The following is a 57,671-nucleotide window of genomic DNA, read 5'->3' as shown; positions in this document are numbered from 1 at the left end:
ATACGTTTACAGGCATGGGCGTTGCCAATGTCCATCACCGGATCCAGCTGCACCATGGCGAGGATTACGGCATTATTTTGACTGCTAATGAGCCAAAAGGAACGAAAGTGTCGATGAAAATCCCGATTATTCATCGTGACCAGGAAGAAGAGCTACCGCTTCAGTTGGAAGCATAATTCAGTTCATAAAAGATCAACTTCATAGCCGAAAAGATCATTTGGATGCGTTTTCATTCCGTGTATGATAAAGACAGGTTAAACAATCAACCGAATCAAAGAAATATTCATTGGAGGGGTTTCAAGAATGGGTAAAAGAAAACTTATAAGCACAGCATTAGTAGGCGGACTTGTGATGCTGAGTGCACTGACAGGCTGCTCTAAGGATACGGCTGCACCTGCAGCATCAGTCAAACCAGCTGAAAGCCAAGCGGCAGCAGCGACGGCTAAACCAGCAGAGCCTGTGAAGTTAAAGCTTGCGATGTGGGATGCTAAGGGAGATCTCAAATTCTGGACAGACAAAGTGAAGGAATACACGAAGCTGAAGCCGAACGTGACCGTAGATATTGAGATGGTACCGGACAATGGCGGTCAATACTTGAAGGTACGATTAGCTGCGAATGATCTGCCTGATCTGTTCTACCTCAAGCCTGCGCATATGCAAATTTACAAACAATCCCTTCTTCCACTCGATGATTTAGCAGGGGCTAAGAATAATAAATTTCCAGCGAAAATTGATGGGAAAACATTAGGCGCACCGCTCGTTTCTTTCTCGGAGTTTGTCTACTTCCACCCAAGTATCTTCAAAGAGTTGAACTTGGACGTACCGAAAACGATGCCTGAGTTTATCTCAACGATGGAGAAAATTAAAACGAATGGCAAATATACGCCAATTGCTATCGGCGGCAAAGAAGACTGGACGTTCTATCCATTCATGGAGTTCGGCCCTCACATTCTCTCTGGAGATGAGAACTACTTAGCGAATTTGGCCAAGACGCCGGAGCCTTTCGGAGAAGGCAGTACATTTGATAAAGCTGGGAAAATCATTAAAGAAATGTCAACGAAGAAGTTGGCAGGACCTGATGCCCTATCCATATCTTTTGATCAATCCACACAGTTATTCGAATCCAAAAAAGCGGCTATGATCGCAGCGGGTCAATGGTACTACGGAGACTATGCAAATAAAGTGAAAACAGATGAAGATCTTGGCGTATTCCCTCTTCCTTTCCGCACGACAGAAAGCGAGCCACTGACATCCATGACCGTATCCGATATGAATATCGGGATTAACAAAAACAGTAAAAATATAGAAGAGGCGAAAGCATTCTTCGATTGGATGTTCAGTAAAGATGTGTACCAATCCTTCATTAATATGGCGCAACAGTTCTCAACGATCAATGGTGTGAGCACGGACCTTCCTTTCTTTAACAAATGGACGGAAAAATATCCGTTTAAACCATTTATCTACTCAGCAACGGATGAAGGCTTTGCCAAAGTGAGCGGTGCGGCACAATTTGATTTCAAAAAAGCTGCACAGGAAATATACTCAGGCAAACCGATCGAGACATTAGAGAAAGAACTGAACAACAAGTGGAAGAAAGCGGTTGAATCGAACAAATAGGTAAAGAAATAGAGGGTACTATCTAAGCGATTGGAATAGTGCCCTCTCTTATATACAGGAGTGATTATATGAATTATCGCATGCAGCAGAAAGTCGTCATCGTTTCGTTTTTATTTGTACCTGTTGCTCTCTTATTGTTGTTTCTGATCTATCCAACTTTGCAGTTGTTTCGCTACAGCTTTACGAGCTGGGATGGGTATAGCCCAAGTTTTAAGTACATTGGCTTTAACAATTATAAGCAAATGCTGTTTGATTTCCCTGAAGCTTGGCATGCCATTCGAAACAACGTCACTTATTTTATTTTACATGCCATTGCCATCCCGCTTGAAATTATCATGGCTGTACTCTTGACAAGAGCACTGCGAGGGAGCGCGTTTTTCCGCTTCTCCGTGTTGATGCCTTACATTATCAATGGTATCGCGGTGGCTTATATGTTCAGCTACATTTATAATCCAATCAATGGTCCCTTGAATGAGCTATTGAAAGCCATGGGGCTCGAATCCTGGATTCAAAGCTGGCTGAGCGATGCGAAGATTGTGAATTATTCCTTGGTCGTTGTTTCTTTATGGCGTTACAGCGGCGTACATATCGTATTGTTTCTAGCTGGACTGCAATCGATTCCGAAAGACCTGTATGAAGCGGCAGAAATTGATGGGGCGAACTTTTGGCAGCAGCAACAGTATGTAACGCTCCCAGGCATCCGACGCGTGATCGAAATTATTTTGTTCATGAATGTATCTGGAGCCCTTCTGCAGTATGACATTCCGCTTGTTATGACGAACGGCGGTCCAGGCAGTGCAAGCAGCACATTTGGACTCTTTTCACTCCAAACCGCATTTACTTACAACAATTACGGTCTGGCTTCAGCGATGGCAGTAATTCTCTTATTACTGATTATCATTTTTTCATCGTTGCAAGCATGGATCGTGAGAGACAGGAGTGGGGCTTAGCATGGAACGAACACTAACGCTTGAACAGACGAGAAAGCAGCCGTTGCCAAGCCGTACGCGATCGATGAGCAAACAGCGTGTAGCTGCTAATATCGTGTACTATGTGCTTTTTACGCTCATGGCTATCTTGATTTTCGTACCCATTTTACTCGTTGTATTTGGTTCATTTAAAACGAATTTGGAGCTAGCTGAAACGTCGCCGTTTTCGCTGCCCAAGAGTTTTCTTCATATCGATAATTATGTGAGTGCTTTACAAGAAGGCAATATGATTCGCGGGCTTGGGAACTCGATTCTACTTGTGGTATTGAGTATGCTAGGAAATATGCTGCTTGGGACGATGACAGCGTTTGTGCTCAATCGGTTTCAATTTCGTATGAAAAAGTGGATTCTCCTCCTGTTTATGATGTCGATGATTATTCCAGCATATACGACAGAAATTGCTCGCTTTCAGCTCCTACATACACTCGGCGTTTATAATACGCTCGGGGCACCGCTGCTTATTTATATTGGCACTGATATTATGCAGATTTACATTTACATGCAATTTCTCGAAAAGATTTCGGTACAGCTTGACGAGAGCGCTATGCTGGATGGAGCATCTTATGTTCGAATCTTCCGTTCGATCATTTTCCCGCTGCTGCTGCCTGCAACGGCAACACTGGCAATTTTAAAAAGTGTGACGATCATGAATGATATTTTCGTTCAGCAGTTATATATGCCTAATAAGAAGTTGGCGACGTTGGCGACTTCATTGACTTCGTTCGTGAGTACGCGCAGTTCGGACTTGTCTATGCTCTGTGCAGGTATTATTATCGTTTTATTGCCGAGTGCCATCTTCTACATCGTTTTTCAGCGGTATATATTTAAAGGACTTATGGATGGAGCGGTGAAAGGATAAGTACAAAGGAATTAACTTCACGGATGGGGGATGAACAGGTTGTTTAAGCTGATGATTGTCGACGATGAACCGCTTGTTCGTCTAGCTCTTCAACATATGATTGACTGGGAGAGCATGGGCATCCAGGCGGTTGTTGAAGCTGGCGATGGCTTGGAAGCTCTGGCTATTCTGGAGCAGCACGGCGATATCGATCTTATGCTGCTTGATATTGAGATGCCGAGACTAAACGGAATTGAGCTGCTGCGAGCATATCCGGCAATTGTACAGAAGCGAAGACCTGTCGCCATCATGCTAAGTGCCTACAGCGAGTATAGCTATGTCAGAGAAGCTTTTTTGCTAGGCGCAATTGATTTCATTGTGAAGTCGGATATGGATGAGGAACATCTGGTTCCCGTTGTTTTGAAGGCAGTCAATGAACTTCGAACGCGGGAGACGCCAACGCCTGTTCTAGAGCGAACGAATGATGAGATCGATAGGAAAAGCGAAACCCTTCGGCAGCTCATTTCCATCAATCCACTGCAAGAAGAATCGGCCTATGAAGCTATAGGGGCTGGTATCTCGGAGTGGCTCGAAGAATCGAATCAGCTGGTTGCTGTGATTACCATTTCGCAAGGCTCATCTGAAGTTTCAAGAACGGGGAGAAGCTTAAAAGATGGTCAGACGCAGCGATTTATCATGCAGTCTGTGCAAACCGTTCTGGACGCTATGTCAATGAAGCATCTCTTATATGGGAAGAGCCAGTCCGAATATGTGCTATTCTGTTCGTTCGTAGAATTTCGCAGTGAAAGTATGATTCGAGAAAAAGTACAGGCTGCCTTCTCTATGATTCAAACCCGACTAAATCAGTATGTTAATGTGTCCAACACGATTGGCATTAGCGATCTAGCCAGCGGAATGAAACATTGGTACCGCTTGTATCAGCAAGCAGCCCATTTGGCTTCCATGAGTTATTTTGCCGGATTTAATAAGGTGTTCTATCCTGAAAGCTGTATGGAGCTGGGGAAATATGGTACTGATAGCGGAATTGAGCATGCCCGTAAGCTGCAGGTTACGCTGAAAACAACGGGTGCAGGTATCGCACAGCTGCTTGAACAAAGTAACGCCCAGTTATGGTCCAAAGAGTTTGAGCAGATGGAGCTGCTGTTAGGACAAACATGGGGCTGGAGACCGCAAGATGTCCACACTGCGTTTGAGGATTTACTCTGGGAGCTCGGAGGCCTGCTTTATCGAAAAGGAATACGTTGGGATGACCTCGACGAAGAACTCCAGCATCCTTTTGAATACATGAAAAGTTTAGAGACACTTGATAAAACGAAAACCTGGCTGCATCGAATGTGCAGTCAGCTATTTCAACACATTCACGGAAAGACAACGGAAGTTAACTATAGCAGTGTTGTCACACTAGCCAAGCAATTTCTTGATCTCCATTATACGGAGGACGTCAACCTCACGTTGATCAGCGAAATGGTTGGAGTAAGCGAAGGCTACTTAAGTAAGCAATTTACCAAAGAGCTCGGTTGTAATTTCATTCAATATTTAACGAATTTACGCATTGAGGAATCGAAACGGTTAATGAAAAAGAAGGGCAATAAAATTACCGATATTGCTGAAACGGTCGGGTATTTGAATGTGGAGCATTTCAGCAGAATGTTCAAGAAAACGACGGGATACAGCCCGAAGTTGTATCGAGAGAGTTTGATGAACGGGTAGCGGTAGTTGATGATGAAAGTGTATTTTCGCTGAAGATACGCTTGATTCGTTATGTCTTCAGTGATAAATGTCGCATCATGTCGAGTTTCGTCGAAATATGCAAGACCGCTTTTTGATAACCAGAAAGGGTGATTGTTTTGCGCAAGCTGCTGAAAATAACCTTTAAGAAGAAATCGATTGCAAGTCTCCTGATGGCCGCATGTATATCTACTGGATGGACTGGCATTTCTACTGTTTTTCCTATTGATACCGCACATGCTGCATCTACGGTTACTTACACAGGCTCTGCCCAGCCACCGTCGCATAACCTTGCTTTATGGTATCGACAACCGGCAACAGATTGGGAAACACAAGCGCTGCCGATTGGTAACGGTTTTATGGGAGGCATGGTGTTTGGCGGTGTCGACCAAGAGCATATCCAGTTTAACGAGAAGACACTCTGGACGGGAGGCCCAAGGTCTAAGGCTGGAGGGGGAAGAGATGGCAATAGAGATGGGGCTGCGGACCATTTAGCGGATGTGCGTCAGAAGCTGGCCAGTGGTGATGTAGCCGGGGCAAGTTCCATTGCGGAGCAATATTTGACAGGAACATTAGACGATTATCCGCAATTTGGGAATTATCAAAATTTCGGCGATATTTACTTCGATTTCGCACTTCCTGCTGCCGTGACCGTTACCGACTATCGGCGCGAGCTTGATCTGGAGGATGGTATTGCGCGAGTTACCTACAAGCAGAATGGTGTCACGTATACACGCGAATATTTCATGAGCAATCCAGACAACGTGATGGTTATGCGCTTAACTAGCAGTCAACCAAATCAAATGAATTTGGATTTCAGGGTCACAAGCCCGCAGACGACGCCTTCCATCGTGGCTAATGGCAATACGCTGACCTTGAGCGGTAAGCTGGCTGACAATAACATGGCGTATGAGTCACAGTTCCGTGTCCAAACCGATGAGGGAACGGTTACGGCTGGCAGCGGAAAGCTGACGGTAGCTGGTGCTAGCTCTGTAACCATTCTCATGTCGGCAGCAACGGATTATGCCAATCATTATCCGGACTACGTAGGAACGGATCCACATGTAACCGTGAATGACAGACTAGCAGCAGCTTCTGCCAAGAGTTATGAGACGTTGAGATCGCGTCATCTGTCTGATTATCAGAACCTTTTCAAACGCGTATCCCTGAATCTGAATGATCAGGTTGCCACAATACCGACAGATCAACTCCTGACTAGTTATAAAAGTACGCGCAACAGTGCATTAGAGACGCTCTTTTTCCAATTTGGCCGGTATATGCTCATTGCCTCTTCGCGTGAAGGTTCGCTTCCAGCAAATTTACAAGGGGTTTGGAATAACTCTAAGACGCCGCCATGGGGTGCCGATTACCATACCAATATTAATCTGGAAATGAATTATTGGCCCTCTGAAGTGACGAATTTGAGTGAGACAGCTATTGCGTATGTTGATTTTATTGATTCTTTGCGGGCACCTGGGCGAGTCACAGCTCAGAAACATCATGGTGTAACGGGCTCTGGATGGACGATACATACGATCACTAACATTTTTGGCTACACGGCGCCAGGTTGGGATATCAGTACTTGGGGGTGGCAGCCAGCGGCAGGCGCGTTCCTTGCTCAGCAGCTGTGGGAGAAATATTTGTTTACTGGCGATACGAATTATTTGCGAACGAAGCTGTATCCGATTATGAAAGAAACAGCTGAGTTTTGGACAAAAACGCTAGTAACGGATACGGATGGGACATTAGTATCTACGCCGGGTGTTTCGCCGGAACACGGAACATTAAGCATTGGGGATTCCTATGATCAAGAACTTGTATGGCAATTATTCACGAATTGCATTGAAGCAAGCCAAGTCCTTGGTTTGGATGAAAGTTTCCGCATCGAGCTTATCGATAAACGAAGCAGGCTCTCGATGCCGAAAATTGGGAAGTATGGGCAAGTACAGGAATGGAAAGAGGATATCGATGACCCGAGCGATCAGCATCGACATATCTCTCAACTGGTTGGCTTATATCCAGGTAATTTAATCAATAAGGTAACAACTCCCGACCTGTTCAATGCGGCGAGAGTAACCCTCACACAGCGCGGAGATGATTCAACGGGATGGAGTCGAGCCAATAAACTCAATCTATGGGCGCGCATGCTTGATGGCGATCACGCTGAGAAAATTCTCCAAGGGCAGTTGGATGTTAGCACGAATACGAACCTTTTCGATGAACATCCGCCTTTCCAGATTGACGGGAACTTCGGAGGAACATCCGGGATCGCAGAGATGCTTTTGCAAAGTCATACAGGAAGTATTGACTTATTACCAGCGCTTCCTTCGGCATGGCCCAAAGGTGACGTAAAGGGCTTAAAGGCAAGAGGCGATTTTGAAGTGGATATGAGCTGGAATGGGACTATTTTAACGAATGCGAAGATCACTTCTTTGCAAGGCAATATGGCTAAAGTCAAAGATAAGACGTTCACCCACGCTGGCCAATTCCAGGTGCTGAAGACGGTTGACGCTTCTCCTGTGAACTACACACTTAGTGGTGATACGATAACCTTTAATACTGAAGCGGGTCAAAGCTATACGATTATTTCCAGTGTTACACCACCGCCACTTCCACCTACTCAAGTGCAATCACCAGCACATACGGCTACAACCGTGGATTTGCAATGGGCCGCTCCTACCAGCGGTGGGACAGTTGCGGGATATGTTGTGGAAGTTTATCAAGGTTCGACGAAAACCCAAAGTATCAATGTGCCGGCGGCAAGCACAAGCCTTAAGGTGACTGGACTCACCGATAAACAGCTGTACCGCTTCGTTATTTGGTCCAAGGATGCCGAAGGAACCCTTTCAATGACCAGCAATGAAACGACTGCATTTACATTCATAGGAGATATCTATCAGCAGAATTTCGACGATGGCCTGGTAGGAGGTTGGAAGAAGACTTCCACGACAGGAAGCGCAACGTTTAGTGTGGAAAGCAATGCTTTGAAAGTGGTTGCCAATCCGGTAGCGATCATGGTAGATGATAATTCTCCCGTCTACAAAGATGCAGATTTGGCGATGAAGTTGAAGATTCAGACGGGGGCGTCGAGAGTGGGTATGCTCTTCCGCTATACAGATGTCAACAATTATGCCGGCGTGATTTATGATTCTGGTAAATGGTTATGGTATTACGTGAAGGATGGGACCGAGCACTATGGTGATCTAGCATCTATTACGCTCACGAATGGCCAAACCTATGACGTTAAAGCAAGTTACGTTGATTCGAGTATTATGCTGTGGATTGATGGTCAGTTGGTTGGTTCCACGTCAGTTGCAGATTTCCTAAATACGCCTGGGAAAATAGGGCTGAGAACGTGGTTTGATAGCAAAGTATTGTACATCGACGATGTGAATTATATAAATACGAGGCCGACTGCTGTAAATGCGGTAACTGGCGTTGTGTTAGATAAATCAACGATTACGCTCAAAGCGAATGAAACGGCAGAACTTAAAGCAACCGTCCAGCCTCTGAATGCGACGAATCCTACGCTCAACTGGGCAAGCAACAGTCCACTTATTGCGAAAGTTGAAGTTGTCGGAGGCAAGACGATCGTGACGGGTCTGAAGGCAGGCAATGCAGAAATTACGGCGACGACGGTAGACGGAGGTTTCCAAGCGAAAGCCCAGATTACCGTAACGGCAGGGAATCCAACCGTACTGCCGATAAAGGTGGATGATCGCGATCCGTCCATTGTATACACCGGATCGTGGAGCAATTATAACGATAGCGGAGATTTTAACGGTACGGAAAAGTACAGCGGTACGGCTGGTGCATCGGCCCAGTTTACCTTTACGGGTACCTCGATTGATCTAATCAGTATGAAGCAAACGAATCTGGGGAAAATCGATGTGTATCTGGACGGTGTATTGGCACAGGCGGATATCGATTGCTATGCAACATCCACGATTAAACAAGTTGTCCTGTTTAGTCGAAACGGATTAGTAAGCGGAACCCATACGATAAAGGTTGTCGTGAAAGGAACGAAAAATGCCGCCTCCAGCAATACATATGGAGAAATTGATGCCTTTGCGTACACGCCGGCAATTGCGGCACCGAACGTAACGGCTGACGACACGATCAATGTAATCGTTGGCGCGGACGCGAACATGGAATATTCGGTGGATGGCGGGTTGAACTATACAACCTATAGTGCGGCACCAATTCCCGTATTCAAAGGTGATAGAACAGTTCTTGTACGCCTAGCTGCAAAGGATGGCAACGCAGCAAGTCTGACCAAAACGCTAATGTTTACTGCAAATCCACTCCAATCGATTGCATTAACCAATATTCCTGCAGAGATGAAAGTCGGAGAAACGGTTAGTTCTGTCGTCTATGCGTCATACGGTGAGAACGATATCTCACTTGTTACCGAGGGCGTAACGTATGAGAGCAGTCATCCAGAGGTTGCTTCCATCGACAGCACTGGCATCATCAGGGCTTTAAGCCCAGGGCAGGCAACCTTTACTGCGGCATGGGGAGGAAAGCAGGCTACACAAGATGTGATTGTAACGGCTGTAGTTCCAAGCGAACCGACAGCGTCCTTAACTGGACCCGAATTCATCGCTTCTGGTGCTAACTTTAACGTTCAATACGCGTTGAATCATGTGCAGAATGTGTATGCACAGGAACTAACCATAACGTATGACCACGATCAGCTGGCCTTCCTGTCGGCAGCGTCTGTCCAACCTGGTCTGGTGATTATAGATAAATCTGAACAACCGGGTAGGATCCGACTCATTGTAGCAAGTACGGAAGCAGATGCTGCCAACGCCAACGGTGGTTTGCTATCTCTGAATTGGAAAGTCAAATCGAGTGCAATCCCGAAAGTCACTTCCATCTTGTTGAGTAATGTGAAGATTGCGAATGGCAATGGTGCGGAAACACAACTATCCGGTGACTCTTTAAGCGTTCAAATTACAGTTGCAGATAAAGCGGCATTACTTGCTTTAATCACGGATGCTCAAGAGAAGTATGATACAGCGGTAGAAGGATCATTGGCTGGGCAATATCCAACAGGAGCGAAAGCAGCGCTTCATATCGCGATCGAAAATGCTAATGCTGTAGCGAATAATTCTGACGCAACACAAGAACAAGTGCAGCAAGCTATATCTGACTTGAATGCTGCCCTACAGATCTTCATGGATTCCATTCACATTTCTGTTCCTGGAGACTTGAATGTAGACGGTAAATTCTCCATTGGTGACTTAGCGATTGTGGCATCGGCCTATGGAAAAACATCTGCAGATTCAGAGTGGAATCAATACAAGATGGCTGATATTGATCATGACAACGATGTTGACATCGATGACCTTGCAGCGGTGGCAAGTAAGATTTTGGAATAGCGATCAGATTGAACAATGACCCGAAAGAAACGCTAATTACGCAATGCTTTCGGGTCTTTTTAAAGAAAAAGCAGATAATAGGAGGCTATCAAGTGAGCGTATTTCAACGTAAATTAAGCGTAATTCTTTCTACTACACTCTTAGCTACAAGTGTACTACCGTTACCAGGTGCTTTACAGATATTTGGTAATTCTACAGCATTGGCAGCGAGTGGTCAGAATGTGACCTACACGAACGATTTCGAAAGTGGGACAGAAGTAAACCTCTCTGATAAAGGGTCTGTAACGTCCGACACAGCGGTAAGCGCAAGGGCTACCTACTCGGAAATGAATGGACAATTTTTGGCTGCTAAAAATCCGAATGGTGGCAATGAAATCTTTTATTTTAACGATATGCCTGATGTGGCGAATGGGACGTTTGAAGCCAAGCTGAATATTGACGGGGGGGCTTCTGAGCAGTTCGGATTCATAGCAAGGTATAAGGATCCAACGCATTATGCGATGGTTTCCCGTGACGGGAATGGTTGGTTATGGGATGGGTTTAATGGGGGAGGTGAAGTTTGGGGGTCCTATCTGAATAAGACTATCAAACTGGATCCTGGCAAAACGTATACCTTCAAAATGACATTCAGCGGAGATACGTACGAAGTCTTTCTCGACGGAGCGCTTATTTACACGTCAACCTCAGGGGGCAAGTTGCCCACAGCAGGTGGTAAGGTTGGCTTTCGGTCTTACTACGCCGCCAAGACATTAAATATCGATGATGTGAAAGTAACGGATAGTGATAAGGGGAATGCGGTCGTTTATACAAGGAATTTTACAGATGACGCAACGCCGGGCTTACAAATGGGGGCTTTAAGTGCTGTTGTTCCTACGTATTCGCTTAAGACGCCTTTACCAGGTTTCACTGGAAAGGTTGCTCAAATCACCACGACAAATGGTGCAAGCCAAGTGGTCGACAGCAAATCGCCATTAGCCATTAATGGAGCTTATAGTACTAAGTTGCAGCTAAATGGCAATTACAGCTCTGCCGGACTGTTGTTCCGATATGTCGATGAGCGTAACTGGAGCTCCATTAGAACCGATAGCGCTGGTAATTGGACGTTGACAGGTAAAAAAGAGGGGGCAGATGTTTCGTATAACTTAACGAGTACGCCTCAACCCCTAAGTTCAGGTGCGGTACATAATGTGAGTGTTGGGTATGAAGGGGATGCCTATACCCTTACAGTGGATGGTACTGAGATCTATTCAGGTACTCAAGTAGGCATGTCCGTTATGAATGGCAGCCAGGGTTACACCGCTAGCTCGACGGGAACATTAACAACCTACATGGATGATATGCAAGTTACGTATAAGGAAGGTGACGTCTATACACCGCCGAAACCAACTACGTACATTCGAAATTATAACGATGGCCTAACAGGCACTTGGAATAAAATAGATGGCACGGCCTACTCACCGCCGCCAACTATCGCGAATAATCTGTTGAACATTAGCAATCTGTTCGGAGAAATCTATGATAATGATTCATTGCCGATTCAAGATGGTACTTACACCATTAAGTTCAGAACGAATATCGATACGGGGCGTATCGGATTTATTTTCAGATACATCTCACCTTCACAGCCTTACGCGATGATTTACTATAATACGAACGGAAATTGGGGCTGGCAAACCGATGCCTCTCATTACGGCGATCTGACGACAAGTGGACCTAATATTACGGCCAATACTGATTACACACTTAAGATCAAATATATCGGAAAGAGCATTAAAGTCTGGTTGAATGATGCTTTGGTTGTCAGTGGAAGTGCAGATTTCCCGGTTGCCGAAGGTAAAGTAGGCTTACGAAGCTGGTTTACATCGAAAAATATGACGATCAGCCAAATCTCACAAGAAGCGTATATTCCGCCAACACCGCCACAACCGACAACGTTACAGCCGATTACGATTTCATCAAATCAATTAAGTGTGAGCATGGATAACCGTTTCCCAACCGTACGCAGTTATACGTGGCTTGGCAGCGAGGCTCCGAATGCAACCCTGCAAGGTCAAAGCAACTTTCTATACAATGTGAAAATAAACGGCAATGACGGCTTCGCAACTGTTCGAAGTGCAACGAAAACGGCAGAAGATACGATCGTTTATCAACTAGATGTTCCCGTAGTAGATGATAACTCAGAAGCGGCAGCAGGTACTGTGAAGATGACTGTCACCTATAAAGTCACGGGCAATATCGTGAACATGGCTACGCATATCAATAATGAACCTTCAGGGTATAAGGTGCGAACCGTGGAATTCCCTAACCATAAGCTTGTGACAGTGTCGAGCAGCAATCCCGATGCGCAAGGGGCTTCCTCTTGGGTAACTGGTGACTGGAACAAGATGAGTGATGAATTTTATACCAATGACGCCACTTACGGAACGAAATTAAAAGATCAAGCTTTGGATAGTAAGCTAAGATCGTACGGTTTTGTTAGTGATGGCAAGTTAGCGGTATCAATTATGAATGATGTGGTGGAGACACCAAGCAAAATTGTGATGAATATTGAGGCAGATTCAGACGGCGTCAATAAGCAACTTTCGATGTGGAACGGTGTGTGGACGGCAAGAGGCGATATCATCGATGACAGTAAATTCCCGCCTAAATTCGATTTCTCTTCGAAAATTATTATTGCTCCTGACCGGAACGATGATCACACAGCGGATTGGAAAGATGCAGCGATCGATTTCCGCAGTATATGGTCTGAGAATCTCCATCCGGGCGCAAGTGAAATCAATAATTATGTCTCATATATCGCGATGAACTTCAACAGCTTGGCGCAAAATCCATTCTTACGCACATTGGATAATGCGAAGAAGCTTTACAATTTGTACGATGGCTTCGGACAGCTCATTCTGGAAAAAGGATATCAGGCAGAGGGGCACGACGACAGTCATCCAGACCTTGCAGGCCATTTCGGCATTCGTGAAGGTGGGCTGAAAGATTTTAACACGCTTGTCGACGAAGGGTTAAAGTACAATGTGAAAGTCGGCGTTCATACGAACATTGATGGTCAAGATCCCGATGCTTATTATGCCAAACCGGAAAATTGGGGCAGCACAAGTTCGAACTATGACTGGGTTGACCCTACGTATCCGTCGAATCATGCCAAAGATTTAGCAGGCGGAGATTTGGAAAAAAGGTATACCCAGCTTAAACAAGAAGTGCCGAATCTTGCCATGATTTATGATGATGTATATAGCGGAGCTGGTTGGCACGCAAATCAATTTTCTAATATTATTCAGAACAAACTTGGCTTCTGGTTTGCCACAGAGTTCTCTGGACCGTTGGAGGAAAATGTGATTTGGACCCACTGGGGAACCGATCCATATTATCCAAGTAAAACACCGGGTAGTCAGATTATCCGTTTTATTAAAAACCAGTATCAAGACACGTTCCAGGCACCAAGCCCGTATACCAGCGTTTTATTGAGAGGCATGCTGCAGGCAGGAGTTGGTACGTGGCAAGGCAGAACGGATATTCAGAACGGGATTGATTTATTTTATAATAACAATTTGTTAACGAAATATATGCAGCACTTCCCTATTCTTAATACGACGCATGATGCTTCTGGTATGGATAAAACGGTCGTTTTTGGGGATGGAGTCGTTGCCTCCTTAGATGAATACCACGCCGATGGAGCAGATTCAAACTACATCATTGGCACGGCTTCGCTCAAGAAGGACGGTAAAACGATTGCGAAATACGATGTGTTGAATCATAAAAACTGGGGAGATACCGGCGTAGGTCAATTAGATGTGATTAATCAGAAAAGTCAGCTATTCCTGCCATGGGATCCGCAAAATGAATCCAAGATCTACTACTGGAATCCAAAAGGTGGTTCGACAACGTGGGAATTGCCTAACAGCTGGGGCGGCTTGTCTTCCATTGAAATGTATAAGCTTACGGACACAGGGCGTGTCTGGGAGCGTACGCTGCCAGTTGCGGGTGGTTCAGTCACGATCAACAACACAACCATCGGTGTTCCGTATGTGATCTACAAATCCAAAGCGGATGAACAAGGTGCAGATACGCAGCAAGCTGGCGATTTCGGCTTCGGCGGACCTGTGAAGGATCCAGGTTTCGATAGCGGAGCTTTTGCAGCCTGGGAGAAAACCTCTACAACGAATGCGACAGCTGGGCATGTAACTGTCGAGCATGATTCGTTGAAGAACAACTTCCTGAAAGTGTCAGGGAAAGACGATGCTACAATTACACAGAACGTCTTTGGACTTGAAGCGGGGAAAACGTACACGGCCTCAGTTTGGGTAGATATTAATAATGCGTCTACATCGAACGGTAACGAAAACAAGTCGCGCAGCACCTCGGACAGAACAATTACGATTGGCGTGAAAAACTACGGCGGCCCGGAAGTAACGAACTTTATCACTTCATCGAAAATTAAGAACATAGAAGAGCCTAGTAAATTCAAAAATACGTACTATCAACGGATGAAGGTCGATTTTACGGCGGATGCCACGGGAAAAGCAACGATTTACTTGAAAGCTGATGCAACGAGCGTTGCGAATTCCAATGTGTGGTGGGATGATGTGAAGCTTTGGGAAAATCCAAGCAAAACCGTTTATGGCTCTCATTACTTCTATGAGGACTTCGAAAATGTCTCAGAAGGTTATGGTCCATTTATGTTCCAAGCCGCTTCGAGCGGAGGTCAGACGCATTTGGCGGAAAAGGTGAGTGATGAACTGAAAGCTGCCGATCCTTATATTACGCAGCCAATGACTTACGTGATTAACGGGAATTTCTCTTTGAAGACGAACGAGCAAGATTTCATTTCAAATGCAAGTACGCCGCTTGTTGCTGAGCTTTTGGCAACCGTGCCATCAACGCTCAAGCTATTGCCGAATACACATTATAAAATCAGCATGAGTTATGAGGCGAATAAAGCCGGGTTGTATCAGCTCTCTGCCAAATCAAGATCGAATGGTCAGACCTATAGCGTGCCATTGTCTTCTGCAACAGGTACAGGCAAATCTCTAATTCCTGGTTTTACGCTGCCTATTATTAAATCTACAGGTACAGCGAATGCGGTATTAGATTTTGAAACGGGCAGTAAGGACGATTATTATATTGCGATCGAGTCGGTTAAACAAACAGCACAGCCGTCATTATCAGCTATTGATGTCGTCTTGATCGTCGATGATTTGGTTGTCGATGATTTAACCCATCCGCAAGCGTTGACAGCCGCAGAGGTTGCTTCTGGAATTACCAGCATCGCAGCTCCTGCACAGGATGCCAGCAGCTTGACACTGCCCGATGTGCCAGCTGGCTATAGCCTTGCAATTAAAAGTACGGATCAACCTACCGTTATTCAAATGGATGGAACCATTGTACCTTCCAGTGTGGAGGTCACGGTGAATCTCGTTTTGGAAGTGACGCGGACGTCTGATGGTACCAAAGCACTGACTGTTAGCTTGCCCGTTGTCGTACCAGCCCAGTCGCAACAACCCAATAAGGTTCTACTTGATGGTGTGAACACTGTCATGACTGGAGGCACGTTTGATTTGACCTACGGATTGGCCAATACAGAGGAGAACATCTTAGCTCAGGATTTGACGTTCACCTACGATCCAGCAAAAGTAGAATTTGTTGGTGTGCAATCTGTCAGTAATGGTTGGACCATTGTGGATAAGAAGCTGTCTGAAGGTCAAGTCCGAATTCTCGTAGTCAAAATTGGAGGTCATTCAGAAGCTGTTGCTAACGACGATCTGTTGCAGCTGCATTGGAAATCCAAATCTCTTAGCGAATCGTCTAGTACGACGATCACGATTTCAAAGCTGTTGATCGCCAATGCCATTGGAGAGGAAACAAGTCTCGCAATCACTTCACATGGTATAGCTATTGCTTATGTGGATAAAGCGTCCTTGCAAGCCCTCATTTCGGAGGCTCAGCAATTGTATGATGCAGCAGTGGAAGGTACACTAGTCGGCCAATATCCAGTTGGCTCCAAAGCGGATCTGCTTGCGGCTATTAGCACGGCGATTGCAGTGATTAGTGATGCGTCTGCAAGCCAAGATGATGTTGCACAAGCTGCGAGTGCATTGAGTGCTGTACTTGAAACATTCAGAGCTTCCGTGATTACGGGAACACCAGGAGATCTCAATCACGATACGAAAGTCAGTATCGGTGACTTGGCTATTGTTGCGAAGCACTATGGTGCTACTTCGGCGGATGCGGACTGGAATTCCATTAAACTTGCTGACGTTAATCAGGACGGCGTGATCGATATTGCGGATCTTGCTTGGATTGCAAACAAGATTTTGAACTAGATCTTCTCAGTACCCAATAATTTCAGCTTACGGTACGTGCTAGGGGATTGATTGAAAGCTTTCTTAAATAGCTTGGAAAAGTGAAACTCATCATAAAAATGCAGCTTAGCTGCAATTTCTTTCAACGATAAGCTAGTGGTTTCGAGAGCAACTCTCGCAGCCGCTAGCTTTAGTTTTATTAGATAATCGGTTGGAGACAAACCTAATCATCCGTTCGCACAATTGCATGGCTTCTGCCATTTTACCGGTAGAGATAACTTCCCTTACTGGAAGCTGTAGATAACGGGTCATGTTCAGTTGGCTAAAATCTAGAGAATAAAACTTCCAATCGTTATTCAGACATTTGTACATGGTAGGAATGCCGTCTTCCACAAAGAAAAAGGTGTTTTTCTCGAGCTCATACGTATGATTATCCAATGTAATGCTACCTTTCAGGTCATGGTGTTCTCCTTCGCTTCTTTCTTAGGTGTTGTACGATTATACATGAAATGATAACGCTAATCCATGGTTGAAATCATTTGTGCACCCTATACTTAGACTATAAGCAAGTAAGAAAAAACTTAGGAGTGTGGATGACGATGACGATGATGTTGAAAGTAGGCAATCGCGAATTAGAGATGCATGGACAGCATTTAGAGGAACTAAGAAGCTCCAATGATATTTTTCATGATATCACAGCGTTGCGTGAGCGAATGGAGGAGGATGGGTACTTACTCATTCGCGGATTTCATAATCGGGACAAGGTCTTGGAGGCTCGTACGAGTATTTTGGAAAAAATGGCTCAGATGGGCAAGCTAAATCGCGACACTCAGCTTGAGGATGGTGTGATGGCTGATGGTAGCAAAACCATTTTCTTTGGGGGAACGAATGAAGATTTGCCTGCACTCTTGAATGTCTTGAATGGCGACCATATTATGCGCTTCTTTGATGAATTCCTTGGGGACAAATCGTTAACCTATCATTACAAATGGTTGCGAGCCGTTGGGAAAGGTGATTTCACAGGGGCACATTATGATATCGTATACATGGGAAGAGGAACCCAAAATGTCTATACGGTGTGGTCCCCGCTAGGAGATGTATCTTATGAGATGGGTGGTCTAGCGATCTGCCTCGGCTCACACCGCTTCGAGAAATTGAAGGCGTCCTATGGCTCCAAGGATTCTGATCGTGATGGGGTTAATCACTATACGGATGATCCGCTGTTCATTACGGAGAAATTTGGGGGTAAATGGGCAACAACGGAATTTCAGGCAGGGGATGTACTCATCTTTGGTATGTTCTTGATGCATTGTTCGCTTGAAAATACGACGAATCAGTACCGAATTAGTGTAGATGCCAGATATCAGTCGATGAACGAGAAAGTAGACGAAAGATGGAGCGGCAAAAAGCCGAAGGGCCATTCTAAATAAGGGGAATGCAGCAATGGATATCCGATTAATCAAATCGTTGTGGGGGATGGAATCTTCTACCTATCAAGAAGCTTTAGCAGCAATCGCCGCTGCCGGATACGATGGTGTGGAAGGACCCGTTCCATCGGTGGAGCATCGTGAGGAATTCATGGCGCTCTTGCAAGCGCACAAGCTCTCGTATATTGCACTCATTTCAACATCAGGTGAACATGAAGAAGCCTTTACAGCTGGCGTGAAAGCTGCGGCGCTACTTCAGCCAGAGTTAATTATCTCACACAGTGCGCGGGATTGCATGGATGCCCAAAGGCAATTGAAATTCTTTGAACATGCTGTTGCTGTTGAAAATGAATACGGTATTCCTGTCGGACATGAGACGCATCGGCATCGTGCGATGTTTACGCCGTGGACGACCGCGAAGTTGTTGACAGCAATCCCAGATTTGAAACTCACAGCAGACTTTAGTCATTGGTGCTGTGTGTGTGAATCATTACTTGAAGATCAGACCGAGCATATTCAGCTGGCTATGGAGCGAACGATTCACATTCATGCCCGTGTCGGCTTTGCCCAAGGTCCTCAAGTCCCACATCCCGGGGCACCTGAATATAGCAATGAATTGCGTGCACATGAATCGTGGTGGAAGCAAATTTTAACAGCACGCGCAAGGAAAGGATTCACTTCTACGACGATTACACCGGAGTTCGGTCCGCCGGGCTATATGCCGACAATCCCCTTTACGAATGAACCAGTGAGTGATTTATGGGAGACGTGTCTATGGATGGCTAATCGGTTGCGTGAAACACATAGGGAATGAGTTTTATTTAAAAGAAGGAATGGCTGCTCAAAAGGCAGACCATTCTTTTTTTTCGTTTTTTCGATAAGTACCAGGGCTAATCCCCGATATGGATTTAAATGTTTTGGAGAAGTGATGAACATCCGTAAAGCCGCAGTATTCGCTCACTTTCTGAATAGAGACCCCTTCGTTTAATAGTTCTCGCGCATGTTCGATGCGTAAATGCAACAAATATTGGTACGGTGTCGTGCCGAAATGCTGTTTGAAGAGGACGTTAAATCTCGATTGCGAAAGCCCTGCTCTCCTTGCCATATCGACGACGTTGATCGGTTCGGAAATGTGAAACGCAAAGTAAGACGTGATCCAATTCAAAAAGGGCTGGTGAGATAACGATCCTGGTTGGGGTTTCATGTAGTTTTTGAAAACGGTAGTCAGCCATTCGTGAGCAAGTTGATTAGCTTCCATGACGCCTATATAGGTTTGTAACTGCCAGCATTCGATCATCTTCAGTACCAGATCTCTCATTTTATTCGATTGTGCCGTCTCCAGCTTAAATGGGATTCGTAAATCCTCGCAATCATGCATCCTAGGCTGCATAAATGAGGCGTATGGCGTCATATCCAATTGCCCAGGCAGGGTGACAAAGCTGTTTTCCCTCAAAGGATTGTAGAAAAGATCGAGGTGAATATACGGATTAATGGTAGAAGTAATCCCTTTAATCGTATGCACATCACCAGGCTGAAATAGGCAAAGGTCACCTTCCTTCAACCTATGTATATCACCGCCCAGCTGAATTTCGAACTGACCTTCTTGCACATAAAACAGGATGTAATCCAATAAGTTGCGTTCACCTAAAACAAACGGAGGTCGGATTGCATAACCAGCGATGCGAATAAAAGGAGCTATGGCATAATTTTCTAAAATCACTACGATTACTCCTCTCTTGGGGAACGATTGTAGTTGTTTTTTACATAAAAAAAGCGTTTAATCCACAAAGAAATTAGCCTGCAATTTCATTATGATAAGGGGAGCAGGTTACTTTAGTATACCATGATACAGAGAGAGGTTACATATATGAAAACCGCATATAAAGGCGCCAAAACGCGAGAAATCAGTTTTCCGCTGGGTGGAATAGGAAGCGGATGTATTGGCTTGTCGGGGAATGGGAGATTGGTGGATTGGGAAATCTTCAATCGTCCGAACAAAAAGAGCTTCAACGGTTTTAGCCACTTTGCTATAAAAGCTGAGTGTGATGGAGAGGTGTTGGATGCACGGGTTCTAAACGGAGATTTGCAGGCTTCTTACGCTGGCGAACACGTTCGAAAGGCCGCTTTACATAGCGGATTTGGCTTTGGGCCGGAGAGCGAGACGATGGCAGGCATGCCGCATTTCGAAGAAGTTGAATTTAGGGGTGAATTCCCATTGGCTGAAATGTCGTTCGCGGAATCGAAGTTCCCAGGACGCATTGAATTAGTAGCTTTTAACCCATTCATTCCCCTTCAAGAGGATGATTCAAGTATTCCTGCTGCGTTTTTTGAGTGGGAACTGGAAAATACGGAAGCTGTGCCGCTCACCTATACGTTATGTCTCTCTGCGGGTAATCCGATTCCAACGGAGAGGGTTGTACACCAGTACAGTGAAATTGATGGCATCCATTCGATCCTGTTAGGATCAAATCAGTTTGACAACGGAGATCCGAATTTTGGTGATATAACGATTGCCACAGATGCGGCAGACAATAGCTACCAAGAATATTGGTACCGCGGCGGGTGGTGCGATAATCTTGAGATGTTCTGGCATGACTTCACGCAGCCTGGGTACTTGAACAATAGGCAGTATGACGAAGATCAACCGCCTTTGCAGAGAAAAGACACAGCATCGTTAGCTGCGCATGCGGAGCTGATGCCTGGCGAGAAGAAAAAGATTAGATTTACGATCAGCTGGCACTTCCCGAATGTAAACAATTATTGGAATCCGAATCCAGAAGGCCCTAACAGCTGGCGAAATTATTATGCAACCCTATTTGAAGATTCACGGGCAAGCGCGAAATATGCGTTCAAGCATTGGAATTATCTTTACGAATCCACTCATGCATTTAAAGAAGCGTTGTATGCTTCTACGGTGCCAGACGTTGTCAAAGACGCGGTATCTGCGAACCTATCTGTCCTCAAGTCGGCGACGAGCTTACGACTGACCGATGGCTCTTTTTATGGATTTGAAGGCGTCATCGAGGATACCGGATGTTGTGAAGGCTCCTGTACGCATGTATGGAATTATGCCTATGCCTTGCCGTTTTTGTTCCCAAGACTGGAACGAAGCATGAGGAATCTGGATTTCAAGTACAACAAACGCGAGGACGGCAGAATGTCATTCCGTTTGATGCTTCCCCTAGGACGCGAGAGAATGGATTACCGTGCCTGCGCGGACGGACAATTTGGCGGTGTCATTAAAGCTTATCGCGATTGGAAAATATCGGGGAACACGGTGTGGTTGCGATCTGTCTGGCCCGCAATCAAGCAATCGATTGAGTACGCTTGGTCTAACAGCAACGAGGACAAATGGGACCCCGGGAAGACTGGAGTTCTCCACGGCAGACAACATCATACATTGGATATGGAGCTTTATGGTCCAAATTCCTGGTTGAGTGGGTTTTATTTGGCTGCGCTCAAAGCGGGGGCCGAAATGGCTAGATACCTAGGAGATCAAGCGACATCAGATGAGTTCGGCTTGTTGTTTCAAACCGGCAAACGGTGGGTAGACGAGCATCTATTCAATGGCAAGTATTACGTTCAGCAAGTCGATCTAAGGGATAAATCCTTACTAGATCAATTTGACGAAGAGACGGTTCGTGTCTATTGGAATGAGGAATTGGGAGAAATCAAATATCAAGTCACTGAAGGCTGTGTGATTGATCAGGTCATAGCACAATGGCATGCTAATTTATGTGGGCTGGGAGAAATTTTTGATAAAGGCCAAACCCGCACTGCGTTAAAATCCCTATATCGGTATAATTTTAAAGCCAGTATGAGAAACGAGGCCAATACTTGGAGGTTGTATTCGCTTGGTGACGAGGGGGGAATTGTGATCTGCACATGGCCCGAAGGAACGAGCAAGCCAGCGATCCCATTGACTTACAACACGGAAACGATGACGGGCTTTGAATATCAAGCAGCCTCGCACATGATCCAAGAAGGATTCGTCGAAGAAGGATTATCCATCGTGCAAGCGATTCGTGATCGTTACGACGGGGAAAAGCGTAATCCGTGGAACGAGATCGAGTGCGGCAGCAATTACGCCCGATCGATGGCAAGCTACTCATTGCTGCAGGCTTTCAGCGGATTTGAATACAATATGGTTGAAGGGATGATCGGCTTCAATCCCGTGCAATTAGAGGATGGGATATTCCGTACGTTCTGGTCGCTCGATGCAGGATGGGGGACCTTCGAGAAGCGTCCGGAGCAAATGCTCCTTCAAATTTTGGGTGGGCAACTCGACTTAAAGATATTTAAACTTCCCGTGGAGCAACTCATTGCAATTGAACACATGGAATGGAATGACATTAGCCTGACGTACAGCATAGTAGGGAATGAAATTCATCTTACTGGCGGGCATACGCTGGATGTGGCGCATCCGCTTGTCATCAAGCTCCGCTCTTAAGCTATGCTCTATATTCCACGATACATGGTAGCCTGAGGGATAAACCCTCAGGTTATTTTACCACATAAGAATTTACAAGTTTCCGGTACCCGGAAAAACAAATTCTTATTGGCGATAAAAACAACATTTTAAACGCGGTCGCTCATCCTCGAAGGACTTCGATAGAAGTTTTTCTCTAACTTTGAACTATACGAGGAAATTTACCTTGCTTCGTGTACACAACCTCAAAAAATTCGATAATACCGGCGAAGATTTGGAAGATTTGATCTCGATTGGGACGATCGGATTGATTAAGGCGATTGAATCTTTTTCGCCGAATAAGGGCACGAAACCCGCAACTTTTGCAGCGCGCTGTATCGAAAATGAAATCCTGATGCATCTGCGATCCTTGAAGAAAACACGCAAAGATGTGTCTCTGCATGATCCTATTGGAACGGAGAAAGAGGGGAATGAAATTACGCTTATCGATATCCTCGGCAGCGAGGCGGACGATGTGGTGGATGCGGTTTAATTGAAAATTGAGAAGTCAAAAATCTATCGGACTCTGGAGATTTTGGATGACCGTGAGAAGGAAGTCGTGGTTGGTCGGTTTGGTCTTGAATTAGGTGGGGAAGAGCGGACGCAGCGGGAGATTGCGAAGGAGCTGGGAATCAGCCGCTCCTATGTGTCGCGGATCGAGAAACGGCCACTCATGAAGCTATATCATGAGTTTTATAAGGCGAAGCGCTAAGGTCGGTTAGTTGATAACTCGCAGACTTCATTTATTTGGCATCAGATAATGGGGGCGAAGACGATGACAGCCTTAATCCAGATCGAGCATGTTAGTAATTTTTACTATATGTGTGGAGAAACGATTCGGGCGTTGGATGATGTTTCGCTGGATATCACGAATAAATCCAAATAACTGCATGGCTCATTTCGGGAGCATTTGGGCAATTGAAAAGGAGAGCCAATGTAAAAATAACGGGTTCCGTTTTGAACAGAAGGAGTCCTTTAGCTACCATCAAAAGCGAAACGATGTACTTTACCCTTTCGCACGAGCACTTATTGGGCGGACGCCTATCAAGCGTACCATCGAGAATCTTCAGATCGGATCGAGTACGTATTACTCGAAGTTGAAGTGGTTATACAAACGTTGTCTTGAATTTACCGACAGGCATGAGACCAAAAATTTGACTAACAAATCCTTTGACAAGATGTGGCTCAACACAGACAAACTAATTTACCATCTCAATATCGTCCGAAAGAGCGGACAAGCCAATCATCGTTATGATAACTTAGAGGATAAACAAATGCAGACGCATGTCGTTATTAGCGCTGACGTGCACTCTCTTTATGTATTCGGGGCAGACGTGGCATACGACTGGGATATCCGTATCGAGTATTTGGAACATGACACCGCTTTGTACAAAGACGATCATTTGGACGAATTCTCGCGGAAGAACGCAAGACTTCGTTTTTCATTCGCACCGCAGCCACCGACGGCGAATGACACTCAAACCATTACGGAGTTTAACGAGGAATGGAACGAGTTCAACCGAAGAAAGAAATATATCGATGGTCTTCACGTGAATTCCACATACACTCGGGGAGGCGCATCACTTCCTTTGTAAGGTTGACCGTAGTAAAAGTCGCCAAGACGCCTATAGGGAATATCAAGAAGGACAGAGAGATCTGTCTTTATGGGGAATGAGCTCGGGAATCGATGATGCTTCAATTAGCAAACTAGCTTACTTGAAGCTCAAAGAAAAGTTTAAGACCTATCAATTTCACGAAGAAGTTACCATCGACGGCAGGGAATGTCGGAGGTGGGCGAGGAATCCGATTGAACACCCATTACCAACCCCAGATAAAGGGTGGTACGCGGTGGATTGCACCACGGATTTGTCTTCCTATGAACCGAAGCATATTGCCAACTTGGTTCTTCAGGTTAATGACAGAGAAACTAATGCATTCATGCAGCAGATCAGGCGGAGGCTAAGCATTTTGGAGAGACCACTTGTGACCGCAAGTGGCGATGGTAAAAGTTATATCTATACCAACTTCAACCCCAAGTACGCGCAGTACGCCATCACGATCCTTCGCACATATTATAACTATTGCCAACCCCAAAAATCGTGGGACAAGCAGAAACTTACTCCCGCTCAACGGCTTGGCTTAGCCGATAAACCATATACCATCAAGGATATAATTTACATGATGTAGAATTAATCAAAAGGGTAACCGATTTGCTCTCGGTTACCCCTTTTTTGCTTTACTATCGTTCTTCGAGCTTATTGAGAACCATGCGTTTTCATTTCGTTCATTACCTGGTCATTTTTCAACAAATTAGTCTACATACCCAACAATTTTTCCCTTAATATAATCTTTTGGGATTGCGCCGATCATATTGGAACTAAAAGGACTTCTCCACCATTGGTCTGCCAATACAAAGAAATGATTATTGGAAATTTTCACATCTTGTTTCATGGTTTCTGCCTTGCTTTTGTCCTGAACCTGTTCGCCGTAGTATTCCTTGCCGTAAAATGTATCCAGATTCTTTCCGTTTATTGATACCTGACCTTGTTTAATGCTTACAGTTTCTTTTGGCATTGCTACAACTCTTAAAGCTTGTTTTCTTTCAAGTTCTACATTTTTAGTTTCAATGGCTTCATCATTTGATTTTTTTTCATATTTCTCATGATTCTGCCTGACAATGGCTTCGGGCAACTCAATGTATACAATGTCTCCCCGCTTGATTTCGTTTTGTTGATAATAAGTTTTATCAACAACAAGGTTTATTGGGAATTTCCCATCACGCTGCATAGCATCTGATCGAAATTCAAAAATAGTCATGTTAGACGTAAGGTCTTGTCTCTCCATTAAGTTTGGCATTTGTCGTGTTTCTGTATCGGTAATAGAAGAACTACAACCAGTTATAATAATAAGTGCTGAAACGACTATGGTCAAACCTCTAATAACTATTTGCACACCGCTCATTCCTTTCATACACTCTCCTAATTTGGTTTTCGTATTCATGCCATTGGGTAATATCATCTTTAGATGAGAATCATTTTCCCCACATTCTAAAGTCTTCACTGCACTTTGTCTGCGTGATTTTCAGATAATTATGATTTGTGATGCTCGAACCTGACTGAGTTGAACCATTTCCTCTAACATAAACACAATTAACATCTATTGGAGTTCGGTGTCCCTCCTTGTCAACATAGAAATACTTATCGGTAACTATTCCGTATTCCATATCAGGTTTCGATGTATCGTATGTCCCATCAGCTTCAATTGGAATAACATCATATTTTCCTTCCTTCTCAAGTTTTAGAGCATTAGGAACGTTATAATTTACCTGCAGGTCACCTTCAAATCCTGCTGGAATTAGATATATATCGTTCGTAGAGGAAGGTTTGAGCAACCAATTCAGAGCAAATACTCCAAGGATCGCAATCACAAGAATAAGAATAAGAATATAATTTCTAATTTTAGTCACTGCTGATATCACTCCGTCCATTTCTCATGGTTTTTCTTGAAACCAATCCCAATCATTAGACGTTCAAAACTTGCGAAAGTTCCAACATTTAACAAAACACTTATCTAATTTTTATTTACAACTTATTTGCTACGATTGTCATTTACTATGCCAATCAAGGTGTCATTTCACTTTTTGCACCTCAAAACGGAACTCGTTAATGTAAAACATGGTTCTCTATTTTCCTACCAAATCATAGGAGATATACGAAACATCGATGCGGTAAATGAAACAAGAAGAAATATGAATCATGCTAACCGGTAATCCGGTAACGATAATGTATGCGATTTATTTAGCTTCGTAATAAATGAAACGACCGTGGGCAGCGTTTATTTGATTTTTACGAGCCAGCCGGTAAACCTTTTTACGCGTGTTTAAAAAGCACGAGGACGTCTCGCCAATGGTTTTCCGAAATGCACATGCTTCCTCTTTACACCGCAGTGTGGGAGAAAAATGAAACATAGTAGGAAAAATGGAACATACCCTGGAGGAGCTAAAATGGTTCATGATATGGCAATTTGGTGATGTTCATCACTTTTGCAAGGCGCGTATACTGAGGTTGCACTGTCAAAACAGAAGGGTGAATGCGCCATGCAGTCAATCGAAGGGATTTACGAACATAGTGAAGACAAGGAGTGTGGCAACTGTGGATCCGTTAACGATGCGCGGCATTATTTCGGTTTTGAACACCCCGTTCACCATACAGAACGAGCTTGATGAGGCTTCGTTACGGCGGAATGTCCTGTTGGCGATGGACGCGGGAGTAGTGGGCTTCCTCGTGCCCGGTCTGGCTGCGGAACTGCATAAGCTGACGCCAGAAGAAAGGCTGCGCATGACCCGGGTTGTGGTGGATGAAGCATGCGGACGTGTTCCTGTTATCGGAGGAGCAACAGCGGCTTCTTCAGTTGAACGGTTGACGTATGCAGAACAATTCATCGGACTTGGGTGTGCTGGAATTTTGGTGAATATTCCGTATCAGGATGACCGGCAATACGAGCGGGATGTTCGGGAGATTGCCAGTGTCAATCCTGGATTTTTGATGCTGCAGGACTGGGACCCTTCCGGTTTCGGTGTGCCTGTGCCGCTTATCGCCAAGTTGTTCCGCGAGATTGAGGAGTTCCGCAGCTATAAAATCGAGGTAGTTCCGGCAGGTGTAAAGTACAGTCAGGTCCTCGAATCGACCGGCGGTGGCTTGCATGTCGCTGGAGGATGGGCTGTGACACAGTTTATTGAAGGCTTGGACCGTGGGATTCATGCCTTTATGCCTACAGGTATGCATGAAGTGTATACCGCGATATATAGAATGTACACGGAGGGGAAGAGAGCCGAGGCTGTAAAGTTATTTTATCGGCTGCTGCCTGTCTTGGCGTACGCGAACCAGCATCTAGATGTGTCGATTCACTTTTTCAAACGACTCTTATACAAGCAAGGGACTTACGATACCCCACGCGTGAGAGAGCCGATCTTAGCGTTTGACCAATGCCATGAGCGGATTGCGGACGAATTAATTGCCTATGTCTTACAGTTGACAGCAGAGCTTGAAGAGGAAACAAAACCATGAGGAGAGAGCATCGTTATGAGGCCGAAAGTGCTAATAAATCGAAAAGATTGTATCCCCGGATCGATGGGATTGCTGTTAAGATTCGTTGGGATAACACGGTATGGCTCTATTTATGGTGTTGGTAAAATTTTCAAAGCAATCTTAATCATCCTTTTTTTGGTTGTGACTACAACATTGGATTGGAAATGTTTAACGTTCCACCGAAGCTTACGGTTCAGCAGGCCATTGAGGCAGGGAACCAACCTTGTCACAATCAAAAATATGGCAAGGCCGGATGAAGATAAACCTGTTAATTGGAATGCTCCTGATGCCTTTTATGAGCTGGTTAAGGAAGGGATTATCACCCACGTTTCGGGAAACGGGGCGACAAGCATTCATGATTTTGAACTGGCTTTCATTGGAGAAACCTCAGAGGACGTCGCCAAAGCAATCGAAGACGGCTCCTTCGGTATGTGGGAAGGAACCGGTCGCTATATGAATGATGCGATTCAGCAGGGCGTCGCCAAAGTTCTCGGATATGGTGAAAGTTTATTCGAATATGTATCAGCACATCCGGAACGGTTCCCGCATGTTGACGATTGTGTTTTTGTTCAATGCCAGCGCTATGGGGTGCCGTACACATGCCATATATCCATCGGAACTGATATTATTCATCAGCAGTGGAAGCGGTTCAGATTCCAGGGAAGACGGATATAACCGAATGGACATCGGAAGGGTTCGAAGAATGGGAAGGTGGAAATCTGGCTAGGCAAAGTGATTATTTGGATCTTAGTCATTGGTCGATGTGGCTGGGATGGTAATTGAATCAAGGTGATATTTTCTGAACAGGCTAATTACAAAATACGGGAGGCACGATTATGATTCTAGGCGATATCCGTCATTATGCAGAAGAAAGGCACTTATATCCTTCTTATATCCAAAAAGGAATCGACGCTATTATTAACGGCAATCTGAGCGAAGCGGAAAATGGGAAGTACGAACTGGACGGTGAATGGATGTTTGCAATGGTTCAAGAGACGAACACGAGACCGCCTTCAAGCTTTAAACCGGAATCCCACAAACTTTACACTGATATTCAGTTTCTAGTATCGGGAGAAGAAAAAATAGGAGTTTCTCGCTTGTCCCCTAAACATGAAGTTATAGAAGAAAAGTTTGATTTACAAGACATTGCGTTTTACGACTTTAGCGTCGAGGACGAATCTGTGATTTATTTAAAACCAGGCATGTTTGCCGTTTTCTACCCTACGGATGTTCATCGTCCTTGTTGCTGCGCAACAGAGAGTACCAGCATAAAGAAAATCGTGATCAAGATACACCAAAGATATTGGAATGATTCCTCCAGATCGTCTTAGCGTGATTATATCGGGCAAATAGGACTATTTGCATCATAGCGGAGAAATGAATCAAGCTCCGAAAAGCGGAAAAACGGTGCCATAAAACACCAATTTGGCTATTCTAATGCTCTAAAAAGGTGTGCTAATATCCTCGTGTAAGGCAAACTGCTTACATGAGGATGTATTCGCTGAAATCAAACTAGGGGATTATATGAATTGAATTCACTGACTGAGATGTAAGCGCATACACATTCGAGTTGAATTAATAGAATTTTTGATACAGACCTTTTTCGGTGTTGTGTCAAAGTTCTTTTAAGATAAAGAAAGTAAAGGAAAGGAAGGTAAGAGGAGGGAATAAAAGTAAATAAAGGAACTAAAAAGGGACTTAAAGTAAAGAAAACAGGCATTAAAGAGTTGTTATTAACCATTTGAAAGGACGTGACCCTGTTTGAAGAAGATGAAACGTTTAAGCCTCGTATTGTCTCTAAGTTTAGCTTTTAGTATGTTTGGTTCTGTAGTAGGTTCTGTAGTTGCGGATTCAGCAGCGCCGGAAGGCATTTCCCATGCTAGAATGATGCCCGTCGACACGCTTGCCAATCACGGTTCCACTATGGTAGAACTGCCAGATGGTACGCTCTTCTCTGTTTGGTTTAACGGAAATGGCGAAAGGGATGGGAATTTAACTAAACTGATCGGTTCTCGCTCGAATGATGGCGGGAAAACTTGGACAGAACCATTCGTTGTTTACGATACATGGGATTTCCCAGATAACAACCCGGTTCTTTTCGTAGATAGCCAATCAAGACTATGGTTGTTCTACGGCGTCATCTACAATGGCCAATGGGTATCTACGCAAACTAAATTTATGTATGCCGATATTGGCAATTATGAGTATGCCGTTCGCAATGGCGGAAATCCAAAGTGGCACTATCCACAGCCCATCTACACCAATGTTGGTGATGGCATGGTTGGCGAAGGTAAGTTCACAAGTGGACAATGGACCTATGGCGTCAAGGGCGCTGATATTAAGTTTGTAAAACCAAGTTCAGTGGGTACATCAGTGACTCAAGCGACTTATCTAGACCCGTCAAAGTATGTACCAGTAACTTCAAAGTTTAATGCCACTGATACGCGTTATATTACAGACAGCTTTGTTGTCTCGATGAGAAATAAATATGATCAGTACATTACATATTTGAATGCCGAGAAGCCTTACGATGATGTATATGCAGGTAGAACAGCTGAAGTCGTCAATTTGCTTACCACTGGAGTCTTTACTCCGAATGGTACTGGTGGTTATACCAAATATGAGCCGCCAATTATTAAAAACTCAATTGAACGTGCTTCTGGTGCAGATAATAACGTTAATACATGGGGTCCCATTTACCGCAGACTTGGATGGCAAACCAAAAATAAACCAATTGAAGTAACACTTGCAGATGGCGTAACCAAAAGATTAATTTTGCCGTTATATTCGGATTCGTTGTCAAACTCAGTTTGTGCGTATACCGACGATCACGGTATCACTTGGAAGTTTAGTGATGCTATTGTAGGATCGGGTACGATTCAAGGCTCGTTGATTGAAATGGATAATGGCACAATTCGCGGTTATTTTAGAAGCGGTAAGCTAGATGGCAGAAACGGACGTATGGCATGGCACACAACATACTCTGAGTCCACCGATAAGGGAGCAACGTGGAGTGTTCCGAAAGTCGATCCTAATCTGAAAAACGATGGCGGCTTTGAACTTTCCAAGCTTCCAAATGGCGACTGGTTGATAGCTACAAATCAAGAAACCGCACGCGGTGTAGTTAAGCCTATGCAAGACGGTAATAGAAGTTCTTTCAGTTTATTGATTTCTTCTGATGAGGGATTACATTGGAAGCCGATCATGATTAAGGATGGCATGAACAATGGTGAGACCTATGAATATCCATCGGTTATGGTTGACAGAGCTGGGAACGCTTTGATGAACTACACGTATAAAACACCAGCTGGCCCAACGATTGGCTTCTCCAAAGTCGCAAGCAGCGAGATTGGGACGTTATTTAGTTCTGTTACGACAGCAACTTACGGCGCTGGAACTACACCGACTATTGACAGTGTTACACAGTTGCCTACCATTGAACTGCAACTAGGACAAAATACACCGCTGACCTTCAACCTAGAGATAGGCGGACAATCGTCCACTGTAGCAATCAATACACTTACTTTGACTTCAGATTCGACTGCTGTAGCTACAATTAACTCCGCGACCGGGGTCGTGACTGCACTTAAAGCAGGAACTGCAATGATAACTGCTGTAAACAACCAATACGGAACAATTTATAAGTGCATCATTAAAGTTAACTAAGTTACCCATCGAAAGGAGTAATGTAGATGAAAAGGAAATTCAAGTTACTAACTACACTGACAGTTTGTGCGGCAATCTCTGTAACAAGCTTAGTTCCTGCTGCCTTAGCTGCTCCAACGGGAACGTTTAGCTATTCTGATAAAGCTGTAAGCATTTTCAATCCAATTAAGGATAATGGTAATACAGGAGACCACATACACGGGTCCAGTATTGTAGAATTACCAAGCGGAGAGTTGTTATGTGTATGGTTTCAGGGAAATGGCGAACGAGATGCGACTACGACACGAATTATGGGAGCGCGTTCAGCGGATGGTGGCACAACGTGGACGACACCATTTGTAATGACCAATGCTCAAGATATTGCTGATATTAATCCTGTCGTATACGTTGATTCTGGCGACCGTCTCTGGTTTTTCTGGTATCCCGTATTGGCGGGCAGATGGCAAACTTCCCAACCTAGATATGCTTATGCCGAAAAAGGCAGCTATGAGTTTGATAAGGTTGGCAACAATGCGCCTGACTGGACATTTTCTGAAAATGTTGGGATTAAACTCGGTAAAAACATCGGCGGTACAGTCGATCCGAACAGCACAGACGATCATATAAGTCTGTCGCTCGATGATAGAACTGGGGTACCATTAGCTAATAGACCTTCTTGGGCCACAGCTCCTGTTGTAGCGCGCCCAGAGTTGGCCAAAGGTTTCGTGAATACGATAAAAGCCAAGCTTGTTGAGCAAAAAGAGTATTTGTTCAAACCCGTTGCAGTTGGCGGAGCAGGAATGAGCCGTAGAGTTAATGAAGCTGAATTTGATGGTCTAGCCACGCAGATTATGCAGCTCAGTGGTGGCGACCCAACTCAATATCTGTACGCTCCGACAGTAGCGGACAAAATTTATGAGACTCGTTCAGGTTATCCGTACGCCCGCCGACTCGGCTGGCAAACCAAAGATAAGCCGTTTGAGGTAGCTCTTGGCAACGGCAAAGTTCGTTTAATTCTGCCCCTATATTCAGATGTCATGGAAATGAGCATTATGGCATTTACAGAGTATGATCCTTCCAAACCTCTTGGGGATAACTCGGTTCGTTGGGAGATGAGTGAGCCAATTGTAGGGGTAGCGAACATTCAGGCCACGATGGCTCAAAAGAATGACGGCACGATTGTAGCTTATATGCGTGACAATGGTCCAAGACCTTATCGTGTGGTAGCTTCCGAGTCCAAGGACAAGGGATTGACATGGTCAACAGTCAAGGACGTTCCTGAACTGCAGGATCCGGGTGTAGGTCACGACCTTCTGCAACTTGAGAGCGGTAATTGGGCATTTGTTCACGTAGATACGGAATCGGGCCGGAACACGTTGGCTGTCGCCCTATCAGACGATGAAGGCAAAACTTGGAAATACAGAAGGCATCTTGCCCTGGATACAAGAAGCAGTATGGGAAGCTACCATTACCCTGCTATAACGCAAGCAGATAATGGGGATATCTTAATCAGCTTCAGCCGATTCTTCTCGTCGCTTGATAAGGACGCCAATAATCAATCCTTGTCCAGCTATAAGAATATTGCCTTCTCCAGAATTACCGAAGACTGGATTAAGCAGGGTGATACTGAAAACATTATCAGAGAATATGAAAGCTTCGATCGTGAAATTGCAGTTCCTGCATCTTTCAATATCGCTACTGCATCCGATAGTGAGATTAAAGCCCTGTTCCCATCTACTGTTAAAGCATATACCTCCTATAAACCGGGGGCAGCAAACGGTGTGCTTCCTTCCGTTGATTTGCCGGTGAATTGGGATATTGCAACTATTAAAACGAATTACAAACTTAATTCTTTAATTAGCAACCTTACCGGCGTTGTTGATGAGACAAGGCTTCCACAGGGTGTAACGAGCAATATGCTGCCGAGCTTCAAAGTACCATTGAGAGTATATCTCTATAATGAGTCAAGCGCTGCGGTATTGACTGGCCCTAGTTCTGTAAGATCTACGGGGAACGTCGCATTGCAATTCGGGGTAACAGGCGTTCAGGACGTAGCTGCGCAAGATGTTATTATCAACTACGACAAAACGAAGTTTACTTTTGACAGTGCAACTTCCTTAGGCGAAAACACAACGGTTGATGTTTCAGATGATGCAACAACAGGCACATTGCATATGGTTGTCGTTCACCCAGGTGCGACGAATGCACTGGATGGTAATCATCCAGCCCTTATTAAGGTGGACTTTAAGCCAGTTGCGAACGCAACAGGAAGTGGCAGCTTCAGCATACAAAAAGATATCCTTTCGGATGGAAACGGTATTAAAACGAATGCTGCTGTAACTGGTGCACAAGTATCTGTTGCTATCATTAATGGAACTGCTTTAACGACAGCGATTTCTACTGCTCAGACGAAACTCGCGAATGCGGCAGCAGGAGTTGCGATCGGTCAATATCCAGCTAGGGCAATCGATGCGCTTCAAACGGCATTGACCGTTGCTCAAGGGGTCAATGCTAATTCGGGCGCGACAGAATTGCAATTGAACAACGCAGCCGCAACTCTTAATACGGCAATTACAGTATTTGACGGATTCATCATTACGAGTCTAACCGGTGATCTGAATGGCGACAACGCAGTTGACATCAGCGATATTGGCATAATTGCAAATCGCTATGGGTTGAAGTCCACTGACAGTGGATGGGACGTAAGATGGGATTTGGACGGTAACGGTGAAGTGGGGCTATACGAACTAGCCTTTATCGTTAGACGTTTGTTGAACCACTAATTATTCCTGCAAGAAAGGAGGAGGGCAAGAAATTGTCCTCTTCCTATTTATCCTAGAGAAGAGGTGTCTTCGTGAAACGTGTTACGATTCTAAGTTGGACGTTCATCTGTTGTATCATTTTGTCCTTTCAAAGTACGGTACAGGCTAGTGAGCCAGCGGCATTCCATTTGACAACAAATGTGGACCAAATAAGCGTTAATGAAAGTGTTGCGATAACTGTAAAGGCGAGCGGTGTACAAGATGTTTCTGCATACGAAGTCATGCTGCAATGGGATTCTTCTATTGAACCAGTAGGAATACCACAGAATAAGTTGTCTGGACAAGGGATGACTGTTAATAAAACAGAGGGCAATCAAATGATTTGTGCCTTCGCGCTCAAGAGTGGCCAACCCGCTGTTAGCGGTGATTCGAAGCTTTGTACGTTCGTATTTAAGGGTAAATCAGTTGGTCAAGCGAACGTGAAATTAGCTTCCGTGAAAGTGATGGATTCAAATTTGCGTGAAACGAAATATATCCCTAACAATTCGATACAACTTGCTGTAACTAGTAATAATGGAAATCCAACGAATCCACCGCCAGCTGATACGTCGGAACCAGGCATTGTATCCATTGTTGCAACACCCGATACGCAAGGCACTACGACTGTTAATGTTCCATCAGAAGCCTTGAATAAAGCGACTCAAACAGCTGATCAAGACATCGTAAGGATAAACGTAGAAGGAGCTGAGACATCTAATCAAGTCGTTGTTGAATTTACTTCCCAGCAGCTTCGTGATGCGAATAGTGCAGGTATTGATAAAATCGAAATTAAAACAGGACTAGCAACCGTAACAATTTTCCCTGAGTCATTGACTGAAGCAGGTTCCAGCTCAAGTAAAGTTCAGCTTTCGGTATCTAAAGTTGATGCTTCTACATTGTCGGATTCTGTTAAACATATAATTGGAAATCACACCGTATATGACTTCAAACTGACGGTGGATGGCCAGACCATTAGCAAATTCGAAAATAACCGTCCAATCGTTGCGATTCCATATACGCTGCAGCCAGGCGAATCACCTCATCGGATTGTCATCTACTATTTGTCTAACGATGGTAAATTAGAAATTGTCAGAAACGGGAAGTACAATGCGTTGACCGGCGTGGTTGAATTTAAGCCAGCTCATTTTAGCTACTATGCGGCAGTAGATGTAAAGTCATTGTTTACAGATTTGGGCTCTGTGCCATGGGCGAAAGCTGACATTGAAAGCCTTGAAGTGCGCAAAATCGTTTCTGGTGTAAGTGAAGGTCAATTTAGTCCTCAAAGCCAAGTTTCAAGAGCTGAATTCATTCAAATGCTCATGGGAGCACTGGATCTAATCAATGAACAAGCCAAGAGCACATTTAGTGATGTAGAGCAGGGAGCTTGGTATGAGCAAGCTGTTGCTAGTGCGCAACAACTTGGTATTGTGAATGGCAAAGAAGATGGCAGTTATGGCATTAACGAGAAAATCAGCCGTCAAGATATGGCGGTTATGATCTACCGTATGGCCCAAAAGTCGGGCATGAAATTGCCAAACACTGCGAGCGCTCAGGTATTTACAGATCAATCGAAAATCGCGGAGTATGCCGAAGATGCGGTAACAGCGCTTCGTCAAGCTGGAATCGTAACTGGATTGGAAGACGGCAGTTTTGCACCAAGCGATTATACAACTCGCGCGCAAGCAGCTGTGATGATTTATCGCATTTTCAATTTGGCGAGATAAACAAGAAGTCCACAAATGATATTGAAACCCGCTGATGAGGCGGGTTTTTCTATGTGCGGCACACATGGCGATTCACTGGTAGTAAAGGTCCACTTTGGTACATGGAAGGAAAATGAATCATCTTACCGTGATTAACTATCGTGCAATATGACTTTTTGCATCATAGCGGAGAAATGAATCAAGGTCCGAATAGCGGATAAACGGTGCTTTAAACGCCAATTTGGATATTCAAATGCTCGAAAATGGTGTGCTATGATCGGTGTGTAAGGAAAACCAAACAAAACCAAACCAATTACATGGGAGGATTTATTCGATGAAATCAAAAAAGGGGATTATGGCAGTAACTGGTTCATTACTAGTACTATCAAGTGTGCTTAGCGGTTGTGGAAGCAGTTCAACGACTTCAACGGATAATTCAGCAACTCCGGCAACTACTGCTGGTGCGGCAAGCACGCCGGCGGCATCTGCCCAACCACTTTCGTTAACTTGGATGAGGTACGAACACGCATCGCAAGCTATCGTTTCCAATTCAAAAGCCGTCCAGGAAATTGCAAAGCGTAAAAATGTAAAACTAAATCTTCAAAGTGTCCCACAAAGCAACTACGATGATAAAAAGAAAACATTGATTGCAACGAATACGCTGCCTGATGTGATGTTGGTCAAACAGGATGATATTCAGAACTTTGCTGACACAGGAACATTCCTTGATTTGACTCCTTATTTGGACAAAATGCCAAATCTGAAGAAAGTCATTGCCCAGCAGCCAGAGATCAACAAAAACAAAATTGACGGTAAGCTTTATGGATTCCCACTTGTAGCGAATTGGCAGGGTGTTGGCGGCCAGCTTTCGATGATCCGTACGGATGTGCTTGATAAGCTAGGTTTGAAAAAGCCAACTACGTATGATGAATTGCATCAAGTAATGAAGAAAATGAAAGAAGCGAATCCAGATTCCTATCCGTTTGCTGCTCGTGCTGCAAATGGACTTACAGGAACAGAAAATCTAATTAATCCAATTACATTCGCATTTGGAAGCGGATACACAACCTTTAACGGAACGAAAGTATACTACGAGCCAAAAGAGAAAAAATACAAATTCGGTCCGGCTATGCCAGAGTTTAAAGAGGCTATCACATACTTGAATAAACTTTACAAAGATAAGCTTCTTGATCCGGATTATGCTACGGCTACATCGCAAATTTGGCAAGAAAAGCTAAACGCAGGCAAATCCTTCTATTTCCAAGATAATAATGGTTTCGCTGGCACGTTTAATATTAATCTGCAGAAGAAGGATCCGAATGCTAAGTTTGATATGCTGGATACGATGACAACGCCGAGCGGTACAAAGCGTAACCTGATCTATGCACTTGGTCACTTGTCTGAATCGTATGTCATTAATGCGAAAGTAAAGAATCCTGAAGAAGTTGTTAAATTCATGGACTGGTTCTACTCCCCAGAGGGAATTGAGGTTACAAACTTCGGTATTAGAGGCGAAGATTTCACTGGCGAGAATGGCGATTACAAATTGACTGACGCTGTTATCACTAAGTATAAGGACAGAACGCCAAGCGCAATTTATGCGTTGCAATCTGAATATGGCACGGGCTACCTGGGACTTGGTGTGTCTAATGACGATCATGCTTTATTACCTTTTAACTCCAAGGAATGGTCAGATTGGAACAATAAAGCATCGAAAGCATTGGCTGCAGGCGAAAATGTTCAATTCGTTAACGACCCTCCATTTACAAAAGAAGAGCGTGAGAAGTTGAAACAAATCCGTACACAGCTTGACGCTCACCTGGCTCAAAACATGGATAAGTTTATTGTGACAGACGGTGCACTCAAAGATTGGGATAACTTCGTAAATCAACTCAAAGCAAAAGGTTCTGATGATATCGTCAAAATCTACAACGATGCCTTAGCCCGCGTGAAGTAAAGATAGAAGTTCATGCAGTGAGAGGGCAGGTTGCTAAGATACACTGGGCAGCCTGCCCCTTTATTATCCAGAGAGGAGTGGAGATATTTGACACCAGTTGTTGAGATTAAAAAAAATACACCAGTTGTTGAGATTAAAAAAAATATTCGCAAGAGCATGCCACTGTATCTTATGTTTCTATTACCGTTTGCCTATTTTGTTATTTTTCACTATGCGCCTATGGTTGGGAATTTGATGGCATTTGAAGACTATTCGATCGTAAAGGGTTTCTTTCATAGCCCGTGGGCAGGCACGAAGTATTTCCGCCAATTTCTGACGGACCCGTATTTTTGGCAAGTGGTTAAAAATACATTACTCATCAACCTGTATTCACTCATTTTTTATTTCCCATCTTCTCTCGTGTTCGCTTTATTGTTAAACGAGCTGCAACAAAAGTTTTTCAAAAGGTTTGTTCAAAGCGTCACATATGTTCCCCACTTTCTGTCTACCGTTGTGGTCGTAGGTATGCTGGTTAACTTCCTCTCCATCGATGGTCTCATTAATGAAGTGATTAAGGTTTTTGGCGGGGAACCGAAGACATTCATGTCCATGCCGCAGTGGTTTCGAACCATTTATGTCGGATCTGAAGTTTGGCAACATCTTGGTTGGAACTCCATTATTTTTTTGGCGGCATTGACCGCTATCGATCCGCAACAGTATGAGGCGGCGACGATGGATGGGGCAAATCGCTGGCACAAATTGCTGCATATTACACTGCCTGGGATTTCAACCGTTGTCACGATTATGCTGCTTTTGACTGTGGGTAAAATGCTTTCGGTCGGATTTGAGAAAATTATATTATTGTACAGTGGTCCCACGTATGAAACTGCAGATGTTATTCAAACCTTTGTTTATCGTCGAGGGTTGATTGACAGCGACTTTAGCTTTGCAGCGGCTGTAGGTATTTTCCAATCTATATTAGCTTTTGCGCTCGTTATATCAGCGAATGAAATCGCCAAAAAAATAAATGGATCAAGATTGTTCTAGCGGAGGGGATTAAGATGCAAAGTCGTAAGTTTTCTTATTTCGATACGATTAATATAATTTTTATGCTGGCTATGATCTTTATCACCCTGTATCCGCTTTATTATATGGGAATCATATCGATTAGCTCGGGGTCATCGACTAGCAGCGGTGAAGTATTTTGGCGACCTGTAGGTATTAATTTTAAAGCATATAGTGTCATTCTTAATGATCCTGCCATTATACGCTCCTACGCCAATACCTTTTTATATACGGCCGGTGGTGTGCTTATTAATTTGGCGTTGACGGCTCTTTGCGCATATCCTTTGTCGCGAAAGCATATGTATGGGCGTTCATTTCTTGCTTTGTTTGTTGTGTTCACCATGTTCTTCGACGGTGGTCTCATCCCGCGTTATATGGTGGTTCATGCGTTAGGAATGGTCAATACGGTTTGGGCCATATTAATTCCGACAGCGATCAATGTTTTCAATATGATCTTGATGAGAACATTTTTTGAAGATATTCCAGAAGCCTTACACGAGTCTGCGATTATGGACGGAGCCGGAGAATTTCGAGTTTTCGTGAAAATTGTGCTGCCACTTTCTTTGCCTGTAATGGCCACAATGTTTCTTTTTTACGCGGTAGCTCACTGGAACAGCTTCTTCCCTGCACTCATTTACTTAAATGATAAAGAACTGTACCCGTTGCAAATCCTTTTGCGTAATATCGTCATTTCGGGAGATATGGCGGCACAATCATCATCAATGGGCGCAGCAGAAGCGGGGCTTGCTACCATGACAGAAAATATTAAATATGCCTGTGTCTTCGTTGCCATCTTGCCCGTGCTTATCATTTACCCGTTTGTGCAAAAATATTTCGTGCAAGGAGCCATGCTTGGATCTGTAAAAGGTTAAGTTTCAAACAATTATAATGAATGAAGGGGGGATAAAATGACTGTTGAAACGAAGCTTCATTTAATTGGCAATGCTCATTTGGATCCGGTTTGGTTATGGCGTTGGCAGGAAGGATATGCGGAAATCAAAGCGACTTTTCGTTCTGCTCTGGATCGATTGAATGAGTTCCCTGATTTTGTATTTACGTGTGCTTGCGCAGCCTATTACAAATGGGTTGAAGAGAATGCTCCAGAGATGTTTGCAGAAATTAAGCAGCGAGTTGCTGAAGGACGTTGGGTCATTACGGGCGGTTGGTGGATACAACCAGACTGCAATTTGCCATCGGGCGAATCATTTGCTAGGCATAGCTTATATGGTCAACGGTATTTTATGGAGAAATTCGGTGTGATGGCCAAGGTAGGTTACAATGTTGACTCTTTCGGTCACCATGGCATGATGCCGCAGTTATTGAAGCAAGGCGGAATGGATTCCTACGTATTCATGCGTCCTGAGAAGCATGAGAAGACATTGCCGCACGATTTATTCTGGTGGGAATCGGAAGATGGCAGCCGTGTGATGACATTTAGGCTTTCGGATAGCTACGGCAATTGGGCGAGCAATGGCATGGAAGATAAGATCTTAAGCCACAGAAATGCGGCGATTGCAAGCGGTCATGCTTTCATGTCTTTCTATGGCGTCGGTAATCATGGCGGCGGGCCGACAATTGAGAACCTTAAGCTCATCCATGAGATCCAAAAGCGACCTGATCTGGACGACATTCAATTGAGCTCTCCTAATCATTATTTTTCAGAAATGATGGAGATGGATCCAGCTATCCCTGTGGTTAAGGATGAACTGCAGATGCATGCGGTCGGTTGTTACTCCACACACTCGGAATCTAAGGCCGCTAACCGCCGTGTGGAGCATCGGATGCTGACAGCCGAGAAATTTTCTACACTTGCCAATGTGGCGCTTGGTTTACCGTATCCGTCAGAAGCGCTTAATCGGGCTTGGGAAAATGTCATGTTCAATCATTTTCATGATATTATGGGCGGCTGCAGTATTAAGGAGGCGTACGAGGATGTCCAGGAATTTTATGGGGAGGCCTTAAGCATTGGAGCAAAAGCGATAAACGCTGCGCTTCAAAAGATTTCCTGGGCAATTAATACAATGAAACCGGGTGTGAAATCCTTAAGCAAGCAGAAGGACTGGCAGCTGTGGGAGCAAGATGATCTAGGTTCACCTCTTGTGGTATTTAACCCATTATCGTGGGAAGTAGTGGCACCTATTGCCATTAACAAGAAGCTGGCTGGTGTGACAGATGCTGCAGGCAATCCCTTGCCGATTCAAACGATCAGGGCATCTCGGACAAATACCAGTGATAAATGGGATACATTAGTCACTGGGCGAATTCCGGCTTTTGGCTATCAGGTGTACTGGGTATACCGTGATAAAGCTTGCGATCCGATGGAGCCGAAAGGGACCGCTCGGGCTGAGGGTTGCTTCTTAGAGAATAATAAGCTATTCGTTGAGCTCGATCCGGAAACAGGATATATCAGACATATCATTGATAAGCTTAATGGTTGTAGAGAAGTACTGGCTGGAGACGGAGCGGTGCCAATCGTCTTGGATGAGAGCCACAGCGATACATGGGGACACGGTCTAACACAGTATCGGGATGAATGGGGACGCTTTGGTCATGCAGAGCTAATCGTGCTTGAAACTGGGCCTCTGAGAGCGACGATTAGGGTAATTAGTTATTTTGGGAAGTCTGTCCTTCGTCAGGATATAAGCTTATTACATGACAGTTCCGACTTGCAAGTAAAGGTACGGCTTGATTGGAGAGAACAGCATAAGATGCTGAAGCTTGCCTTTCCTGTCAATGCCCAGCAGCCCCGTGCAGTGTTTGAAATTCCGTACGGCTACATTGAACGTCCAGCCAATGGAAACGAGGTGCCTGGACAAATGTGGGTGAATGTATCGGGGAATGAACCTGGTAAAGATGAGGGAATGGAACCGTCAGTCGTGTTCGGACTTTCTTTGATTAACGATACCAAATACGCTTACGATGTGCTAGACAATGAATTAAGGATGACCGTAGTGCGAAGTCCGATTTATGCGGATCACTTTGGCGAACGTGATGAACAATCGGAATATATGGATCAAGGCGTGCAGGAGTTTACTTACATGCTCTCGCCACATGCCGGATCATGGCAGGATAGCGGCGTTGTACGTAAGGCATACGAATTGCATACTCCGCTGCAGCAGGTATGGGAAACGTACCACGAAGGGGATTTACCACAAGTATCCGAGGGGATTGAGATTTCGGCCGAAAATGTAGTAACTGTGGCGTTTAAACCAGCTGAAGACGGAAATGGTTGGATTCTACGCTGTAATGAGGCTTACGGAAGAGAAGTGGAGACAGATTTATTCATTCCAGCCTTGAAACGCAGCTGGCGAAGTACCTTTGGTAAGTGTGAAATCAAAACATTTTTGATACCTACAGATCAGCAAGAGCCCATCCATGAAGTGAATTTTGTGGAAATGAAAAATAACAATGAGAGTGAGTTGTTAAAATGAAGATTAATAACCCTAATGGCGTATGGCCAACCATGATTACCTTATACAAGGAGTCTGGAGAAATTGATTTTGATGCGATGGGACGAATGGTTGAATGGTTTATTCAAAACAAGGTTGACGGATTATTTGCTGTATGCCAGTCAAGCGAAATGTTCTTTTTGAGTTTGGAAGAGCGCGTGGAGCTTGCCGCTTTTGTCGTGGAGAAGGCGGCAGGGAGGGTTCCCGTCATAGCTTCGGGGCACATTTCCGACTCGCTTGAAGACCAGGCTCGAGAATTGACAGCGATGTCACAAACGGGAGTTGAGGCCGTAATCCTGATTTCGAACCGATTGGCAGGAGCGGATGAGTCCGATGACGTGTGGATCGCTAATGCTCAAAAGCTAATTGAACAGCTGCCAGACCATATTGCGTTTGGTATCTATGAATGTCCATTTCCATATAAGCGTCTATTAACACCATCTGTCTTGAAATGGTGTGCGGATACCGGAAGATTTTTCTTCTTGAAGGATACGTCTTGCGACGTGGAGATGATCAAAGAAAAGCTGGAAGCGATTAAAGGATCTTCATTAAAGCTTTACAACGCCAATACAGCTACGCTTCTGGAAACATTGAAGCTTGGCGTTGATGGTTACAGTGGAGTCATGGCTAATTTTCATCCAGACCTGTATGCATGGCTACTGCAAAATTGGGAGAAGCAGCCTGAAGAAGCGCAGCGTTTAAGTGATTTACTGAGTGTTGCTTCATTTATTGAGCGGCAGTTATATCCGATTAACGCTAAATACTATCAGATGAAGGAAGGAATCAGTTCGAATTATCGCTCGCGTGCGAGAAATCATGATGAGTTTACAGCCACGAATAAAGCGGAAGTCGATCAGCTATACCGTCTTTCCAAGGAGTTATCTAAGCAATTCTCAGCTGTGGCAACTAAGATTTAACAGAGGAATGAGGAATAGCCATGCTCCCCAAAAGTATACATTTAGCTGATAAAAAATTAGAAAAACGAATTATCGAATTGGAGCAGTATCGATATATCGACCAGCGGCCGATACCCAGCTATCAATTATGGGAGGATCAAGAAGCGGCCGTAGCGGCTATGCCGCCAGAGAACGCGGAGTGGCGTACGATCTCGCTTGGTGAACGATGGAGCGGTTGGGATTTGACAGCTTGGCTGAAAACGGAGATAACGTTTCCAGCCGAGTGGAAAGGGAAGAAGGCACTCGGGCTGTTCGATTTCGGTAAGACGGGTGCTGGGCACAATTCAGGGTTCGAATCGCTTGTTTTTCTTAATGGAGAGCCGTATCAGGGGGTTGGAGGCAACCATCCTGAGGTATTTCTACCAGAGAAACTGATCGGACAGAAGGTTGAGCTGCTCTTTAAAGTTTGGACGGGTTTGAACGGGATGACAGGAGATAAGAGTGAGCTGGAGCATAAAATACAGGTTTCTACGCTTGCTCTGCTGGAGGAAGAGACGGATGATCTGTATTACACGGCGAGCGCGGTATTACAAACCATTCAATTGCTAAGTGAAAACAGCTGGGAGCAAAAAAACCTGTTAAGGGCGTTGGACCTAGCTTTTCAACTCATTGATTGGCGTGTTCCCGGTGATGCAAATTTTTATGACAGCGTCAAAGAAGCCAACGCAAAGTTAAAGGGAGAGCTGTCCGTCATTCCAAAACACAGTGAAGTGACAGTTCGCTGCATTGGACATACACACATCGATGTTGCTTGGCTGTGGCGTCTCAAGCACACCAGAGAAAAATCTGCTCGATCGTTCTCCACCGTATTGCGCTACATGGAACAGTTTCCTGAATATACGTTTTTGCAGACACAGCCGCAGTTATACGATTACTTGGAGAAGGATTATCCCGAGCTTTACAGCCAAATCGCCGATCGTATCCAGGAAGGACGCTGGGAAGCAGGGGGGGCGATGTGGCTGGAATCGGATTGCAATGTACCTTCCGGGGAATCACTTGTTCGTCAACTGATGTACGGAATGCGCTTTTTCGAGCAACGCTATGGAGCCAAATGCGAATATTTGTGGCTTCCCGATGTGTTCGGATACAGCTGGGCACTTCCGCAAATTTTGCTTAAGGCTGGCTTGCGCTATTTTATGACGACGAAGATTAGTTGGAATGTCTATAATCGATTCCCGCACGATACGTTCTATTGGCAGGGGATCGACGGCAGTAAAATTTTGACTCATTTCATCACGACGACCGCTCCGGATGCTGAACCCGGCACTACTTTCTATACCTATAACGGCCTTGTTACGCCAGAAACGGTAACCAGTGTATGGGAAAACTATCAGGATAAAGAGTTGAACCGTGATATGCTGCTTGCCTTCGGTTATGGAGATGGCGGTGGAGGGCCGACACGGACGATGTTGGAAACTAGACGCAGATTAGAAAATATGCCAGGCTTGCCTAAGGTAACGATCGGCCGTGCTGACGAGTATTTCAATCAGCTAGAAGAGACCGTAGCGAGTACGGATCGATATGTCCATAAATGGGATGGGGAGCTTTATCTGGAGCTTCATCGCGGGACCTACACTTCGCAAGCGTACAACAAAAAAATGAACAGACATATGGAAAATCTACTGCATGACGCGGAAATGATCTCTACCATCTTAGGCTCACTGGCAGGCTTTGTGCATTATCCTCAGATGCAAATCTATGAGAGCTGGAAGATCGTACTGCGCAATCAATTTCATGATATTTTGCCAGGATCCTCGATTGCTGAAGTATATGAGGATTGTCGTATCGAGTATGCGGAGGCGGAAGCCTTGGCTGTGGGAGCGAAATTGGGAAGTCTGCAGCGACTCGCGGGACTTGTACGTAACGGGACTTCGCCAAGCTGGATCGTCATGAATACGCTTCCGTGGGAGCGCAAAGATCTCATCCATCTCCCATGGGAGATGCGATTCGAAGGTAAAGTTTGGTACGACGCAGAAGGTCGTATGCTCCAAACGCAGATGGTTAAAGAAGCCGATCAAGGTAACGTCCTGCTGATTGAGGTAGACCATATTCCGGCATTCGGTTATACAACGATTCACTGCGATAACGCCAACGAAGTCAAGCTTTCGACAGAGGTTCGGATTACCGCAACGAGCAGTTCTGCGACAACACCTTATTATGAAATCGAATGGAACGAGAATGGGCAATTGACCCGGTTGTTCGATAAGCGGATGGAGAGGGACGTGCTCGCACCAGGTGAGATCGGAAACCGATTCGACGTCCATGAGGATAAACCGCTTGCAAACGATGCATGGGATATCGACATTTTCTATTACGATAAAGTGCGGAACATTACGAATTTGACCTCGGTGGAAATCATCGAGCAGGGCGTTCTCTGCACAGTCATCCGCTTTGCTTGGACATATGAAAAATCTGAGCTGGTGCAGGATATGGTACTGTACCCGGACAATCCTAGAATTGATTTCGTAACACGGGTAAATTGGCAGGAACGGCAGCAACTGCTTAAGGTAGCGTTTCCGATCGACGTACGTGCTACTGCAGCGACATATGAGATCCAGTTCGGTAACGTAGAACGGCCAACCCATTGGAATACAAGCTGGGATTATGCCCGCTTTGAAACTTGTGCTCACCGTTGGGTGGACCTATCGGAGAGAGGTTTCGGCGTTAGCCTGTTGAACGATTGCAAATACGGTCATGATGTGCGGGACAACGTGCTGCGGCTGACTTTAATAAAATCGGCGATCAATCCTGATCCGACGGCTGATCTTGGCGAGCACCAATTTACGTACTCACTGCTGCCCCATAACGGAGACTGGTTTCAAGCAGGGACGGCGATAGAGGCCCACAAGTTGAACATCCCGACATCCGCTTCTGAACTTCCTGCCGGAAACATCGATTCGCAAGCTCAGTTACCAGCCTCACTAAGTTTCTTTGCTTGTGATAGCGGGAATGTGGTCGTGGATACGATTAAGAAGGCGGAGGATTCTGACGAGTGGATTGTTCGCTGCTATGAATATGGCGGCCAGCGTGGAGCAGTAGGTTTCAGCTCCCATTTTCCAATCGTTAAGGTGGAGGAAGTTAACCTAATGGAGCGAGAGGAGCAAGTGATGGAGCACACCGACCGAGGCTTTGCCGCTTATTTCAAACCGTATGAGCTGAAAACGTTCCGCATTCTTTTAACCTAGTATACGAACTTGACTATTCGTATAAAAGGTTTGCTTCTACTAAACGAAGGCCACATAAATTCGCTCTACGAAGTAGGCGATTTTATGTGGCCTTCGTTCGTGATTAGTCGGTTACCTTATCCCTTACAGTGATTCTTAAAAAAATGGTAAAACATAACAATTGTTTTTGATAGGAGGATTTCATATTGAATGATTCGAATATTACATAGATAATAAGTATAATAGAGTTTTTCAACTGATACATCATTTGGGGTTTGTGGGAACTTGAGGATGCAGATTCATTTGAAAATAAAGATGTTTCGTCGTACATAAATAGGGGGAGTAAACTTGAATTGGAAGTATCTGAAGCAATCGTTGAACAAAAATAGGCTATTTTTTAAGATTCTGCTTTATTTTACCTCGTTATTAATTCCAATTGTTATTATAGGAATCATCTCTTATTTTAACGCAGATCAATTAATTAAGAAGGATGCCTCTGAGAAGCTTACAGATAATTTGAAGGCATCTTCCAAAACCATTGATATTTATTTAAGCATGGCTCAGGCAACCAATAACAGCTTGCTGCTCAGTGAGACGATTCAGCAATATTTACGACCAGATTCATTACTTACAGATGAAGAGAAAATCAAAATGCCATCAATTGTGAGATCCATTGCGGGTAACCGCAATCCAATTAGTCATTTTGTAGATAATATTTTTATTTTTGTTGATGATAAACGCGTTTATTTGAGTGATGGTATCGTTAATTTCGACATTTTCTTTGACAAATTTTATAAATTTGATCAGTACAATAAAGATTTCTGGCGTCAACGTTTACACCAAAGCAGCTTATTCGAATTATTGAAGCCGACCAAAGTGGTCAACGCGGATATGAATTCTTACCGAGAGGTTATCCCGAGTATTACGACGCAATATTTGAATGGGCATTTGGCAACGATGGTGACAACCATATCCATTCCAACGATCGTGGCTACGTTACAAAATAACTCAATTTTCTCGGCTACCCACTATATTGTACTGGATAAAAATAATGAGATCATTTTGCAAAGCAGCGATTTAGATGAGAAGGCGAAACAGGAAATCATTGCTGGAATTACATCGGAGGAACGAAGTAACGGGGCGATTCGAATTGGTCAAGAGCAGAACTGGCTAGTTCAAACCACGTCCGATTTTGGGTGGAAATATTTTTCCATTACCCCTGTGAGTTCATTTAACCAGGAGTCTTCAAGTATTTTTAGTTTGATTATCTGGATATGCATTAGCTTACTTATTATTGGCGTAGCTTTTTCTTTCATATTTAGTGTTCGCTTATATAATCCGATCAAAAATATCAGAGACATTTTACAAACAAATGAAAAGGTAGATGAATGGAACAAGGAAACACATCGCGGCAGCGAGCTTCAAAGGATCGGAGATAGCGTCAATCAATTGATCCAGCGGCATAGGGATGACAATATAAAAATCAATACATTTTCTGACGAAATTCTCGAGCAGTTTTTCACGAATTTAATTAAAGGGCATCGCGGGCCGCAGCCTTATTCCGTTAACCAAATTTTAAATGAAATTGATTTTCACACAGGCAGTTATTTATGCTGCTGCTTCATGATTCAATTTAGAGATCGATTCTATCGTGAGATTGTGGAAGCAGACCGTTTATTGATTTTGGAAAAGATGAAGAATGTGCTTTTGGGCATAATGAAAAAGTATGTGAATTGTTATTTGACGGAATATGAGCCCTACTTATATGTTTGTATGGTTAATTTGAAGAGTGAGGAAGACCGCGGGCAGTTAGACCATGCTTTAGAGATGATTAAGCTGACATTTGCCTATGACATGATTTATTGCGAAATCATTATTGGTTTAGGAAAACAATACGATAAAATCGATGATTATTCGAAATCTTATAGTGATGCGATTACAGCCATAGATAAACGGACAGACTCATCCAAGATGGTCATTTTAGATGCGGATCATTTTATTATCGATCAGAACTACTATTATTCCTTTCTCGATGAGAACAAAATAGTAAACGCTTTGAAATCAGGTGACATAGGTGGGTTGAAGGTAGAGCTGGAAGGAATCATTAGCTTGAATAAAGAACGGGGGGTTTCTTATCACTTTCTCGGGGCGTTGCTAGTTGAGTTCTTTAATACGGGAAATCGCTATATTACGGAAAAGCGACTGAGTGTTTATGATTTTCTTGATGCGAATGAACATGCTTTTTTGAGTCAAAAGGAGCTCTTACCAAGTGAGTTTGATGGAAGATTGAAACTGATCTTTGAATTTTACGAAAACATTATCACAAAGACGTTATATAAACCTGAGAGCAAATCAGGTGCGATTGTATCATTCATAACCGATTATATTGAAAAGCATTATGAGAAGGACTTATATCTCGAAGTGATTGCAAATGAAATAGGACTGTCCGCCAAGTATGTGTCAAGAATGTTTAAAGAGTCGACGGGGACGAATATTTCGGACTATATCAGTCTTATTCGGATTGCAAAAGCGAGAGAATTGTTAGCGCATACAGATTTGAAAATTAGCGAAATCGCAGATCAGATTGGCATATTCAGTCGTACTACCTTTTTACGTCTGTTCAAAAAGTATGAGGGCATTTCGCCGAATGAATATCGCAGTAGCCATGGAAACAAGCAGAAATAGGCTGTAAATGGATGATTGAATCATGAGGGATAAATGACTCAGCACGATTAATGTGGAATAACGGTTCATCGCATGCTATTTTGGTTCTTTCAAAGAGAGTCTGCTAGCCTATAAAATAAAATTGCCAGAAACAAATCCGGATTTATTAAGGAGGAACAACATGGTTATTAATAAAAAAGGAATGTTAACCGCCTGCTGTTCAATTGCCTTAGTGGGAAGTTTATTGGCTGGTTGTAATACGGCAAATACATCATCGGTTCCTGCCAAACGCATAACGCTTTCATGGATGAGATATGAGCATTCTTCGCAAGCGTTAGATGTAAATTCGACCATTGTTCAAGAAATTAAAAAAAGAAAAAATGTGAAGATTGAATTACAAAGTGTCCCACAAAGTAATTATGAGGATAAAAAGAAAACTCTAATTGCTACAAACTCAATACCCGATGTGATGATGGTTAATCAAAATGATCTTTCGAACTATGCGGATTCGAATATTTTCCTAGATCTCACCCCCTATCTAGATAAAATGCCGAATTTTCAGAAGCTTATGGGGCAAAAGCATGAAATCAATAAGACAAAAGTTGATGGCAAGTTATATGGCTTTCCGCTCGTAACCAAATGGAGCTTGCAGTCGGGTCAGCTGCCGATGATACGTGTAGATCTATTGACAAAGCTTAACTTAAAGACCCCAACGACCTATGATGAACTCTATCAGGTACTCAAAAAGCTTAAAGAAGCGTATCCAGACTCTTATCCGTTTACTAGCCGTGCAGCAAATGGTAAAACGGGAACAGAAAATTTGATCAATCCAATTGCTTTCGGTTTTGGTAGTGGATATACCAATATTACAGGTACGAAAGTTTATTTTGAGCATGCTACAAAACGATATAAATTTGGTCCATTTTCACCTGAATTTAAAGATGCTATTACCTACCTTCATAAGCTCTATAAAGAAAAACTTCTTGATCCGGATTATTCAGTAGCAACCTCACAAACATGGGTGGAAAAATTAAGTTCGGGAAAATCTTTCTTTTACCAAGATAACAATGGTTTCGGTGCAAACTTTAATAAAGTACTTCAGACTAAAGAGCCAGATGCCAAGTTCGAATTGTTACCTGTCATGGCCAGTGATAAGGGGGTTAAACGCAACAACGTATATCAACTTGATCATCTGGGTGAAATGTATGCAATAAGCTCCAAAGTGAAGAATCCTGAAGAAGTTATCAAGTTTATCGACTGGATGTATGGAGACGAGGGGACAAATCTGACAAGCTTTGGTGTAGAGAACGTCGACTACACACTTGTTGGTGGCGAATATAAAATTTCTGAAGCGACGCAAGCGAAGTTTAAGGATAAACAAGATCCTTTCCGAGCGATGCAATCAGCACTTGGAAGCGGTTACCTTGGCTTAGCACTTCATTCTGACGACCATCCTCTGGTTCCCTCTTCTGCACCGGAACTAATTAAGTGGTCTGAAAAGGCAATCAAGGATCTTGCTGATGGTATTAATTTCAGAGAAGTGAATGATCCTCCATTTAATAAAGAAGAACGGGAAAAGCTTAAACAGCTCCGCACACAATTAGATTCTCATTTAACTTTGAATATAGATAGATTCATTATCAATGATGGGGCATTGAATGATTGGGATAGTTTTATTCAACAATGCAAAGTAAAGGGCGCAACTGAAATTGAAACGATTTATAATACGGCACTTGCAAGAGTAAATCAGTAGGACTAAGGTTAGGGCATTCATATTCAAAGGAATAGCCTCGTTATTAAAAATAAACGATGGTTCCTATATAAAGTTGAGGAGATGGTGTTTAATGATTATGAAATCAGGAGTCAACCGACTAAATGGAGATTTACCAAAGATCGGAATACGCCCGGTTATTGACGGACGCAGAGGTGGAATTCGCGAGTCACTTGAGGATCAAACGATGAACATGGCGGTTGCTTGCGCACAATTTTTGAGTGAGAATCTGCGTCACGCAAATGGGATGCCAGTGGAATGTGTCATAGCTGACACTACGATTGGTGGCGTAGCTGAAGCTACTAGAGCAGCGACGAAGTTTCGTAAGGAAGGCGTGGGTTTAACCATTACCGTGACTCCTTCCTGGTGTTATCCGTTAGAGACGATTGACACAGATACGCTTATGCCAAAGGCAATCTGGGGGTTTAACGGCACAGAACGTCCAGGCGCGGTGTATCTGGCTTCTGCTCTTGGTGCACATAATCAAAAGGGAATCCCTTCTTTTGGTATTTACGGAAAAGATGTGCAGGATACTGGTGATCAACATATCCCTGAAGATGTTCAGGAGAAGTTGAAGAGGTTTGCCAAAGCCGGACTAGCTGTTGCAACGATGCGCGATCAAGCCTACTTGGCTATGGGAACGGTTTCAATGGGCATTGCTGGTTGCATTGTCGATGAGACGTTTTTTCAGGATTATTTGGGCATGCGCAATGAATATGTGGATATGAGCGAGTTCATTCGTCGTATGGAACGAGGAATTTACGATAAAGACGAATATGTGCGCGCACTAGCCTGGACGAAGGAAAACTGCCAAATCGGCGCGGATGTGAATCCACCGGAACTTAAGCGAACGGCCGAACAGAAGGAGCAGGATTGGGAAACGGTAATCAAAATGACTCTGATTGCTCGTGATCTGATGGTCGGCAATGCCAAGTTAGCTGAACTGGGCTTCGAGGAAGAATCAATGGGTCATAATGCGATAGCTGCCGGCTTCCAAGGGCAGAGAGCGTGGACCGATCATTTTCCAAACGGAGATTTTATGGAGGCGATCTTAACCAGTTCATTTGACTGGAATGGCATTCGAGAGCCGTATATGCTGGCTACGGAAAATGATAATTTGAATGCCGTGACGATGCTTTTCGGTCATTTATTGACGGACAGAGCACAAATTTTTGCTGATGTGCGGACATACTGGAGTCCTCAGGCCGTAAAACGTGTAACTGGTCAAGAACTGACAGGAATAGCAGCTGGAGGAGTCATTCATCTGATCAACTCAGGACCAGCGGCGCTGGATGGAACCGGTAATCAAACGATGAATGGGCAACCCGTAATGAAACCGCACTGGGATATTACGGAACAGGATGTGCAGCAATGCCTTCAAGCTACACAGTGGTGTCCAGCAGTCGATTTCTTCCGGGGGGGCGGCTACTCTACTGACTTCACGACGCGCGGGGGCATGCCGATGACAATGGCACGTATCAATCTAGTCAAAGGTTTAGGACCGGTTCTGCAGCTGGCTGAAGGCTACTCCGTTGAATTGCCTGAAGAGGTACACGATGTACTCGATAAACGTTCCAATCCGACATGGCCAACGACATGGTTCGTGCCGAATCTGACAGGAGTAGGCGCATTCAAGGATGTGTATACCGTTATGAATAACTGGGGTTCTAACCACTGTTCTGTCAGCTACGGTCATGTGGGGGCGGACTTGATAACGCTTGCATCTATGCTGCGTATTCCGGTATGTATGCATAACGTTGCGGATGAACACATATTCCGTCCAACTACTTGGACGGCATTCGGCGCCAATGATCCGTTGGGAGCAGACTATAGGGCATGTGAGACTTTTGGTCCGTTGTACAGATAAAGCAGGAGGGGCATAATGGAGAAAAAGTATGCGATTGGTATTGATTACGGAACGGAATCTGGAAGAGTGCTTCTCGTGGATATCGAAAATGGGGCAGAAATCGCGGTGCATGTGACACCTTACCCTCACGGTGTGATCGACGAACGTTTGCCGAATTCTGATAAACTGCTGGAGCCCGATTGGGCTCTTCAGCAACCAGACGACTATTTGGAGGTATTAAGAAATTCAGTACCAGCCGTACTAAGGAGCTCGGGTATTGATCCGAAGCAAGTGGTCGGAATCGGAATTGATTTTACAGCGTGCACGGTTCTTCCTGTTGATGAGAGTGGCGTTCCTTTATGTTTTCAAGAGGAGCTTCGGGATGAGCCTCATGCTTATGTCAAGCTGTGGAAACACCATGCGGCGCAGGAAGAAGCAAATCGAATTAATGAGAAAGCGGAGCGCCTGGGGGCTGCCTTCTTAAGTCGGTATGGCGGCAAAACATCCTCTGAATGGATGGTGGCCAAGGCGTGGCAGATGCTGAATGAAGCGCCTGTGATTTATGAACAAACACATCGTTTGATGGAAGCGGCCGATTGGGTTGTTCTGCAGCTAACGTCTAATTCAATTCGAAGCAGCTGCTGTGCGGGTTATAAGGCATTTTGGCATAAAACAGATGGTTATCCGTCGAAGGATTTCTTTCGAACCTTGGATCCTAGGCTTGAAACATTCGTTGAAACTAAACTTCAGGGAGACATTTCTTTGCTTGGCTCTAAAGCGGGTGAACTGACCGTCGAAGCAGCTACGATGATGGGGCTTCACCCTGGAACAGCAGTAGCTGTTGGTATCATTGACGCTCATGCGGGTGTTGCGGGTTCAGGGGCAGTGCACGCCGGTCAAATGGTAATGGCAATGGGAACTTCATTGTGTCACATGCTGCTAAGTGATAAGGAAATACATGCGGAAGGCATTTGCGGAGTCGTAGAGGATGGGATTGTTCCAGGGTTGTATGGCTATGAAGCGGGACAACCGGCAGTCGGCGATTTATTCGGTTGGTTTGTTGAGCAGGGTGTTCCAGGTTATGTTAAGGATGCAGCTGTAAACGAAGGCATCAGCGTACATGCATATTTGGAAAAACTGGCATGGGAGTTGACACCTGGACAGACAGGTTTGCTTGCATTGGATTGGTGGAATGGCAATCGTTCAGTGCTCGTCGACGCGGATTTGAGTGGACTGATGGTTGGTATGACCTTGCAGACGAAGCCGGAAGAAATATATCGTTGCCTGTTGGAAGCTGCTGCCTTTGGTACCCGAAAAATCATTGAGACGTTTGAGCAAGCTGGTGTTAAGGTGAGCGAACTGATTGCTTGTGGTGGTCTACCTCAGCGGAATCGGCTGCTCATGCAAATATTTGCAGACGTGACCCGTCGTGAGATCAAGATAGCCGATTCAACGCAAACTACAGCACTCGGTGCAGCTATTTTTGGTGCAGTTGCTGCCGGTACAGAGCGTGGCGGTTATGCGAATATTGTGGAAGCGGCTTCTCGTATGACCCGTGTACGTCAAGAAAGCTATAAGCCTATCATTGAACATAGCCATGTTTATGACGAGTTATTCGTTGAATATAACCGTCTACATGAGCTATTCGGCCGGGGTGGCAGTGATGTGATGAAGGCATTGAAGCGGATTCAGCTAAGGCAAAACGTATAATTAAGGGCAGAGGTTATCTTTGTAAAAAAGGAGGCACTGTTGAATGAATACTATTTTGCGTTTAATGACCACTCGCTATCCAGAGTTAAGAGATTGTTTGCCAGATATTGAATTGGGATATGAACTTTTATACAATGCCTTTAATCAAAATGGCAAGCTACTATTATGTGGAAATGGTGGAAGTGCGGCAGATTGCGAGCATGTTGTTGGAGAATTAATGAAGGGATTTATGTCCAATCGGCCGCTGTCCGCATTGATTAGCGAAAATTTTGAGCGTGAATTTCCGGGAGAAGGCGCTGGTATTGCCGAAAGGCTGCAAGGCGCGCTGCCAGCGATTTCACTCGTTAGTCACACAGCTTTGATAAGCGCTTATGCAAATGACGTTTCTCCGGAAATGATTTTTGCTCAGCAAGTGTATGGCTATGGACGTCCAGGGGATGTATTAATAGCTTTTAGTACGTCGGGTAACTCTCTTAATGTACTCCGGGCCTTGCAAGTTGCCAGGGTGCAAGGAATGAAAACCATTGGTTTCACTGGTTGTAGTGGAGGTAAATTGAAGTCGCTTTGCGATGTGGCCATATGTGTGCCTTGGGAAAGAACATCTGATATCCAAGAGAGGCATCTGCCCATCTATCATGCATTATGCAGTATGCTGGAGGAGGCGTTTTTCCCCACATGACAATGCTGGCAGCGATCGATATTGGTGGAACAAAATGTGCTGTGAGTTTGGGCGTTATGGAAAAAGGTCGAGTCGTTATTTTGGAAAAAATAAGTTTCCCGACTCCGTCTAAGCCGATAGTGGCAATCGATGAAATCACAGCAGCACTAGAAACTGTAATAAGCAGGTATCCTGATCGGACACCTGCGGCGCTAGGCATCAGCTGTGGAGGTCCATTGAATAGTCAGACGGGACTCATTCTCTCGCCTCCTAATCTCCCAGGTTGGAATAACATTGACGTAATCACTCCTTTTCGTTCACGTTACGGTATTCCAATTGGCTTGCAGAACGATGCGAATGCCTGTGCGTTAGCCGAGTGGCGTTTGGGGGCAGGGAAAGGCTGTCGAAATATGGTCTTTCTTACCTTCGGTACGGGTATGGGGGCAGGGCTTATTCTTAACGGACAGCTCTATAGGGGAACGAATGACATGGCCGGTGAAGTGGGGCATGTTCGTTTAGAGGCTGAAGGGCCATTGGGTTATGGAAAGGAGGGTTCATTTGAAGGTTTTTGTAGCGGCGGAGGTATCGCGAAGCTCGCGCAAACTATGGCGATAAAAGCTATTCAAGAAGGTAAGGCTCCCTCCTTTTGTAAAAATATGAACGATTTGGCCAGTGTGTCTGCGGAAACGGTAGGAAAGGCAGCGCAAGAAGGGGATCCATTAGCACGGAATGTTTTTAATGTGGTAGGTCGTCGGTTAGGACAGGGACTTGCTATGTTGGTAGATGTACTCAATCCGGAAAGAATCGTTATTGGTAGTATCTATGGGCGGCAGCAAGAGCTGCTTGAGCCAATTGTCATGACCACATTGAGACAGGAAGCCTTAGCTTTGTCCCTGGATGTATGTGAGATTGTTCCTGCTGGGTTGGGTGAGCAAGTTGGAGATTATGCAGGATTATCTGTTGCCATGGAAATGTTTGAAAAAAGGGCAGGCGAATGATGACAGACGGCCTGTCAGTGCGAAAAGTTGGATTTAGAGGTTTTTTGAAAAACAAAATCAATGTGGATTCGCTCTTACCCCTGCTGGTTCTCATGTGGGTTTTGCAACGAGTATGGAAAAGGCTGCGGTCCATTTCGCCGTGGGTGCAGCCTTTATCATCACTCGTTTTCTTTTTTTCATCTTGTCCAAGACGTTCATCATAAAAATGCAGCTTAGCTGCAATTTCTTTCAACGATAAGCTAGTGGTTTCGAGAGCAACTCTCGCAGCAGCTAGCTTTAGTTTTATTAGATAGTCGGTTGGAGACAAGCCTGTGAGTGCACGGAACCGGGTGAAAAAGGTCGTACGCGACCAGAAGCTTAGCTGGAGCAGGTCTACAATGCGAATTTGTTTGTCCAAATTTAGATGGATATAGATTCGCAAAAACCGCTAGAAGAAAAGCTTAAGAAGCTAGGTTAACATTCATTGCTGTCACTGACAGCGTATTACGCGAACGATAGTTGAACGGAACAAGAATCAGAGGAGCAAAATTAGTTATTAAATACGAAAAAGATATTTATAGACATTTTATTTGCGGTATCCTACTGCAACATCGGTATAAAAAATCTATCCAAAAAATAACTATTGCATTAAGATGGAAGAGACTTCATGAAAGGAGAAAAGAAATTTGGAGATTAATATATTGCAATTATTAGAAGGCGCTAGAGCAGCCAAAGGGCTGTCTGTTATTATCGATGTATTCAGAGCATTCTCCACTGCCTGCTATGCTTCAAAGAACGGAGCCAAAACAATTATTCCTGTTGGCGATATCGAAACAGCATATCGTTTGAAGAGGGAAAATCCAGATTATATTTTGATGGGAGAGCGTCACGGAGAAATTCAGCCTGGTTTTGATTATGGGAATTCGCCTACCCATATCGAGCATACTGATTTTACTGGGAAAACGATCGTTCATACAACCAGCGCGGGCACACAAGGGATTGTGAATGCAATTCATGCGGATGAAATCATCACTGGAAGCTTTGTAAATGCCGAGGCTATCGTAAGCTATATCAAAATGAAACAACCCGAGCGAGTTTCGCTGGTATGCATGGGCTGGAATGGCACTGAGCATGCCGATGAAGATACTTTATTTGCGGAATATATTAAGAATGCACTGGAGGGGAGAAGCAACAATTTCGAGAGGATCGTTAAGTTTTTAAGTGATGAAAGCACGACTGGCAGGTTTTTGGATATGACTAGCAGGGAGTCTGCCCCGGAAAAGGATTTCGATTTGTGCCTCGATCTGAATAGATTCAACTTTGTGTTGAAAGCAGAACAAGGTGCGGATGGTATATGGCAATTCAGGAAAATCGAAAATTAATTGGTCATTGAGATGGAGGAAGGTTAATGAGGGCTGAAGAAAAAACAACCGGCCACAACCGACGCGTGCTGGTCATC

Annotated in this window: 36 protein-coding genes and 1 pseudogene (2 of these 37 only partly in view); 33 read left to right on the top strand and 4 right to left on the bottom strand. The window is 44.4% G+C overall.

Translation table 11 applies throughout. The annotated features are described in order from the left end of the window. The 7 genes from AC58PQ_RS08505 to AC58PQ_RS08475 form a co-directional block, all read left to right on the top strand. Positions 1-176, top strand: partial view of a sensor histidine kinase gene (locus AC58PQ_RS08505; protein WP_497241532.1) — the 3' end only. The gene continues 1,621 nt to the left of window position 1, outside the view; only the last 176 of its 1,797 coding nucleotides appear in the window; its start codon lies beyond the left edge, outside the window; its stop codon occupies positions 174-176. Positions 177-303: 127 nt separating this feature from the next. Next, complete coding sequence (locus AC58PQ_RS08500; protein WP_497241531.1) at positions 304-1,617, top strand: ABC transporter substrate-binding protein; 1,314 nt, start codon at positions 304-306, stop codon at positions 1,615-1,617. 68 nt (positions 1,618-1,685) lie between these two features. Then, positions 1,686-2,567, top strand: a complete 882-nt coding sequence (locus tag AC58PQ_RS08495) for a carbohydrate ABC transporter permease (protein WP_497241530.1) — start codon at positions 1,686-1,688, stop codon at positions 2,565-2,567. 1 nt (position 2,568) lies between these two features. Continuing rightward, positions 2,569-3,465, top strand: coding sequence for a carbohydrate ABC transporter permease (locus tag AC58PQ_RS08490; protein WP_497241529.1), 897 nt, complete (start codon positions 2,569-2,571; stop codon positions 3,463-3,465). Between the two features lie 39 nt (positions 3,466-3,504). After that, positions 3,505-5,175 (top strand): helix-turn-helix domain-containing protein, encoded by a 1,671-nt coding sequence (locus tag AC58PQ_RS08485; protein ID WP_497241528.1) that lies wholly within the window; start codon positions 3,505-3,507, stop codon positions 5,173-5,175. 137 nt (positions 5,176-5,312) lie between these two features. After that, on the top strand, positions 5,313-10,577 hold the full coding sequence (locus AC58PQ_RS08480; protein ID WP_497241527.1) for a DUF4073 domain-containing protein: 5,265 nt from the start codon (positions 5,313-5,315) through the stop codon (positions 10,575-10,577). Positions 10,578-10,669: 92 nt separating this feature from the next. After that, on the top strand, positions 10,670-16,906 hold the full coding sequence (locus AC58PQ_RS08475; protein WP_497241526.1) for an endo-alpha-N-acetylgalactosaminidase family protein: 6,237 nt from the start codon (positions 10,670-10,672) through the stop codon (positions 16,904-16,906). Here AC58PQ_RS08475 and AC58PQ_RS08470 read toward each other — a convergent pair. Continuing rightward, positions 16,903-17,106 carry a helix-turn-helix domain-containing protein gene (locus AC58PQ_RS08470; RefSeq protein WP_497241525.1) on the bottom strand — a complete coding sequence of 68 codons (204 nt, stop codon included), beginning with the start codon at positions 17,104-17,106 and terminating at the stop codon, positions 16,903-16,905. The genes AC58PQ_RS08475 and AC58PQ_RS08470 overlap by 4 nt on opposite strands. A 378-nt stretch (positions 17,107-17,484) precedes the next feature. On the opposite strand from AC58PQ_RS08470, the gene AC58PQ_RS08465 reads away from it, so the two are divergent. Together AC58PQ_RS08465 and AC58PQ_RS08460 are read left to right on the top strand one after the other, a co-directional pair. After that, the gene (locus AC58PQ_RS08465) at positions 17,485-18,315 is read left to right on the top strand and encodes a phytanoyl-CoA dioxygenase family protein (RefSeq protein WP_497241524.1); all 831 of its coding nucleotides are present in this window, start codon (positions 17,485-17,487) and stop codon (positions 18,313-18,315) included. Positions 18,316-18,328: 13 nt separating this feature from the next. Further along, on the top strand, positions 18,329-19,126 hold the full coding sequence (locus AC58PQ_RS08460; RefSeq protein WP_497241523.1) for a sugar phosphate isomerase/epimerase family protein: 798 nt from the start codon (positions 18,329-18,331) through the stop codon (positions 19,124-19,126). A gap of 27 nt (positions 19,127-19,153) precedes the next feature. On the opposite strand, the gene AC58PQ_RS08455 is transcribed toward AC58PQ_RS08460, so the two are convergent. After that, positions 19,154-20,032: a helix-turn-helix domain-containing protein gene (locus AC58PQ_RS08455; RefSeq protein ID WP_497241522.1), complete on the bottom strand. Its 879-nt coding sequence runs from the start codon at positions 20,030-20,032 to the stop codon at positions 19,154-19,156. 147 nt (positions 20,033-20,179) lie between these two features. On the opposite strand from AC58PQ_RS08455, the gene AC58PQ_RS08450 reads away from it, so the two are divergent. From AC58PQ_RS08450 to AC58PQ_RS08435, 4 genes and pseudogenes are all read left to right on the top strand, one after another. Beyond that, the gene (locus AC58PQ_RS08450) at positions 20,180-22,762 is read left to right on the top strand and encodes a GH116 family glycosyl-hydrolase (protein ID WP_497241521.1); all 2,583 of its coding nucleotides are present in this window, start codon (positions 20,180-20,182) and stop codon (positions 22,760-22,762) included. A 208-nt stretch (positions 22,763-22,970) separates the two neighbouring features. Beyond that, positions 22,971-23,492: pseudogene (gene sigK / locus AC58PQ_RS08445) on the top strand (RNA polymerase sporulation sigma factor SigK); the annotation flags it as partial. Positions 23,493-23,934: 442 nt separating this feature from the next. Next, entirely contained in the window at positions 23,935-24,375 is a 441-nt protein-coding gene (locus AC58PQ_RS08440) for a hypothetical protein (RefSeq protein ID WP_497241520.1), read from the top strand. A 76-nt stretch (positions 24,376-24,451) separates the two neighbouring features. After that, positions 24,452-24,967 (top strand): hypothetical protein, encoded by a 516-nt coding sequence (locus tag AC58PQ_RS08435; protein WP_497241519.1) that lies wholly within the window; start codon positions 24,452-24,454, stop codon positions 24,965-24,967. Positions 24,968-25,090: 123 nt separating this feature from the next. Here AC58PQ_RS08435 and lepB read toward each other — a convergent pair whose 3' ends face one another. Next, positions 25,091-25,750 (bottom strand): signal peptidase I, encoded by a 660-nt coding sequence (lepB, locus tag AC58PQ_RS08430; RefSeq protein WP_497241518.1) that lies wholly within the window; start codon positions 25,748-25,750, stop codon positions 25,091-25,093. Between the two features lie 61 nt (positions 25,751-25,811). Next, positions 25,812-26,246, bottom strand: a complete 435-nt coding sequence (locus AC58PQ_RS08425) for a DUF6843 domain-containing protein (protein WP_497241517.1) — start codon at positions 26,244-26,246, stop codon at positions 25,812-25,814. Positions 26,247-26,931: 685 nt separating this feature from the next. On the opposite strand from AC58PQ_RS08425, the gene AC58PQ_RS08420 reads away from it, so the two are divergent. The 20 genes from AC58PQ_RS08420 to AC58PQ_RS08325 form a co-directional block, all read left to right on the top strand. Continuing rightward, complete coding sequence (locus AC58PQ_RS08420) at positions 26,932-27,846, top strand: dihydrodipicolinate synthase family protein (protein WP_497241516.1); 915 nt, start codon at positions 26,932-26,934, stop codon at positions 27,844-27,846. Between the two features lie 15 nt (positions 27,847-27,861). After that, positions 27,862-28,542, top strand: a complete 681-nt coding sequence (locus AC58PQ_RS08415; RefSeq protein WP_497241515.1) for a hypothetical protein — start codon at positions 27,862-27,864, stop codon at positions 28,540-28,542. 161 nt (positions 28,543-28,703) lie between these two features. Beyond that, positions 28,704-29,198: a NanQ anomerase/TabA/YiaL family protein gene (locus AC58PQ_RS08410; protein WP_497241514.1), complete on the top strand. Its 495-nt coding sequence runs from the start codon at positions 28,704-28,706 to the stop codon at positions 29,196-29,198. 439 nt (positions 29,199-29,637) lie between these two features. Then, a complete protein-coding gene (locus AC58PQ_RS08405) occupies positions 29,638-31,533 on the top strand; it encodes an exo-alpha-sialidase (protein WP_497241644.1) in 1,896 nt (631 codons plus the stop codon). A gap of 26 nt (positions 31,534-31,559) precedes the next feature. Further along, positions 31,560-34,295, top strand: a complete 2,736-nt coding sequence (locus AC58PQ_RS08400) for an exo-alpha-sialidase (protein ID WP_497241513.1) — start codon at positions 31,560-31,562, stop codon at positions 34,293-34,295. A 71-nt stretch (positions 34,296-34,366) separates the two neighbouring features. Beyond that, positions 34,367-36,037 carry an S-layer homology domain-containing protein gene (locus tag AC58PQ_RS08395; protein ID WP_497241512.1) on the top strand — a complete coding sequence of 557 codons (1,671 nt, stop codon included), beginning with the start codon at positions 34,367-34,369 and terminating at the stop codon, positions 36,035-36,037. A 313-nt stretch (positions 36,038-36,350) separates the two neighbouring features. Continuing rightward, on the top strand, positions 36,351-37,973 hold the full coding sequence (locus AC58PQ_RS08390) for an extracellular solute-binding protein (protein ID WP_497241511.1): 1,623 nt from the start codon (positions 36,351-36,353) through the stop codon (positions 37,971-37,973). 87 nt (positions 37,974-38,060) lie between these two features. Then, positions 38,061-38,999, top strand: a complete 939-nt coding sequence (locus AC58PQ_RS08385) for an ABC transporter permease (protein WP_497241510.1) — start codon at positions 38,061-38,063, stop codon at positions 38,997-38,999. A 14-nt stretch (positions 39,000-39,013) separates the two neighbouring features. Beyond that, a complete protein-coding gene (locus AC58PQ_RS08380) occupies positions 39,014-39,889 on the top strand; it encodes a carbohydrate ABC transporter permease (RefSeq protein ID WP_497241509.1) in 876 nt (291 codons plus the stop codon). 36 nt (positions 39,890-39,925) lie between these two features. Then, positions 39,926-42,448 carry an alpha-mannosidase gene (locus tag AC58PQ_RS08375; protein ID WP_497241508.1) on the top strand — a complete coding sequence of 841 codons (2,523 nt, stop codon included), beginning with the start codon at positions 39,926-39,928 and terminating at the stop codon, positions 42,446-42,448. After that, on the top strand, positions 42,445-43,383 hold the full coding sequence (locus AC58PQ_RS08370) for a dihydrodipicolinate synthase family protein (RefSeq protein ID WP_497241507.1): 939 nt from the start codon (positions 42,445-42,447) through the stop codon (positions 43,381-43,383). The genes AC58PQ_RS08375 and AC58PQ_RS08370 overlap by 4 nt, the downstream gene beginning before the upstream one ends. A 20-nt stretch (positions 43,384-43,403) precedes the next feature. After that, a complete protein-coding gene (locus AC58PQ_RS08365; protein WP_497241506.1) occupies positions 43,404-46,607 on the top strand; it encodes an alpha-mannosidase in 3,204 nt (1,067 codons plus the stop codon). A 327-nt stretch (positions 46,608-46,934) separates the two neighbouring features. Beyond that, on the top strand, positions 46,935-49,271 hold the full coding sequence (locus AC58PQ_RS08360; RefSeq protein WP_497241505.1) for a helix-turn-helix transcriptional regulator: 2,337 nt from the start codon (positions 46,935-46,937) through the stop codon (positions 49,269-49,271). Positions 49,272-49,431: 160 nt separating this feature from the next. After that, a complete protein-coding gene (locus tag AC58PQ_RS08355) occupies positions 49,432-51,003 on the top strand; it encodes an extracellular solute-binding protein (RefSeq protein WP_497241504.1) in 1,572 nt (523 codons plus the stop codon). Between the two features lie 97 nt (positions 51,004-51,100). Beyond that, positions 51,101-52,888: an L-fucose isomerase gene (locus AC58PQ_RS08350; protein WP_497241643.1), complete on the top strand. Its 1,788-nt coding sequence runs from the start codon at positions 51,101-51,103 to the stop codon at positions 52,886-52,888. A gap of 15 nt (positions 52,889-52,903) precedes the next feature. Next, on the top strand, positions 52,904-54,577 hold the full coding sequence (locus AC58PQ_RS08345; RefSeq protein ID WP_497241503.1) for a ribulokinase: 1,674 nt from the start codon (positions 52,904-52,906) through the stop codon (positions 54,575-54,577). A 43-nt stretch (positions 54,578-54,620) separates the two neighbouring features. Beyond that, positions 54,621-55,256, top strand: coding sequence for a D-sedoheptulose-7-phosphate isomerase (locus AC58PQ_RS08340; protein WP_497241502.1), 636 nt, complete (start codon positions 54,621-54,623; stop codon positions 55,254-55,256). Continuing rightward, positions 55,253-56,233 (top strand): ROK family protein, encoded by a 981-nt coding sequence (locus AC58PQ_RS08335; RefSeq protein ID WP_497241501.1) that lies wholly within the window; start codon positions 55,253-55,255, stop codon positions 56,231-56,233. Before AC58PQ_RS08340 ends, AC58PQ_RS08335 begins: the two co-directional genes overlap by 4 nt. 665 nt (positions 56,234-56,898) lie before the next feature. After that, the gene (locus AC58PQ_RS08330; protein ID WP_497241500.1) at positions 56,899-57,594 is read left to right on the top strand and encodes a 2-phosphosulfolactate phosphatase; all 696 of its coding nucleotides are present in this window, start codon (positions 56,899-56,901) and stop codon (positions 57,592-57,594) included. Between the two features lie 26 nt (positions 57,595-57,620). Continuing rightward, a protein-coding gene (locus AC58PQ_RS08325) for an alkaline phosphatase family protein (protein ID WP_497241499.1) crosses the window boundary here: on the top strand, positions 57,621-57,671 show its 5' end (the start). The gene runs 1,362 nt beyond the window's last position; 51 of the gene's 1,413 nt are visible here — the first part of the coding sequence; the start codon lies at positions 57,621-57,623; the stop codon falls past the right edge of the window.

The sequence above is a fragment of the Paenibacillus sp. J22P143 genome (assembly GCF_059692035.1).
This window is presented reverse-complemented; position numbering and strand designations above follow the sequence as displayed.

Bases quoted from the DNA above. Each gene is read 5' to 3' on its own strand.
- AC58PQ_RS08365 (WP_497241506.1), top strand. From the start codon at position 43,404: ATGCTCCCCAAAAGTATACATTTAGCTGATAAAAAATTAGAAAAACGA.
- AC58PQ_RS08490 (WP_497241529.1), top strand. From the start codon at position 2,569: ATGGAACGAACACTAACGCTTGAACAGACGAGAAAGCAGCCGTTGCCA.
- AC58PQ_RS08390 (WP_497241511.1), top strand. From the start codon at position 36,351: ATGAAATCAAAAAAGGGGATTATGGCAGTAACTGGTTCATTACTAGTA.
- AC58PQ_RS08370 (WP_497241507.1), top strand. From the start codon at position 42,445: ATGAAGATTAATAACCCTAATGGCGTATGGCCAACCATGATTACCTTA.
- AC58PQ_RS08415 (WP_497241515.1), top strand. From the start codon at position 27,862: ATGAGGCCGAAAGTGCTAATAAATCGAAAAGATTGTATCCCCGGATCG.
- AC58PQ_RS08495 (WP_497241530.1), top strand. From the start codon at position 1,686: ATGAATTATCGCATGCAGCAGAAAGTCGTCATCGTTTCGTTTTTATTT.
- AC58PQ_RS08340 (WP_497241502.1), top strand. From the start codon at position 54,621: ATGAATACTATTTTGCGTTTAATGACCACTCGCTATCCAGAGTTAAGA.
- AC58PQ_RS08435 (WP_497241519.1), top strand. From the start codon at position 24,452: ATGAGCTCGGGAATCGATGATGCTTCAATTAGCAAACTAGCTTACTTG.
- AC58PQ_RS08460 (WP_497241523.1), top strand. From the start codon at position 18,329: ATGGATATCCGATTAATCAAATCGTTGTGGGGGATGGAATCTTCTACC.
- AC58PQ_RS08375 (WP_497241508.1), top strand. From the start codon at position 39,926: ATGACTGTTGAAACGAAGCTTCATTTAATTGGCAATGCTCATTTGGAT.
- AC58PQ_RS08500 (WP_497241531.1), top strand. From the start codon at position 304: ATGGGTAAAAGAAAACTTATAAGCACAGCATTAGTAGGCGGACTTGTG.
- AC58PQ_RS08355 (WP_497241504.1), top strand. From the start codon at position 49,432: ATGGTTATTAATAAAAAAGGAATGTTAACCGCCTGCTGTTCAATTGCC.
- AC58PQ_RS08400 (WP_497241513.1), top strand. From the start codon at position 31,560: ATGAAAAGGAAATTCAAGTTACTAACTACACTGACAGTTTGTGCGGCA.
- AC58PQ_RS08380 (WP_497241509.1), top strand. From the start codon at position 39,014: ATGCAAAGTCGTAAGTTTTCTTATTTCGATACGATTAATATAATTTTT.
- AC58PQ_RS08410 (WP_497241514.1), top strand. From the start codon at position 28,704: ATGATTCTAGGCGATATCCGTCATTATGCAGAAGAAAGGCACTTATAT.
- AC58PQ_RS08450 (WP_497241521.1), top strand. From the start codon at position 20,180: ATGAAAACCGCATATAAAGGCGCCAAAACGCGAGAAATCAGTTTTCCG.
- AC58PQ_RS08345 (WP_497241503.1), top strand. From the start codon at position 52,904: ATGGAGAAAAAGTATGCGATTGGTATTGATTACGGAACGGAATCTGGA.
- AC58PQ_RS08350 (WP_497241643.1), top strand. From the start codon at position 51,101: ATGAAATCAGGAGTCAACCGACTAAATGGAGATTTACCAAAGATCGGA.
- AC58PQ_RS08335 (WP_497241501.1), top strand. From the start codon at position 55,253: ATGACAATGCTGGCAGCGATCGATATTGGTGGAACAAAATGTGCTGTG.
- AC58PQ_RS08405 (WP_497241644.1), top strand. From the start codon at position 29,638: ATGAAACGTTTAAGCCTCGTATTGTCTCTAAGTTTAGCTTTTAGTATG.
- AC58PQ_RS08465 (WP_497241524.1), top strand. From the start codon at position 17,485: ATGACGATGATGTTGAAAGTAGGCAATCGCGAATTAGAGATGCATGGA.
- lepB (WP_497241518.1), bottom strand. From the start codon at position 25,750: ATGAAAGGAATGAGCGGTGTGCAAATAGTTATTAGAGGTTTGACCATA.